This window comes from Stenotrophomonas sp. LC732, assembly GCF_052446685.1.
Classification (GTDB): domain Bacteria; phylum Pseudomonadota; class Gammaproteobacteria; order Xanthomonadales; family Xanthomonadaceae; genus Stenotrophomonas; species Stenotrophomonas muris.
Map to the genome: position 1 here is coordinate 2,569,141 of NZ_CP199214.1, position 55,345 is coordinate 2,624,485.

The 55,345-nt window shown below is 66.9% G+C and carries 53 protein-coding genes and 7 tRNA genes (2 of these 60 running past the window's edge); 28 read left to right on the plus strand and 32 right to left on the minus strand.

The features are described from left to right. From ACT6SE_RS12265 to ACT6SE_RS12305, 9 genes are all read left to right on the plus strand, one after another. Positions 1-475, plus strand: partial view of a YggS family pyridoxal phosphate-dependent enzyme gene (locus tag ACT6SE_RS12265; protein WP_041863572.1) — the 3' portion only. The gene continues 299 nt to the left of window position 1, outside the view; only the last 475 of its 774 coding nucleotides appear in the window; its start codon lies beyond the left edge, outside the window; it ends in the stop codon at positions 473-475. After that, positions 472-1,173, plus strand: a complete 702-nt coding sequence (locus ACT6SE_RS12270; RefSeq protein WP_046431222.1) for a glutamine amidotransferase — start codon at positions 472-474, stop codon at positions 1,171-1,173. Before ACT6SE_RS12265 ends, ACT6SE_RS12270 begins: the two co-directional genes overlap by 4 nt. Then, positions 1,170-1,394 carry a hypothetical protein gene (locus ACT6SE_RS12275; RefSeq protein WP_014647516.1) on the plus strand — a complete coding sequence of 75 codons (225 nt, stop codon included), beginning with the start codon at positions 1,170-1,172 and terminating at the stop codon, positions 1,392-1,394. Before ACT6SE_RS12270 ends, ACT6SE_RS12275 begins: the two co-directional genes overlap by 4 nt. Positions 1,395-1,493: 99 nt before the next feature. Next, positions 1,494-2,000, plus strand: coding sequence for a hypothetical protein (locus ACT6SE_RS12280; RefSeq protein WP_046431226.1), 507 nt, complete (start codon positions 1,494-1,496; stop codon positions 1,998-2,000). A gap of 123 nt (positions 2,001-2,123) precedes the next feature. Continuing rightward, positions 2,124-2,633, plus strand: a complete 510-nt coding sequence (locus tag ACT6SE_RS12285; protein ID WP_046431229.1) for an RNA polymerase sigma factor — start codon at positions 2,124-2,126, stop codon at positions 2,631-2,633. Then, entirely contained in the window at positions 2,630-3,556 is a 927-nt protein-coding gene (locus ACT6SE_RS12290) for a FecR family protein (protein WP_046431232.1), read from the plus strand. Before ACT6SE_RS12285 ends, ACT6SE_RS12290 begins: the two co-directional genes overlap by 4 nt. Before the next feature lie 64 nt (positions 3,557-3,620). Continuing rightward, positions 3,621-6,092 carry a TonB-dependent receptor gene (locus ACT6SE_RS12295; protein ID WP_046431233.1) on the plus strand — a complete coding sequence of 824 codons (2,472 nt, stop codon included), beginning with the start codon at positions 3,621-3,623 and terminating at the stop codon, positions 6,090-6,092. Then, entirely contained in the window at positions 6,079-6,879 is an 801-nt protein-coding gene (locus ACT6SE_RS12300) for a ChaN family lipoprotein (RefSeq protein WP_046431235.1), read from the plus strand. The genes ACT6SE_RS12295 and ACT6SE_RS12300 overlap by 14 nt, the downstream gene beginning before the upstream one ends. Further along, positions 6,872-7,585: an energy transducer TonB family protein gene (locus ACT6SE_RS12305; RefSeq protein ID WP_046431238.1), complete on the plus strand. Its 714-nt coding sequence runs from the start codon at positions 6,872-6,874 to the stop codon at positions 7,583-7,585. The genes ACT6SE_RS12300 and ACT6SE_RS12305 overlap by 8 nt, the downstream gene beginning before the upstream one ends. On the opposite strand, the gene ACT6SE_RS12310 is transcribed toward ACT6SE_RS12305, so the two are convergent. The 8 genes from ACT6SE_RS12310 to ACT6SE_RS12345 all read right to left on the minus strand — a co-directional run bounded on the left by ACT6SE_RS12310 (position 7,582) and on the right by ACT6SE_RS12345 (position 17,655). After that, positions 7,582-8,016: a RidA family protein gene (locus ACT6SE_RS12310; RefSeq protein WP_046431240.1), complete on the minus strand. Its 435-nt coding sequence runs from the start codon at positions 8,014-8,016 to the stop codon at positions 7,582-7,584. The genes ACT6SE_RS12305 and ACT6SE_RS12310 overlap by 4 nt on opposite strands. A 185-nt stretch (positions 8,017-8,201) precedes the next feature. Then, on the minus strand, positions 8,202-9,104 hold the full coding sequence (locus tag ACT6SE_RS12315) for a cation diffusion facilitator family transporter (RefSeq protein WP_014647524.1): 903 nt from the start codon (positions 9,102-9,104) through the stop codon (positions 8,202-8,204). A 28-nt stretch (positions 9,105-9,132) separates the two neighbouring features. Next, positions 9,133-11,421, minus strand: coding sequence for an Orn/Lys/Arg decarboxylase N-terminal domain-containing protein (locus ACT6SE_RS12320; protein ID WP_014647525.1), 2,289 nt, complete (start codon positions 11,419-11,421; stop codon positions 9,133-9,135). Positions 11,422-11,441: 20 nt separating this feature from the next. After that, the gene (gene adiC / locus ACT6SE_RS12325; protein WP_014647526.1) at positions 11,442-12,794 is read right to left on the minus strand and encodes an arginine/agmatine antiporter; all 1,353 of its coding nucleotides are present in this window, start codon (positions 12,792-12,794) and stop codon (positions 11,442-11,444) included. 76 nt (positions 12,795-12,870) lie between these two features. Beyond that, positions 12,871-14,304 carry a DcaP family trimeric outer membrane transporter gene (locus tag ACT6SE_RS12330; protein ID WP_014647527.1) on the minus strand — a complete coding sequence of 478 codons (1,434 nt, stop codon included), beginning with the start codon at positions 14,302-14,304 and terminating at the stop codon, positions 12,871-12,873. Positions 14,305-14,829: 525 nt separating this feature from the next. After that, on the minus strand, positions 14,830-15,672 hold the full coding sequence (gene dsbG, locus ACT6SE_RS12335; RefSeq protein WP_014647528.1) for a thiol:disulfide interchange protein DsbG: 843 nt from the start codon (positions 15,670-15,672) through the stop codon (positions 14,830-14,832). Between the two features lie 30 nt (positions 15,673-15,702). Next, positions 15,703-16,506, minus strand: a complete 804-nt coding sequence (locus ACT6SE_RS12340; protein ID WP_444811001.1) for a redoxin family protein — start codon at positions 16,504-16,506, stop codon at positions 15,703-15,705. A gap of 81 nt (positions 16,507-16,587) precedes the next feature. After that, on the minus strand, positions 16,588-17,655 hold the full coding sequence (locus tag ACT6SE_RS12345) for a GlxA family transcriptional regulator (protein ID WP_046431246.1): 1,068 nt from the start codon (positions 17,653-17,655) through the stop codon (positions 16,588-16,590). A gap of 186 nt (positions 17,656-17,841) precedes the next feature. Here ACT6SE_RS12345 and ACT6SE_RS12350 point away from each other — a divergent pair, with 186 nt between their 5' ends. The 7 genes from ACT6SE_RS12350 (at position 17,842) to ACT6SE_RS12380 (ending at position 19,153) form a co-directional block, all read left to right on the plus strand. Further along, a complete protein-coding gene (locus ACT6SE_RS12350) occupies positions 17,842-18,240 on the plus strand; it encodes a heavy metal-responsive transcriptional regulator (protein ID WP_032957298.1) in 399 nt (132 codons plus the stop codon). A 78-nt stretch (positions 18,241-18,318) separates the two neighbouring features. Beyond that, a tRNA-Ala gene (locus tag ACT6SE_RS12355) sits at positions 18,319-18,394 on the plus strand. Between the two features lie 54 nt (positions 18,395-18,448). Further along, positions 18,449-18,524: transfer RNA gene (locus ACT6SE_RS12360), tRNA-Glu, on the plus strand. Between the two features lie 184 nt (positions 18,525-18,708). Next, a tRNA-Ala gene (locus ACT6SE_RS12365) sits at positions 18,709-18,784 on the plus strand. Positions 18,785-18,833: 49 nt separating this feature from the next. Further along, positions 18,834-18,909, plus strand: a tRNA-Glu gene (locus ACT6SE_RS12370). A 45-nt stretch (positions 18,910-18,954) separates the two neighbouring features. Then, positions 18,955-19,030: transfer RNA gene (locus tag ACT6SE_RS12375), tRNA-Ala, on the plus strand. Between the two features lie 47 nt (positions 19,031-19,077). Then, a tRNA-Glu gene (locus tag ACT6SE_RS12380) sits at positions 19,078-19,153 on the plus strand. 101 nt (positions 19,154-19,254) lie between these two features. Here ACT6SE_RS12380 and ACT6SE_RS12385 read toward each other — a convergent pair. Beyond that, complete coding sequence (locus ACT6SE_RS12385; protein ID WP_014647532.1) at positions 19,255-19,671, minus strand: GNAT family N-acetyltransferase; 417 nt, start codon at positions 19,669-19,671, stop codon at positions 19,255-19,257. A gap of 76 nt (positions 19,672-19,747) precedes the next feature. Between ACT6SE_RS12385 and ACT6SE_RS12390 the strand changes: the two genes are divergently transcribed. Continuing rightward, the gene (locus tag ACT6SE_RS12390) at positions 19,748-20,704 is read left to right on the plus strand and encodes an SOS response-associated peptidase family protein (protein WP_049420855.1); all 957 of its coding nucleotides are present in this window, start codon (positions 19,748-19,750) and stop codon (positions 20,702-20,704) included. 123 nt (positions 20,705-20,827) lie between these two features. Here the strand turns inward: ACT6SE_RS12390 and ACT6SE_RS12395 are convergent, their stop codons facing one another. Continuing rightward, complete coding sequence (locus ACT6SE_RS12395; protein WP_032957303.1) at positions 20,828-21,208, minus strand: response regulator; 381 nt, start codon at positions 21,206-21,208, stop codon at positions 20,828-20,830. Positions 21,209-21,340: 132 nt separating this feature from the next. On the opposite strand from ACT6SE_RS12395, the gene ACT6SE_RS12400 reads away from it, so the two are divergent. Further along, positions 21,341-21,426: transfer RNA gene (locus ACT6SE_RS12400), tRNA-Leu, on the plus strand. Positions 21,427-21,731: 305 nt separating this feature from the next. After that, entirely contained in the window at positions 21,732-23,171 is a 1,440-nt protein-coding gene (locus ACT6SE_RS12405; RefSeq protein ID WP_046431263.1) for a GGDEF domain-containing protein, read from the plus strand. On the opposite strand, the gene ACT6SE_RS12410 is transcribed toward ACT6SE_RS12405, so the two are convergent. Next, a complete protein-coding gene (locus ACT6SE_RS12410; protein WP_046431266.1) occupies positions 23,168-24,994 on the minus strand; it encodes a methyl-accepting chemotaxis protein in 1,827 nt (608 codons plus the stop codon). The two genes, ACT6SE_RS12405 and ACT6SE_RS12410, sit on opposite strands and share 4 nt — an antisense overlap. Before the next feature lie 580 nt (positions 24,995-25,574). Between ACT6SE_RS12410 and ACT6SE_RS12415 the strand changes: the two genes are divergently transcribed. Both ACT6SE_RS12415 and ACT6SE_RS12420 read left to right on the plus strand, forming a co-directional pair. Beyond that, entirely contained in the window at positions 25,575-26,663 is a 1,089-nt protein-coding gene (locus tag ACT6SE_RS12415; RefSeq protein WP_046431270.1) for a DUF5694 domain-containing protein, read from the plus strand. 62 nt (positions 26,664-26,725) lie between these two features. After that, entirely contained in the window at positions 26,726-27,016 is a 291-nt protein-coding gene (locus tag ACT6SE_RS12420; RefSeq protein WP_046431272.1) for a putative quinol monooxygenase, read from the plus strand. 306 nt (positions 27,017-27,322) lie between these two features. On the opposite strand, the gene ACT6SE_RS12425 is transcribed toward ACT6SE_RS12420, so the two are convergent. From ACT6SE_RS12425 to ppsR, 14 genes are all read right to left on the minus strand, one after another. Next, positions 27,323-29,512: a PAS domain S-box protein gene (locus tag ACT6SE_RS12425; protein ID WP_014647539.1), complete on the minus strand. Its 2,190-nt coding sequence runs from the start codon at positions 29,510-29,512 to the stop codon at positions 27,323-27,325. A 207-nt stretch (positions 29,513-29,719) separates the two neighbouring features. Next, positions 29,720-32,107 carry a Tex family protein gene (locus ACT6SE_RS12430; RefSeq protein ID WP_046431274.1) on the minus strand — a complete coding sequence of 796 codons (2,388 nt, stop codon included), beginning with the start codon at positions 32,105-32,107 and terminating at the stop codon, positions 29,720-29,722. Positions 32,108-32,314: 207 nt separating this feature from the next. Beyond that, complete coding sequence (locus ACT6SE_RS12435) at positions 32,315-32,530, minus strand: hypothetical protein (protein ID WP_005410085.1); 216 nt, start codon at positions 32,528-32,530, stop codon at positions 32,315-32,317. 828 nt (positions 32,531-33,358) lie between these two features. Beyond that, on the minus strand, positions 33,359-33,811 hold the full coding sequence (locus ACT6SE_RS12440; protein ID WP_046431279.1) for a hypothetical protein: 453 nt from the start codon (positions 33,809-33,811) through the stop codon (positions 33,359-33,361). Further along, on the minus strand, positions 33,808-34,011 hold the full coding sequence (locus tag ACT6SE_RS12445; protein WP_014647543.1) for a PspC domain-containing protein: 204 nt from the start codon (positions 34,009-34,011) through the stop codon (positions 33,808-33,810). Before ACT6SE_RS12445 ends, ACT6SE_RS12440 begins: the two co-directional genes overlap by 4 nt. Before the next feature lie 64 nt (positions 34,012-34,075). Further along, positions 34,076-34,444, minus strand: a complete 369-nt coding sequence (locus ACT6SE_RS12450; protein ID WP_014647544.1) for a YfeK family protein — start codon at positions 34,442-34,444, stop codon at positions 34,076-34,078. A gap of 33 nt (positions 34,445-34,477) precedes the next feature. Next, positions 34,478-35,545: a class III poly(R)-hydroxyalkanoic acid synthase subunit PhaC gene (gene phaC, locus ACT6SE_RS12455; protein WP_046431281.1), complete on the minus strand. Its 1,068-nt coding sequence runs from the start codon at positions 35,543-35,545 to the stop codon at positions 34,478-34,480. Continuing rightward, a complete protein-coding gene (phaE, locus tag ACT6SE_RS12460; RefSeq protein ID WP_014647546.1) occupies positions 35,542-36,621 on the minus strand; it encodes a class III poly(R)-hydroxyalkanoic acid synthase subunit PhaE in 1,080 nt (359 codons plus the stop codon). Before phaE ends, phaC begins: the two co-directional genes overlap by 4 nt. 22 nt (positions 36,622-36,643) lie before the next feature. After that, positions 36,644-37,258, minus strand: coding sequence for a CDP-alcohol phosphatidyltransferase family protein (locus ACT6SE_RS12465; protein ID WP_014647547.1), 615 nt, complete (start codon positions 37,256-37,258; stop codon positions 36,644-36,646). Positions 37,259-37,713: 455 nt separating this feature from the next. Further along, on the minus strand, positions 37,714-39,075 hold the full coding sequence (locus ACT6SE_RS12470; protein ID WP_046431286.1) for an MATE family efflux transporter: 1,362 nt from the start codon (positions 39,073-39,075) through the stop codon (positions 37,714-37,716). A gap of 118 nt (positions 39,076-39,193) precedes the next feature. Then, positions 39,194-39,811 carry a DUF2239 family protein gene (locus tag ACT6SE_RS12475; RefSeq protein ID WP_046431289.1) on the minus strand — a complete coding sequence of 206 codons (618 nt, stop codon included), beginning with the start codon at positions 39,809-39,811 and terminating at the stop codon, positions 39,194-39,196. Positions 39,812-39,935: 124 nt separating this feature from the next. Continuing rightward, positions 39,936-40,424 (minus strand): NUDIX hydrolase, encoded by a 489-nt coding sequence (locus ACT6SE_RS12480; RefSeq protein ID WP_014647550.1) that lies wholly within the window; start codon positions 40,422-40,424, stop codon positions 39,936-39,938. Positions 40,425-40,465: 41 nt separating this feature from the next. Then, positions 40,466-40,975 (minus strand): DUF1249 domain-containing protein, encoded by a 510-nt coding sequence (locus tag ACT6SE_RS12485; RefSeq protein ID WP_032956108.1) that lies wholly within the window; start codon positions 40,973-40,975, stop codon positions 40,466-40,468. 178 nt (positions 40,976-41,153) lie between these two features. Beyond that, complete coding sequence (gene ppsR / locus ACT6SE_RS12490) at positions 41,154-41,975, minus strand: posphoenolpyruvate synthetase regulatory kinase/phosphorylase PpsR (protein ID WP_014647552.1); 822 nt, start codon at positions 41,973-41,975, stop codon at positions 41,154-41,156. Positions 41,976-42,119: 144 nt separating this feature from the next. On the opposite strand from ppsR, the gene ppsA reads away from it, so the two are divergent. Beyond that, positions 42,120-44,498: a phosphoenolpyruvate synthase gene (gene ppsA / locus ACT6SE_RS12495; RefSeq protein WP_014647553.1), complete on the plus strand. Its 2,379-nt coding sequence runs from the start codon at positions 42,120-42,122 to the stop codon at positions 44,496-44,498. Positions 44,499-44,646: 148 nt separating this feature from the next. After that, the gene (locus ACT6SE_RS12500; protein WP_049420856.1) at positions 44,647-45,540 is read left to right on the plus strand and encodes a mechanosensitive ion channel family protein; all 894 of its coding nucleotides are present in this window, start codon (positions 44,647-44,649) and stop codon (positions 45,538-45,540) included. 72 nt (positions 45,541-45,612) lie between these two features. On the opposite strand, the gene ACT6SE_RS12505 is transcribed toward ACT6SE_RS12500, so the two are convergent. From ACT6SE_RS12505 to ACT6SE_RS12525, 5 genes are all read right to left on the minus strand, one after another. Further along, on the minus strand, positions 45,613-46,728 hold the full coding sequence (locus tag ACT6SE_RS12505; protein ID WP_014647555.1) for an alkene reductase: 1,116 nt from the start codon (positions 46,726-46,728) through the stop codon (positions 45,613-45,615). 210 nt (positions 46,729-46,938) lie between these two features. Next, on the minus strand, positions 46,939-47,811 hold the full coding sequence (locus ACT6SE_RS12510; protein ID WP_046431294.1) for an EcsC family protein: 873 nt from the start codon (positions 47,809-47,811) through the stop codon (positions 46,939-46,941). A gap of 170 nt (positions 47,812-47,981) precedes the next feature. Next, positions 47,982-48,554 carry an oligoribonuclease gene (gene orn / locus ACT6SE_RS12515; protein WP_014647557.1) on the minus strand — a complete coding sequence of 191 codons (573 nt, stop codon included), beginning with the start codon at positions 48,552-48,554 and terminating at the stop codon, positions 47,982-47,984. Between the two features lie 75 nt (positions 48,555-48,629). Further along, positions 48,630-49,154, minus strand: coding sequence for a tRNA adenosine(34) deaminase TadA (gene tadA, locus ACT6SE_RS12520; RefSeq protein ID WP_014647558.1), 525 nt, complete (start codon positions 49,152-49,154; stop codon positions 48,630-48,632). 75 nt (positions 49,155-49,229) lie between these two features. Then, positions 49,230-49,589, minus strand: a complete 360-nt coding sequence (locus ACT6SE_RS12525) for a winged helix-turn-helix transcriptional regulator (protein ID WP_032961582.1) — start codon at positions 49,587-49,589, stop codon at positions 49,230-49,232. 78 nt (positions 49,590-49,667) lie between these two features. Between ACT6SE_RS12525 and ACT6SE_RS12530 the strand changes: the two genes are divergently transcribed. Together ACT6SE_RS12530 and ACT6SE_RS12535 are read left to right on the plus strand one after the other, a co-directional pair. After that, on the plus strand, positions 49,668-50,435 hold the full coding sequence (locus ACT6SE_RS12530) for an NAD(P)H-dependent oxidoreductase (protein ID WP_046431296.1): 768 nt from the start codon (positions 49,668-49,670) through the stop codon (positions 50,433-50,435). Positions 50,436-50,503: 68 nt separating this feature from the next. Next, positions 50,504-50,941, plus strand: coding sequence for an acetyltransferase (locus tag ACT6SE_RS12535; RefSeq protein WP_014647561.1), 438 nt, complete (start codon positions 50,504-50,506; stop codon positions 50,939-50,941). 33 nt (positions 50,942-50,974) lie between these two features. Here the strand turns inward: ACT6SE_RS12535 and ACT6SE_RS12540 are convergent, their stop codons facing one another. Then, positions 50,975-51,481 (minus strand): GNAT family N-acetyltransferase, encoded by a 507-nt coding sequence (locus tag ACT6SE_RS12540; protein ID WP_046431297.1) that lies wholly within the window; start codon positions 51,479-51,481, stop codon positions 50,975-50,977. A 258-nt stretch (positions 51,482-51,739) separates the two neighbouring features. Between ACT6SE_RS12540 and ACT6SE_RS12545 the strand changes: the two genes are divergently transcribed. The 3 genes from ACT6SE_RS12545 to ACT6SE_RS12555 are packed head-to-tail and all read left to right on the plus strand — an operon-like array spanning position 51,740 to position 54,418. Then, positions 51,740-52,396, plus strand: coding sequence for a hypothetical protein (locus ACT6SE_RS12545; protein ID WP_046431298.1), 657 nt, complete (start codon positions 51,740-51,742; stop codon positions 52,394-52,396). 43 nt (positions 52,397-52,439) lie between these two features. Beyond that, the gene (locus ACT6SE_RS12550; RefSeq protein WP_046431299.1) at positions 52,440-53,093 is read left to right on the plus strand and encodes a hypothetical protein; all 654 of its coding nucleotides are present in this window, start codon (positions 52,440-52,442) and stop codon (positions 53,091-53,093) included. Beyond that, complete coding sequence (locus tag ACT6SE_RS12555) at positions 53,090-54,418, plus strand: XVIPCD domain-containing protein (protein ID WP_046431302.1); 1,329 nt, start codon at positions 53,090-53,092, stop codon at positions 54,416-54,418. Before ACT6SE_RS12550 ends, ACT6SE_RS12555 begins: the two co-directional genes overlap by 4 nt. A gap of 52 nt (positions 54,419-54,470) precedes the next feature. Here ACT6SE_RS12555 and ACT6SE_RS12560 read toward each other — a convergent pair whose 3' ends face one another. Next, on the minus strand, positions 54,471-55,345 hold the 3' portion of the coding sequence (locus ACT6SE_RS12560) for a hypothetical protein (protein ID WP_414616902.1). The gene runs 394 nt beyond the window's last position; 875 of the gene's 1,269 nt are visible here — the last part of the coding sequence; its start codon lies off the right edge, out of view — the gene reads right to left on this strand; the stop codon is at positions 54,471-54,473.

Genomic DNA, 55,345 nt, shown 5'->3' on the forward strand with positions numbered 1-55,345 from the left:
GCGCTACGTGGCGCGCTTCGCCAGCGAGTTCCAGGCGCTGGACAGCCTGCGCGTGGCCGAAGCACTGCAGCAGCGCCTGCAGCTGGAAGACCGCACGCTGGATGTGTTCGTGCAGGTCAACACCTCCGCCGAACCCAGCAAGTACGGCCTGGAACCCGCTGCCGTCGAGGCCTTTGTGCAGCAGCTTCCAGCGTTCGATCGCCTGCGCGTGCGCGGCCTGATGACGCTGGCCATCTTCACCCCGGAGGTCGAGCGCGTGCGTGCCTGCTTCGTGCGCCTGCGCGAACTGCGCGACCAGCTGCAGCGCACTGCACCTCCCGTCATCGACCTTTCGCAGTTGTCGATGGGCATGTCCGGAGACTTCGAAGTGGCGATCGAGGAAGGTGCCACCGTGGTCCGCGTCGGGCAGGCCATCTTCGGCGCACGCGCCACCCCGGACAGTTTCTACTGGCCCAGCAATGGAGCCTCCGCATGAAGCACGCGGTCGTCCTGCAACACGTCGCCTTTGAAGACCTCGGCACCCTGCAGCCACTGCTGTCGGCACAGGGCTGGCAGCTGCAGGTGCTGCAGGCCGGTATCGACGCGCTCGACTCCGCCGAAACCGCCGACCTGCTGGTCGTGCTGGGCGGCCCGGTCAGCGTCAACGATGTTGATCGCTATCCCTTCCTCAACGACAGCATCGCGTTGTTGCAACGTCGGCTGCAGCAGCAACGGCCCACGCTGGGTATCTGCCTCGGCGCGCAGCTGATGGCGCGCGCACTCGGTGCCGACGTCGCCGCCAGTGGCGGCAAGGAGATCGGCTTTGCGCCGCTGCTACTCACCGATGACGGCCAACGCTCGCCACTGCAGGCCCTGCAGGGCATTCCGGTACTGCATTGGCATGGCGAGGCGTTCGAACTCCCGGCCGGTGCACGTCGCCTGGCCAGCACGCCGGCCTGCCGCCACCAGGCCTTCGCCATGGGCAGCCATGCGTTGGCCCTGCAATGCCACCCGGAACTGGATGCCCGCCAGTTCGAACGCTGGCTGATCGGCCACACCCTGGAGCTGGCGCAGGCCGGCATCGATCCGAACGATCTTCGCGCCCAGGCACGCCGTTACGGTGCACCGCTGGCAGCGGCGGCCACCGCGATGTTCGACCATTGGCTGCAGGAGCTGCCGGAGACACCGCAATGAACTACCGATTGCAGATCCACCGCGATGGCGCCCACTGGGGCCACTTCGACTGCAGCGGCCCCGATGCCATGCAACGCATGGACACCATCGCCGCGCAGCTGCCTGCCGAACAGGGCTTCCAGCTGAAACGGCAGAAAGGTGTCGGCGAAGAGCGCATCCTGTCCAGCAATGCCGACGGCCTGCGCGTACTGGCTTCGCAGATCCAGTACCGCGACATCTGACGATCGTCACGGCAGTGCCGGCCGCTGGCCGGCACCCGAATCTGGCCGGCCAGCGGCCGGCACTACCACGGCTGTTCGCCCGCGTGCGAAGCTTCACGCATGCTGACCCTGCAACGCGGCAGCCACCACGGGCTGCTGGTCGCCCCGCGCTGGCCCTCCACCCATATCCAACTGGAAGAAGAGGTACTGCAACGCCTGCTCGATGCGCAGGCAATGCTGCCTGCCGGGCTGCGACTGCTGCTCACGCGCGGCTTCGAACCCAGCCACAGCCAGCTCGGCAGCTTCCGTCGTGGCGTGCGTTGGCTCGGTATCGCGTTGTTCCGGGCCTGCTATCCGCAACGCCATGATGAGGTCGATGCCATCTTCGGCGCCAACGGCCACGACATCGATGGCCGTCATATCGATGTCTCGCTGGTACTGCACGGCAAGCGGCTACGGCTGCTGCCCGTGGGCGTATTCACCCCGCCACGCTGGCAGGATCGTCGCGTCGCCCGCCATGCCGAAGCGGTCGCGCGGGTGAAGCGCAGCCTGCAGCGCTGCGGCTTCGAGCCGCATCACAACCCCACCGAAGCCCTGCAGATCCACTGCGATTATCGCCCGCGCTGATCTCCCGTCCCGGGCAGGCGTGTCACGCCCATCGATAGATGCAAATGATTCTCTTTTGCTGTAAGGTGCAGCCGTTGCCCTTGCCGCCGCGGGCTGTTCCCTTTCCCAGTTGTCGCCCGCCCCGTGTCCACGCCTGTCGAACCGACGGATGTCGCGCAGCTGTGCGCGGCCCATTACCGGCCGCTGCACGCCCATGTCCGCCGTAAACTCCCGCAACGCAGCGACGCCGATGACGTCGTCCAGGAAACCTGGCTGCGTGTCCTCAAGGTCGCCGCCAGCGGCCTGCTGAGCAACGGCCGCGCCTACCTGTACCGCGTCGCCCACAATCTGATCGCCGATCACTACCGGCAACGCCAGCGCCGTCGTGAGGAAGCGCTGGATGATGCCCAACTGCACGCCCTCGCCGATCCTGCGCCGCTGCCGGAGCAGCACCTGCTGGACGCCGAACAGCTGCGCCATCTCGACGCGATCATCGCCGCGCTGCCACCGCGCTCGCGCCAGGTATTCCTGCTGGCCCGGGTGGAGCAGATGGCACTGGCCGAGATCGGCCGCCGGCTCGGCATCAGCCGGCAGACCGCGCACGGCCATCTGCTGCGTGCGCTGGTGGCGCTGCAGCAGGTACCCGGCGCATGAGCCCGGAGGCGATCGCGCGCGAGGCCGCGCGCTGGTGGCTGGACGGCCACGACGGCGGCCGCGACGAGCGTGCCTTCAACCAGTGGTACTACGCCGATTGCCGCCACGCCGCGCAGTACCAGCACCTGCAGGCGCTCTGGCAGGCCGGTGATGCCACGCCCAGCCTGCAGCGGCATCAGCGCAAGCGGCAGCGCCGGCACCTGCGCGACGCCGGCACTGCCGTGCTGCTGCTTTGCGCCTTGGGCCTGTATACCCGCCAGGCCGCACCACCGGCCGCGCAGGTGATGCGCACGGCGACAGGCGAGATCCGTGAAGAAGTACTGCCGGACGGCTCGCACGTGCTGCTGTCACCCGGAAGCGAAGTCCATGTCCGCATCGATGCACAGCGCCGCCAGCTGCAGCTGCAGCACGGCCAAGCCTGGTTCAAGGTAGCCGCCGATGCGCAGCATCCGTTCCAGGTGCATACGACGCACGGCATGGTCACCGCGCTCGGCACGGCCTTCGACCTTGCCGTGCAGGACAACGACAGCGTGGTCACCGTCACCGAGCATCGCGTCCGTGTGGACAGCGGCACCCGCAGTGAGCAGGCCATCGAAGGGCAGCAGCTGCGCTTCGATGGACAGGCACCGATCATCGGCCTGGCCGCCAGCCACAGTGCCCTGGCCTGGCGCGAGCGTCGCCTGCATTGGGTCTCAACGCCCTTGGCCGAGGTCACCCAGGGCCTGGATCGCTGGCATGGCGGCCACACCTGGATCATCGGCGCACACCTGCGCCAGCAGCCGGTCACCCTGCTCGGCAGTGCAGACGGTGCGGCGCGCAGCCGCGACCAGCTGGCCACGCAGCTGCATGTACGCGTGCTGCGCCTGGGCGCGGGCGTGCAGGTGTGGCTGCCGCCACGCAGGGAACATCGCGATGCACCCTGACATCGGCCCTGCCACTGCGTCTACCCAGGATGACGACGCGCTGCGTCAGCCCCTGGAGCTCCCGATGCTGTTTCACCGTCCCCTTGTCCTCGCCCTGTCACTGGCCTGCGCCGGTCCGCTTCCGTTGTTACCTGCCAGCGCACACGCGCAGGCCGCCTCCCGTCACTTCGATCTTCCTGCGCAACCGCTGGCCAGCGCGCTGGATGCCTACAGCCGGCTGACCGGTGTCGATCTGGTGATCGGCGCGGCATTGCCAGGCGGCCAGACGGCGCCGGCACTACGCGGACGGTTCGACGACGCGCAGGCCCTGTCGCGCCTGCTGGCCGGTAGCGGCCTGCGCCCCCGTTTCATCGACGCGCGCCGCGCCACCCTGGAACCGGCGCCGGCCGCCCCCTCAGATGGCAGCCGTCGAACCGGCCCGCTGCGCGTACAGGGCGATATCGCACACGGCCATTCCCCCGGTGCAGGCGCCAGCCAGTATGTCCCGGCGGCCCGCGATGGCTTTGCGCCCGCCGTCGGCAGCGAGCGCGTGGCGATGGCCGAACGCCAGGACGGCAACAGCCTGCTGCGTTCGATGCCCGGCACCCACAGTTTCCACTCGCGCAGCCAGCCCGGCCTGCAGGTCAACATCCGCGGCATGACCGGCGCCGGGCGGGTCAACACCATGATCGATGGTGTCACCCAGACCTTCCGCAACAACGCGGGCCATGGCTCCGGCGGTCCGTTCGCCTACGTCGACCCTTTCCTGCTGGCCGGTGTGGACGTGCAACGCGGTGCGGTCGCCGGTGGTGATGGTGCCGGCACGCTGGCCGGCAGTGCCAATTTCCGCACGCTGGACATCGACGACCTGCTCGGCGAAGGCCGTGACTGGGGCCTGCGTGCGGGCTATCGCCATGGCAGCAACGGCTATGGCAGCGGCCGCACCTTCGCCGGCGCATGGCGCCACAGCGAGGACGGCGGTGACCGTCAGTTCGGCCTGCTGGCCGCTGCCAGCAGCAGTCGCAGCGGCGAGTACGCCACGGCACGCGGGCAGAAGAACAATGCCGACCCCGGCAGCCAGCAGCCCAGCAGCTGGCTGTTGAAAGCACGCCTGCAGCCCAGTGACCAGCATCGGCTGGACCTGAGCCACATGCGCTACGAAAACGACTTCTACCACAACTACCCGTGGCAGATTTCCGCACGCAACCAGCGCGCCAGCTACCACTACACGCCCTACACGCCGTGGATCGACCTGCGCGCGACCTTCGCCGGCAACAAGACCCGGCTGTTCTATCCACCCGTGGAGGATTCCAGCTACATCGGCCGCCGCACCCACAGCAGCCTGAGCAGCTGGACGCTCGACAACACCAGCCGCTTCGATATCGGTGCACTGCAGGCACGCTGGAACACCGGCATCAAGCACCAGTCGGACGTCTACGTGGCCGACACCCCCATCCTGCGCGGCGCCAACCCCCAGGGCCGCAGCCAGCTGGACGGCGTGTTCAGCACGCTGGAACTGCAGTACGACATCTACGCGCTGACTGCAGGCCTGCGCCAGGATCGCTATGGCATCCGCGGCCACGTCCCGGTGTGCTCGGATGTGCCTGGCCAGTGCGCCGAGATCAACGGCGGCGGCATCGACGTGCGCCGTACCCAGCGCGCACTCAGCCCCAGCCTGGCGGTATCGTGGCAGGCCACCGACTGGCTGCAACTGTTCGCCGAAGCCTCGCGTACTTCCCGCCCGCCGCGGGTGCAGGAGATGTTCTTCGAGAAGATCCCGCTGGAAGGCATGAGCGATGCCGACGGCGTGGGTGCCAACCCGTTCCTGCGCCGTGAGCGCTCGCGCAACCTGCAGTTCGGCGCCAACCTCAGCGCCTCCTCGCTGCTGACCGACGGTGACCTGGCGCAGCTGCGCGTCACCCGCTTCGACAACCGCATCCGCGACTACATCAAGCCGCAGTACCTGCTGATCGTGCACCCGCCGGAGGTGGGGCCTTTCGTGGTACCGATCGACAGCGATCAGCAGCTCACTGCCTGGACCGATGCCCTGGACGTGGACGACTTCAGCACCACCACGCGCTGGATGAACCACCCCGGCGTGGTGCGCATGCGCGGTATCGAGCTGGAAGCGCACTACGCCAGCGCGCACTACCACGCCACGCTGAGCTGGACCCGCTCGCGCACCAGTGCGCCTGCCATCGAATTCGTCAACCTGGAAGACATCACCGCCCTGCCCGACCGCTTCTGGACGTTGGATGTCGGCGGCCGCTGGTGGCAGCAGCGCGTGCAGGCCGGCCTGCGCGCCGAATACTCCGGGCCCACCGAAGAAGGCTACGACTTCTTCCAGACCCGCAGGACCGGCGGTACCGGTGTACTGCTCGACTTCTACGCCAGCTTCAAGCCCCAGCCCAACACCACGCTGTGGCTGAACATCGAAAACCTGCAGAACAAGGCCTATGACAACAATGCCTCGATCGACAGCATCTTCAGCCCGATCCTGGACCGCGGCAACGGCCGTGGCCGCACCGTCTCGATGGGCGTCAATGTGGCGTTCTAGCCGTCGCTGGCTGCCGCTGTGCCTGCTCGCACTGGCCGCAATCGCCAGCGCGCAGCCGATGCCCGGCACGGTGATCGACCTGGCCAGCGGGCAGCGCCTGGACGAAGCCGCGTTCGTGAAGCGTGCAGCGAACGCCCCGCGGCTGCTGCTGGGCGAACGCCACGACCTGACCGGTGACCACGCCGCCCAGCGCTGGCTGCTGCACGCGCTGCAACGGCAGCGTCCACAAGGTGCGCTGGTGATGGAGATGATCGCCAGTGAACGCCAACCGCGCCTGCAGCGGGTGCAGCGCTGGCTGGCCAAGGGCAACCATGCCGATGGTGCGCACCTGCAGGCGCTGCTGGGCTGGGATACACGCTGGCCGTGGGCCACCTATGGCGGGCTGGTACAGGACGCCACCGCCGCCGGCATCCCCCTGTTCGGCGGCAACCTGTCGCGTGCCGAGGTCGATGCGCTGCTTGCCTCCAACACGTCGGTGCGGTTTCCGATGCCCACCGCCCGGCAACGCCTGTCGGCCGTGGTGCTGGCCCAGCACGCAGACGCCGCACCGATGCTGGAAGGGATGCTGGCCGTGCAACAGGCCCGCGACACCCGCATGGCACAGGCACTGACCGCAGCCCCTGCACCCGCGCTGCTGGTGGCCGGCCGCTGGCATGTACTGCGCGGCACCGGCGTGCCGGGCTACCTGCCATCGGAGGTACCGGCACTGGTGATCGCGCTTGCGTCACCCGACGAAGGCGTCGATGCGGCCGACGCCGATCTGCTGTGGGTGCCGGGCGATGAGTGAACGCGGCCAACACTGGCAGGCGATTGCCATCAGCATCGGCCTGCACCTGTTGCCCTTGCTGCTGTTGGTGCACTGGATGGCCGCGCCACCGTTGCTGCCGCCGCCTGAGCAGGATGTGCGCATCAGCCTGCGCCTGCTGGCACCGGCTACGCCTCCCCAGCCGGTCGAAGAGCGCCTGGCCGACACCCCCAGCCAGGCGCAGCAGGCGCGCGCGTCGCAACCGGCGAAGTCGCCCCCTCCGCCAAAGCCCACCGCCGCGCGCGAGGGCGAGGTGGCCGCCAGCGAGCTCGGTGGCCCTGGCCGGCAAGCCCTGCCGGTCGCCCCGCCTGCGGCCGTGACCGATGCAAGTCCCGCACCGGCATCGATCACGGCCGCGCCGCCCGCTCCCGACGCACCACCGGCGGACTTCCAGGCCGGCGCCGCCAGCGACCAGTGGGAAGCCCGCCTGATGGCGCGGCTGGAGCGTTATCGCTACTATCCCGCCGTCGCGCGCTCGCGCCGGCAGCAGGGAACGGCCTGGGTCAGGGCCAGCATCGATCGCGAGGGACGCCTGCAGGCCCTGCGGCTGGAGCAGTCCAGCGGCCAACCGATGCTCGACGACGCCGCACTGCAGACGTTCCGCCGCGCGCAGCCGCTGCCGCCCATTCCCATGGAAATGAAGGCACCGCAGGAACTGGTGGTGCCGGTGGAGTACTACCTGCGCTAGCCGGCGTAGGCCTCCGCCTCGATCTCGAACAGCATGCCGTCCAGCGCCAGCCGTGGCACAGGAATCAGGGTGCAGGTCGGCGCTGCGCCGTTCGGCCAACGCCGCCGTACCTGCCGGGCGATGATGCCCAGCCGGTCCTCGTCGTGGTCGACCACCAGGATGCGCAACCGCGCGACATCGGCCAGGCTGGCCTGCGCCGAACGCAATGCGATCTGCAGGTTGTCCAGTGCCTGCTCGACCTGTTCCCCGAAGCCGGGGGAGAGATGACCATCGGCATCCTCACCGCCCTGCCCGGCGATATGGATCACCCGGGCGGGAAGGCGCACCACCGCCACGTGCGAGTAGCCGTTGGCCGAGGGGTCGTAAAGCCCCGCAGGATTGAACAGTTCCAGCAGGCCGTGACTGAGGTCCGGGGTGGTCAACAGGTTCATGCCGCATGCCTCGTGGGGGATGCGAGGCAGTCTGCGACCTCAACCAGAGTTGAGGTCAAACCGAGCCGCTGCAACAGTCCGGTCCGCCATGCGCAACGATCGTGCCCACGTGTAGAGCCGAGCCCACGCTCGGCTGCTCAGCGCGAATGGCAGCCGAGCATGGGCTCGGCTCTACCGTTCACGGCTCACGTCCACGCCGGGTCTGCGGTGAAATCAATGGTCAGCCAGAACGTGCTGCCCCGAGCATCCAGCCGCACCGCGATCTCGTCACGCATCGCATCGACCTCACCCACCGAGCCCAAGGGCGTCGCCGGATCGGCCAATACGTGGATCTCGATGAAGCGCATCCGCCCCATCTTCGCCACATGGCTGGTGAAACCGGCATAGCCACGCTCGGCCACGAACGCCTGCATCACCTGCTGCACGCGCCGGTCCAGATCATCCGGCGCCACCTGCAGCACTTCGCGCATGGCCTTCCACGCGCTGCGCGCCGGCACCGGCAGCATCGCCAGGCTGATCAATGCCAGCACGATCGAATCCAGGTACGGCACCCAATGGTGCCACTCACCACCGTGCAGGACCAGCGCCAACACGAAGGCCAGCACCACTGCCAGGCTCATCAACCCGCCCAGCAGCCAGCCACGCACATCCAGCCATAACAGCGCCGAGCGCAGATGCCGCGCCCGCTGCGCAACGAACGCCGCCATCGCCAGGTTGCTGGCACTCAGCAGCGCCGCCCACCACAGCGCGGGCCCGAATTTCACTTCGTGCCCGCCCGTGGTCAGGCCGATCACCGCGTTGGCCAGCGCATACACGCAGGCCAGCGACAGGATCACACCACCCAGCGCTTCGACCATCGGCTCCAGGTGCCAGTAGCCGTACTGGAAGCGCGGGCTTTGTTCCCGCGCCACCAGCCGCAGCACCGACAACGACACCAGGGTCAGGGCGACGTCGACCAGGCTGTACACGCCGTCGAACAGGATGGCCTGCGATCCCACCAGCAGGCCACCGCCGAAGCCGACCGCGCTCACCGCAAGGGTGACCCCGATCGAGAACGTCAGGATGCGTTGCTCGCGCGCGGTATCCATCGTTCGCCGATGAGCCGACCGTTACGGGTCAGGCCTTCAGCACCTCCACCTTGTACGAGACCGCATCACCCTCCTGCTCGATGATGAGCCCGTGCACGTCCGATTCGAAGCCCGGGAAACGGGCGTTCTGCTCGCGGGCGATGCGCAGCGACTGGATGATCGGCTCGTCGCTGTCGCCGAAGCGCTCGCCCGGCATGATGGTCGGGATGCCCGGCGGGTACGGCACCAGCATGGTCGCCGCGATGCGGCCACTGATCTGCTCGATGTCGACCCGCTCGATCTCGCCCTTGACCAGGTGGTTGTAGGCATCGGCCGGGGTCATCACCGGCGTCGGCAGGTCCACGTACATCTCGCGCATCACCTTGGCCACGGCAAATTCCTGGTTGAACGCATGCAGCGCGTCGCACAGGTCACGCAGGCCCCAGCCAGCGTAGGCATTCGGATAATCGGCGGCCAGCGTCGGCAGTGCCTGGCTCAGCGGCGCATTGCGGTCGTACAGTTCCTTGAACGCCATCAGCTCGGTGACCAGGGTGCTCCACTTGCCCTTGGTGATGCCCATCGAGAACAGGAACAGCACCGAGTACAGGTTGGTCTTCTCCACGGTGATGCCGCGGCCCCACAGGAACTTGCTCAGCACCGCCGCCGGGATGCCCAGCCTGCCCATGCTGCCGTCCATTGCCAGGCCCGGGGTCAGCAGGGTCACCTTGATCGGGTCGATCAGAACATAGTCATCCACCAGGTTCTCGAAGCCGTGCCAGTGCGCATCCGGCTGCAGGTACCACTCCTCGCGCTTGGCCACCATCGGTGCCGGCGTATCGCCCTTGTCCAGGCTGCGCTCGACCTGGGTCGGCTGCCACACGCTGAACCACCAGTCGTCGCGGCCGAGATCATCGCGGACGTGCAGCATCGCGCGGCGGAAGGCGATCGCCTCGTCGTGCATTTCCTGCACCAGCGAACGGCCGGCGTCGCCTTCCATCATCTTCGACGCCACATCGCAGGCCGCGATCACCCCGTAGTGCGGGCTGGTCGAGGTGTGCATCATGAACGATTCGTTGAAGCGCTCGGCATCGAGGTTGCGTTGCGCCGAGTTGCGCACGTGGATCATCGAGGCCTGCGAAAACGCCGCCAGCAGCTTGTGGGTGGAATGCGTGGTGAAAATGATCGCATCCTGCTCACGCGGCTTGCCCTTGGCCATGCCGTAGTGGTTCTCGTAGAACGGGTGGAACGCGGCGTAGGCGTACCAGGCTTCGTCGAAATGCAGGAAATCGACTGCGCTGCCGATCTCGTCAGCGATCTTCTCGGCGTTGTAGCACAGGCCGTCGTAGGTCGAGTTGGTGACCACCGCGATGCGCGGCTTGGAGCCGGCCTTGTAGGCCTGGCTGGCCAGCGGATTGGCGGCGATGCGCTGCTGCAGCGACTCCGGCGTGAACTGGTCCAGGCTGATCGGGCCGATGATCCCGTGCGCGTTGCGGCTGGGCGTGAAGTACACCGGCACCGCACCCGTCATGATCAGCGCGTGCAGCAGCGACTTGTGGCAGTTGCGGTCAACGAACACCACGTCGCCGCGGGCCACCGTGCCATGCCAGACGATCTTGTTGGCGGTGGAGGTGCCGTTGGTGACGAAGAAGGTGTGGTCGGCACCGAAGTTGCGTGCCGCCTCGTTCTCGGCATCCTTGATCGGGCCGGTGTGATCGAGCAGCGAGCCCAGCTCCGGCACCGAGATCGACAGATCGCTGCGCAGGGTGTTCTCGCCATAGAACTGATGGAATGCGCGGCCGACCGGCGACTTGGTGAATGCCACGCCGCCGGCATGGCCCGGCGTATGCCAGGAATAGTTCGACTCGGCCGCATGATGGATCAGCGCCTTGAAGAACGGCGGCAGCAGGTTCTTCATGTAGTCTTCGGCCGCGCGCATCACCTGCCGCGAGATGAAGCTCTTGGTGTCTTCGAACAGGAAGATGAAACCGTGGATGTACTTGAGCAGCTTGCTCGGCACCTTCTCGATGGTGCGGCGCTCGCCGTACAGGAACACCGGCAGATTGGCACGGCGTGCGCTCTGCTCGCGCAGGAAGGCGGTCAGGCGCTGGAACTCGCCATCCACCTCTTCGCTGCCATCGATCGAGATCAGCACCGCCGAGGCCGCCACGTAGGTGCGGGCACCGGCCCGGGCGTCATCCAGGTTCAGCCCGCACAGCACGCGCTGGTCGTTGCTGCGCAGCTCTTCCACCAGCGCACGGATCAGGATGCCACCGATGCGCGGCGACTCGTAGTCGTTGTCGATGACAATGACCGGGTAGTCCAGGGACTTGAAGTACACGTTGATTCTCCTTGTCGAACTCAGGAATGCCGGGCGCCGGCGCTGATCGCCGAGGCCTCGCGGGCGCGCTGCCGCTGCTGGCGGCGCTCCTCGCTGAAGAAGGGATAGAACACGGTGATGAACAGCACGAACAGGAAGGCGTACTGCACGATGGTCCCCGACGAGCCGTAGATCGCCCACAGGCAGTACACGACGGTCAGGCTGGTCAGCGTCCAGAACGCACCGGTGTGGACCAGGGTGTGCGAACGCTCGACCACGAAGTAGCACGCCACGCACGAGTAGATGTAGGGCAGCAGGGTCAGCACCACGGCCGCCGACGTGATCACGTCGAACTGGGCCGACGCGGTTTCCGAGGTGGAGGTCACCAGCACCGCCAGGGTCATCAGCACCGCCACGATCAGCACGCCCTTGACCGGCACGTCGTCCTTGTTGGTCTTGCTGAAGATGCTCGGGAACAGGCCGTCATCCGACGCTGCCTTGGCACTCTGCGCGGTCAGCAGGATCCAGCCACCCAGCGAGCCGGCGGCACCGATGAAGGCGCACAGGCTGACCAGCGCGCCGCCCCAGCCACCGACCGCCTTGGCCGCCGCCAGCGCGAACGGTGCGTCGGACACCTGCAGTTCCGCGTTCGGCACCATGCCCATGATCACCGACGAACTGGCGATGTAGGCGATGGCAGCCAGGAACACGCCGGCCAGCGTCGCGCGGGCGACGTTCTTCTCCGGATTTTCGACCACACCGGCAGTCACCGATGCAGACTCGACGCCGATGAAGGCCCACAGGGTCAGTGCCGCAGCGCTCGAGATCGCACCGAAGTTCGACTCGCCAGACACGTTGTAGGCGCCCTTGAAGATGTCGGCATCGAAGAAGAACCAGCCGAAAATGGCGATGCCCAGGATCGGCACCAACGCAAAGCTGGTGGTGACCGTCTGCACGCGGCTGACGAAGGCCGGACCGATCACGTTGGCAAAGCTCAGTGCCCACACCAGCACCAGCACCGCGACGCAACGCACCAGCGGCTCGGACAGGATCGGGAAGAAATAGCTGAAATAGCCCACCGCCGCGATCGGAATGGCGACGTTGCCGATCCAGTTGGCGAACCAGTAGATGGTGTTGGTCTGGAAGCCCATGTACGGCCCGAACCAGTCGCGCGCGTAGGCATAGGGACCGCCCGCCTTGGGTGCGAGCTTGCCCAGCTTGGCGAACACGAAGGCCAGCAGCAGCGCACCGGCGGTGGTGATCAGCCAGCCCCAGATCGAGGCGGTACCGATCTTGGCCAGGCTGGACGGCAACAGGAACACGCCTGAGCCCATCATGTTGCCGGCGACGAGGAAGGTGGCTCCGACCACCCCGATTTTCTTTGCTTCTGCCATGACGATCTCCGGTACTGGCATGAGCCCGGCAGCACCGGGCGTGGGGACGGTTACGCTGGCGTACGACCGCTGGCGTCTATTTGATGAAGTTGTATTGCAGGCTGCCCTGCACCCGGACCGTGTCGCCGCGTGCGCCGCCCTGCTGTTCCAGCCGGCCGTACAGCAGCTCCATGCCCATCGTCCAGGACGGCGCCGGGCTCCAGATCAGGTTGAACACGCCGTAGCGGCTCTGCCGGAATGCATCAGCGGCGAGTGCGGCGTTGCGCTCCAGGGTCAGCTGGCCAAAGATCAGGTTGGAGCGCCACAGCGCGGACCAGTAATGGGTGTAGCCGACGAAACCGCCGTGCAGGTCCAACGCGGCGAGGCGGCCATCGGCACCGACCACTGCGTCCAGTCCGGAGCCGGTCAGGTCGGCGGTGTAGCGACTGAGGCCGCGCCCGCCGAGTACGCCGAACAGCAGCAGGTCGCGCTCGCCCACTGACGCCGAGCCGCTCAGCTGCAGGCCACCGGCCATGCGCCGGTCGCGCTCGCCATCGCCGTCGTAGGCCAGGCTGCGTGCCACCGCGCCCAGCTGCAGGTGGCCCCAGTCGCGCTCCAGGCGCGCGGTCACGGTCACATCGGGCAGGCGGTTGACTGCCGTGCGAGCATCGCTGGCGCCGGCGAGTTCAGTCTTCGGGTCTTCAGCAGCGACGGTCAGGGTGTTGCCCTTGCCTATCGCAAAACTGTGGTGAATGCCCGCCACCAGCAGGTATCCGGCGCCGCCCGGCCCGGCGAAGTCAAGCGTATCGGGCAGGCTGTCCGGGTCCATGAAGCTGGAGTAGCCATAGCCGGCATAGGTGTTGCCAAGCTGTCCATAGGCGTGTCGCAGGCGGAACTCATACCCCTCACTGCTGCCGAAGAAATCGTTCTCCAGGTAGAAACGCAGGTTGCCGTGCGTGGTCGGGCGCCGCGCCTCGAAGCTGAAGCGGGTCTGCTTGGCATGGATGTTGAAGTTGGAGACATCGCGATGGCTGCCACCCACCGGCATCGACGACGGAATGAACTGATCTTCGTCACCGGCCGCACGCGAATCGGCAATCGCATCGAGCTTGGCGTAGCCGCCGATGCGGATCACCGTATCGGTGCCGGGAATGGTGAAGAAGCCTTTCAGATCGGGGTCGGTCGGACCGGCTGCGCTGTCGGGACGCGACGCCGCCGTTGAGGGATCGGCCACCGATTCGCGCTGCGGCAGCACCGGTTGCGCCACGCCCGGCACCTGGGTCGGGTGCAGCATGCTGGCGCTGCCGCCCGCCGTTGCTGCCGGGGTCGGGGCCTGCGCCACGGCGGCAGGCGCTGAGCCCTCGCGCTGCTCAAGCCGATCCAGGCGCTGCTGCATGCCTTCCAATGCCTGGCGCATGGCAGCGATTTCCTGCCGCAACGCCTGCGCATCTTCCTGGCCATGCTGCTGCGCATACGCTGGCGCGATCGCCAGTGCGGTCGAACAGGCCAGACTCAGTACCGCCAAGCGCATTGCATCCTCCCTGGACAAACATTCGCAGCGCGCTGGTCGGATACAGGCGCACAGTGCCCTGGCCTCGCGTCGCCGTTGCTGGAAATGCGGATACTGCGTTGACGACACCGGCCAGCCTGCATCCGGCAGGCAACAGGACGATGACACTGCCCTGCCCGCACCGGTGTCGAGCCCATCAAGGCCGCGCTGCCAGAGAGGTGGCGACCGCAGCGGTCTGGGTAACAATCGGGGAGTGAGAGTGTCGTGAATGGCTGTGCCGACCGCCCTGGTTCAAGGCATGTCTGGCGCGGCATCCATGGCGCGTTGACGCTGTATTCCATGCGTCAACAGGCTAATCCGCCTGTCGTTTTTGACCTTGATTGGAATCAAGGCGCGATGCTTGATGTCAGTCACGATTCAGATGTGACGACGAACAGCTGCTGCGCAGCCCTGCTGCCCTCTCCGCCCGCCGCAGGAGCGCCGAAATGCAACAGGCCCGCATGCTGCCATGCGGGCCTGTCGGTTACATCACGACGTTGGCGGCGATCAGCGCGGACCCAGCACCGTCTGCAGGTCGGCGCCCTGCGGCAGGCCCGCGCGACGCTGCACCTGCCCTTGTCCATCCTGGAACAGGATGCCCGGCGTGCCCTGGAAGCCCATCTCGATCATCAGGACCTGGTTGGCATCAAGCTTGCCTGCGATCTCGCGGCTGATGCTCGGTAGCGCCTTGATGCCGCCACGGTCGAACTGGTGCTCATTCTCCAGCAGCGCCGCGCTCGGATCACGCGCGGCGAGGATGGCGGCGGCCTTGGCCGGGCTGTCCTCGCGGATCACGCCAACCATGATGTGGCGCAACTGCACCTTGCCGGCGTCAACCCACGGACGCGCCGCTTCCCAGAACTTGTGGCAGTACGGGCAGTTGGCATCGCTGAAGGTATAGACCACACGCGGTGCATCGGCCTTGCCGTCACGCACCCAGGCGCTGGCTTCCAGCTTGGTCCACATCTTGGCCGACATCGGTGCAGCGACCAGCTTCTCCACCGCCTCGGCGGCCACATCGTTGCCTTCGGCATCGAACAGGCTGCCCACCAGCACATGCTTGCCGTCGGCGGTCACGTACGCGGCGGCGGGCTGCTGCCCCCCCACCACGCCGGCGAAGCCACGCAGGCCACCCGGTGCATCAAACTCGGCAACGACTTCGAAGCCGTGCTTCTCGATGCCTTTCAGCACTGCGGGACGGTCGCCCTTTGCCGCGGTGGCCGGAGCGCCGGCGGCCGGCGCTGCCGCCGTCTTGCCCGGCGGGGTCTGGGCCTGGCTGCAGGCGGCCAATGCCAGCATGACCGGCAGCAACAGCACCGCCGGAGCGATGCGCAGGGAAGTCGACAACATGGGAACTCCGTAATGAGATGCCCGCGCAGGCTACCGCAGCCGGCGCAGTTTGTGTTCAAGACCCGCCGCCGTCAGTTCGCCAAGGTGCAGTTCACGCAGGCGACCTTCGGCGTCGAAGAACAGCGTCGACGGATAGGCCTGCACACCCAGCACGGTTGACGCCGAGGCGGTATCGTCCAGCAGCACATTGCCCAGCCGGAGCTGTTCGGATGCAATGAAACCCTTCACTTCGTCCAGGGTTTCCCCCTGGTTGAGGAACACGAACTGCACGTCGGTGTGGGTCTGCTGTGCGGATGCCAGCACCGGCATCTCGCGCCGGCAGGGCCCACACCAGCTGGCCCAGAGATTCAGCACCAGTGGCTTGCCCCGGAACTGCTGCAGGTCGATCACGCGCCCCTGCAGATCGGCCACCTGCACCGCCGGCAGCGGCATCCGCTGCTCCTGCCAGGCTGCCAGCAGGTGGCTGCCCACCACCCACGACACCACGCCCACCAGTGCGCCCGCCAGCACCGGCGCACGCAACGCGCGCCAGAGCCGCAGCCGCCAGGTGCCCCACGCCAGGCCCGCAGCCAGCACGACTGCAAGGTGATACCCACCGTCGGCGATCTGCAGGATGCTCCACGGGGCCTCACGGTAAAGCGCGAAGTTCAAGGCGACGAAGCTGATGCGTCCGCACAGCAGGCCGATCAGCAACATGTCCAGAACCAGGCTGGCCGCGGAAGGCACTGCCATCCCGTCTTTCCTACGCGGCCACAGGCGTGCTACCGCCATGGCCAGCAGCACGCACATCAGGATGAACACCACCGGCATCGGCACCGGTCCCACACTCGACATCAGCCCACCTGCCCCATCATCCGTTACCTGCATGGTCGAAGCGTCGCGCCCAGGTTGCAAGCGCGACGCCTACTGCAGGCATCAGGCCACGCTGCGCGGCATCTGCATGCCGGGCGCCGGTTGCAGCCCGCGCAGGCTGCCTGCCACCGATGGCAACAGCGGCCGCTCGCGCCGCTTGTTGTTGACCAGCCGGCGATAGTTGGCCGGCGTCATTCCAACAATGCGCAGGAACAGGCGACGGAATGCGCTCTGGTCGGCATAGCCCACGCCCCAGGCCACTTCATCGATGCCCGCCCCCTGCTGCAACAGCGTCTGCGCCTTGGCGATACGCAACCGCTGGCAATACTCGATCGGGCGCAGGCCGGTGGCCTTCAGGAAGCGCCGCTGCAGGGTGCGCGGCTCCAGCCCGGAAATCTCACAGATCGCACCGAGCGTGGCGCCGCGCGCAGCGGTGGTATGCAGCCAGCGTTGCGCCTTCAGTACGTCGCGATCGCCGTGGGCGAAGTTGGCACTGAAACGCTCGAGATCCTGCTGGATCGCCGCCGGAACCGTGATCCCCAGCTGCTGCGCCACGGAACTCGCCACGCCCTGGCCGTGCAGCCGGTACAGCAGGCGCAGGGCGAGGAAGCGCCAGGCCTGGGAACCGGCCACCGTCAGCAGGTCGCCGTCATCGACCAGCGCGCGCTCGCTGGGTACCCAGCTGGCCGACTGCCCCTGCAGGCCCGGATGGCGCCCGAGGTCCGGACCACTGACGGTGCGCCCAGCCAGCAGACCGGCGCGTGCCAGCATGCTGACACCGTCGCTGGCGGCAGCCAGCAGACTGCCACCGTCGTAATGCGCGCGCAGCCAATCCAGCAGCACCTCATCGGCGCGCAGGCAGACGCCCTGGCTGATCTGGCCAGGCACGGCGATCACGGCGGGGATGTCCGCCTCGAGCATCTCCGCGCCGGCAATGCGATGCACGCCGGTCTGGCTGGCCGGCACGATCCAGCGGGTCACCAGGACACGCTTGAACGGACGGCGCTGCTGCTGGGCAAGCCGGTTGGCGACATGTGCCATCTCGGTCAGCACGGAGGCGGCCGACGGGTCGCCTCCCGGGTATTCGACCACCGCGACCTCGACGAATCCTTCGTTCCTGAATCCTTCCACAGACCATCTCCTCGGTTCGTTGCAGGCCGTCCAGCGGCCGGTTCAGGCGCAGGGTAGGAACTGCCACGACGGTGGGGCTATGAAGAAAGTTGCAAAGTGCGCTGAATGCGCCGTCAGCGACGGGACCTTGACCCTGGACCAGACTCAAGGCTTCACAATGAGCGGCAGCATCCGCAGGAATCCGCCATGAACATTGGTCAACTGGCACGCCAGGCCGGCGTGCCGATCGATACGGTGCGCTACTACGAACGCCAGCAGTTGCTGCCCACGGCGGCACGCTCGGCCGGGGGCTACCGCATCTTCGGTGAGCAGGACCTGCGCCGGCTGCGCTTCATCCGCCGCGCCAAGACGCTGGGCTTCAGCCTGGAAGAAATCGCCGAACTGCTGGCGCTCAGTGACCGCCACTCACAGGACATGGGCAGTGTGCGCGACACGGCGCAGGCCCGGCTGCAGGACATTGCACAACGCATGGCCGAACTGCAGCGCATGCACACCGCGCTTTCTCAGCTGGTCGACGCCTGCCCCGGCCACGGCACGCTGGATCAGTGCCCGATCCTGGCGGCGCTGACCGACGACGCGGCATAGCAACGCGCGTGAAGAAAAGTGCAACAAATGCTTGCCAACCCCCGGGGGCAAGGCTATTATTTCGCTCCTCAGCGACGTGGGGCCATAGCTCAGCTGGGAGAGCGCCTGCATGGCATGCAGGAGGTCAGCGGTTCGATCCCGCTTGGCTCCACCAATCTTTCGGCATTAGGCCGTCGAAAGGTCGCTAAAGAACATTGATGAGAATTGCGTCCCCATCGTCTAGAGGCCTAGGACATCACCCTTTCACGGTGGCGACCGGGGTTCGAATCCCCGTGGGGACGCCACTCATCACGAACAACGAGGACCCGGCCGATAACCGGGTCTTTTTTGTTCACCGCCTACCGGCATTCAGGTTGTGGCGTTGCGGTTCCCCTGCCCTCGTGGCGACGGTCGAACCGGAACGAAAAAAGTTCAAAAAAAACTTCCACAAACGTGAACACGCAGGTATGATAGGCGGCTCGGTAACAAGGGGCCATAGCTCAGCTGGGAGAGCGCCTGCATGGCATGCAGGAGGTCAGCGGTTCGATCCCGCTTGGCTCCACCACTTTCGACATTAGGCCGTCGAAGGTTCTACAACTTGAAGTTTTTCGTGCGTCCCCATCGTCTAGAGGCCTAGGACATCACCCTTTCACGGTGGCGACCGGGGTTCGAATCCCCGTGGGGACGCCAGTTTCAAAACGGACTCTGCTCCCGGCAGATCATCCGGAGTTTCATGGGGCCATAGCTCAGCTGGGAGAGCGCCTGCATGGCATGCAGGAGGTCAGCGGTTCGATCCCGCTTGGCTCCACCACTTCGACATTAGGCCGTCGAAGGATCTACAACTTGAAGTTTTCGTGCGTCCCCATCGTCTAGAGGCCTAGGACATCACCCTTTCACGGTGGCGACCGGGGTTCGAATCCCCGTGGGGACGCCAATTCTTGAAAACCCCGACTCCGGTCGGGGTTTTTCTTTGCCTGTGATTCCTGGGAAGGCCCTATCCACGCATGGTGTGGATGGCTTCACCCCGATTACGGCTCAGAACCGCCGATACATCCCGATCGATGCCGGTGCCGTGGGCGCGAAACCAAACTGTGCGTACAACCGATGCGCCTCGCCATCGGCCAGCAGGCTGACGTACGCCGATGGCGGCAGGTTGGCCTGCATCCAGCCATCCAGGCGCCGCATCACTTCCTTGCCCAGGCCCTGCCCCTGCAACCGCGGCAGCACCGCGATATCACAGACCTGCAGGTGGCAGCCGCCATCGCCGACGATACGGCCCATCGCCACCAGCTCAGTGCCCTGGTAGGCACACACGCCGAACAGCGTATTGGGCAGCGCGCGGGCGGCCGCTTCCCGGGCCTTGGCACTGAGGCCTGCAAGCACGCGCAACCGGCAGTAGTCCTCGACCGTGGGCACGGCTTCGCGGAACTGGCAGGTGATGGAATCAGTCATGCGGCATCTCCAGATGGGTCGGGCTATCCTGCCGCATCCACGTCGCAGCCGCTGCGACCCAGGCCCCCAGAGTCCCATGTGCTATTCCGCCCTGATCCGCGCTGACTACGCCAAGCTGGTACGCGAGTTCGGCGCCATCCTGTCGCTGGAGGAGTTCGCCGAACTGTACGCACACGATCCAGGCAAGAAGCGGCCGAAGACGCCGAAGGCGATGGATGACGGGTTCGCCGGTGCGCGTACCGAACAGGGCCGGGACATCGTGGCGAAGATCCAGCAATGGCATGCGCAGGAGCAGCAGGCGCTGGAGGCTGAACTGGTCCGGCAGCGCGAACGACGCGATATTGCCCATGCCACGCTGGCCACCCGGCCCACGCAGAAAGCGCGCAATGACCTGCGCGTGGCTGGCAACCGCATCGAGCGCGCGCAGGCCCGGCTGGACGACCTGCATCGGGTGCAGCTGCTGCCGCGCGACAACCGCATTTTCCCCGGCACCTACGCGCCGGTGATGGTCAGCGAGAACGGCCGGCGCGTGATCAAGCCGATGCGCTACCAGTGCCGGTTGCCGGACAAGCCGGCGCGCAACGACGTGCTGTACCCCGGCACCTACAACGCGCGGCGCGACAGCCTGGAAGGTTACTGGCGGGGTGCGTTCGGACTGCGCCACGGCGTGGTGGTGGTGCAGGCGTTCTACGAGCACGTGCCCCGCCACGCCATCGCCGGCCGCAGCCTCGGTGCCGACGAAAAGGAGCAGGACGTGGTGCTCGAATTCCGCCCCGATCCACCCCGCGACCTGCTGCTGGCCTGCCTCTGGGCGGAATGGGAAGGACCGGAAGGCCGCCTGCTTTCGTTTGCCACGATCACCGACACACCGCCCAGCGACGTCGCCGCTGCCGGGCATGACCGCGGCGTGGTACCGATCCGCAGGGAACACCTGGACGTCTGGCTCAACCCCGAACCGGATGATCTGGCGCGCCAGTACCGCATCCTCGATGACCGCGAGGAAATCCGTTACGTGTACGAGGAAGCGGGCTGAGCGCCGGACGCGAATGAAAAACCGCGCGTGGGCAGGGCTCCTGGATCAGGGGTTGCCGCCGCGCATCGCAGACGTGAGGATTCAGCCCCCGCAGCTTCCCCCTGCCGGTGCGTGGCGAGCGGCTCAGGCCTTGGCGCTGGAGCGTCCCACCGCACGCGCCAGCGCCCGCGACAGATCGGCCGACAGGTACGGCTTGACCAGCAACAGGCCGGCCAGCATCGGCGCAGGCAGCTGCTCGGCCAGCATCCCGGTGGCCAGCACGAACGGAATGCCACGCGCCGAAAGCGCTGCAGCCACTGGCTCACTGGTCTCGTTGCGGGCCAGCCGGTAATCCAGCAGGGCCACGTCAGGAGTGCTCTGCTCCAGCAGCCGCAGGGCCTCGGACACACTCGCGGCAAGCCCGACCACAGTCGCACCGGCATGCACCAGCTGCATCTGCAGCAGGGCCGCACTCATCTCGTCGTTCTCGACCACCAGCACCCTCAGGTCCTGCAACACTGTCATCAGCTACCGCTCCTGGAGGCAATTGCACGTCGGGAGTATAGCTACCAAGGGGCCAATGCCGACAGGAACCGCCCTGATAGGCTCTCCTACTAGGCATCTCCTGCCGACCTCGGTTACACTCGCACGCTGCCTGCCGGTGTGGCGGAATGGTATACGCAGCTGACTCAAAATCAGCCGGGGGTGACCCCATGAAGGTTCGAGTCCTTTCACCGGCACCACTGCATCAAAGGCCAGGTCCATGACCTGGCCTTTTGCATTTCCCGGACCGGAGCGCCGACACTGGCGAGGATGCCCCAGCATGCCCCTCCCACGCTCGCCGACATACTGCGCGCCCATCGCCACGTGCGGGGGCAGCCCCGCGACTTCTGGACGTACGCCCACGTCAACGCCGTCGTGTCACCCCGCTGAAACGAAAATGTGACAGCCGACAAGGTTGCGAATTTCACTAGCGCACACTTTTCTTGCCAGCCTCACCTACTTCTGCCTATCGTGATCCCAGCCGGATCTGGGGGCGGGGGAATGCATGACGTTGCGTGCGGCACTGTTTTTCATGGTCACGCACGCGCTCGTCATTGCCTTGATCGGCCCGCAGGACCCGGTTGGCTCCTACCTGATGCTGATCACCGCCCCCCTTCTGGCCGCTCTGGCCTGCGTGCGACGCGCGCGCGACAGCCAGGCGGCCTGCAAGTGGCGAACGCTGGGCGCTGCCGTCGGCCTGTTCTCGCTGGCCCTGCTGGCCCTGCTGTATCGCAATGTGGCCGGCCTCAGCCCTGCGCAGATGACCGCCTCGTCGCTGATCCTGTATGTGTTCTACCGGATTCCGCTGACCTACGTTGCCGCCAGCCCAGGCGGCGGCAACCGCTGTATCCGTGCGGTGGACCTGGCGGTCATCGCGCTGCTGTGGTTGCTGTACTTCGTGCATACGCGGGCGATGGCACACCTCAACACCGCATTGTGGACGCAATGCCTGCACACCCTGAGCAACGTGCAGAACAGCCTGGTGTTCTGCTTCGCGCTGATCCGCTTCCTGGCCGAGGACAATGCCGACCGCCGCGACTTCTTCCGCACGTTGACGATCTACGCGCTCGGCTACTTCCTGATGGCGCTCTACATCAATACCTGGCAGCCGCAGGTACCCGATGGTGGCTGGGGCGACCTGCTGATCAGCGGGCTGTTCGTGCTGCTGGCAGTGCTGGCCGGCAGCACGTACCGCCCACCGGCGGTGGCTGTGCCGCGCAACCTCCGCCGCATCGTCGATGCCGGCGTGCCGCTGATGCTGCCGTTGCTGCTGATGATGGTGGCGCTGCTGGTGGCACGCCTGCAGCCGACCCTGGCCACCGTGGGGTTCATCGGTGCCATGCTCGGCCATGCCCTGCGCAGCGTGCTCACCCAGGTGCAGATCCAGCGTGAGCGCGACGAGCTGGCGCTGCTGGCCCGGCGCGATCCGTTGACCGGGCTCGGCAACCGGCGCAACTTCGATGAAGCGCTCGGCAGCGCGCACGGCCGCGCCCGTCGCCAGGGCGTGGGGCTGGCGGTGCTGATGATCGATATCGACCACTTCAAGCGACTCAACGACACCTACGGGCATCCGGAAGGTGATCGCCGCCTGCAGGCGGTCGCCGCGATCCTCGACGGCTGCCTGCAACGCGGTGATGATCTGCTGGCCCGCTACGGCGGCGAGGAGTTCATCGCCGCCCTGCCCGCGCCCGACATCGGCCACGCCCTGGGCCTGGGCGAGCGCCTGCGCGCCGCCGTGGAAGCCGCCGCCCTGCCCGCCGCCCAGGCCCACGTGACCATCAGCATCGGCGTGGCCTGGCAGGCCGCGCATGATGAGGGTGACCCGCGCAGCCTGGTCGAGCGTGCCGACCAGGCCCTGTACCGGGCCAAGCATGCCGGCCGCAACTGCGTGCACGCCGCCCCGGCCGTCGAGGCCGGGGAACAACACGCCGACCGCCGCTCCTAGACCGCGCGCAGGACCGCCGCACCATGCATGTGCCCCGCCCCACCCTGCACGCGGAAGCTGGCCACCGTCTGCAGCAGCTGCGCCGACTGTTCTTCCATGCTGCGCGCCGCGGCCGAAGCTTCCTCGACCAGCGCGGCGTTCTGCTGGGTGCCCTGGTCGATCAGATCGACGGCATGGTTCATCTGCTGGATGTCGTCGCTCTGCTGCTGCGCGGCCGTGCTGATCTCGGACATCAGGTCGCTGACCCGGCGCACGTTGACCACGATCTCGTCCATGGTGCGGCCGGCGCTCTCAACCTGCGCGGTACCGGCACCGACATTGGCCACCGACGCATCGATCAGCTGCTTGATCTCCTTGGCGGCACTGGCCGAGCGCTGCGACAGTTCCCGGATCTCGGTGGCGACCACGGCGAAGCCACGCCCGTGTTCGCCCGCACGCGCGGCTTCCACCGCGGCGTTCAGTGCAAGGATGTTGGTCTGGAAGGCGATCCCGTCGATCACGCCGATGATGTCGACGATGCGGCGCGAGGACGCGTTGATCACCGCCATGGTTTCCACCACTTCGTGCACTACGTTACCGCCGCGCGCGGCGACATCGGCGGCACCACCAGCCAGCTGACTGGCCTGCCGTGCGTTGGTCGCGGTGCGCTGCACGGTCTCGGCCAGGCCCTTCATCGACACCGCGGTCTCCTCCAGCGACGCTGCCTGCTGCTCGGTGCGCTGCGACAGATCGCTGTTGCCCTGCGCGATCTCGGTGGCACCGACGGCGATGGTGTCAGCGGCGAACTTGATCTGGCCGATGATCGCGGCCATCGCCTCGACCAGCGAATTCACCCCTTCGCACAGCTCGGCGATCGGCCCGTTCTTGTCGGCGGTGGCCACGCGCCGGGTCAGGTCGCCCTCCTTGGCGGCCGCCACCACTTCACGGGTCTGCGCCACGGCACGCTGCATGGCCTGGTTCTCATGCACTTGCGCGGTGATGTCGGTGGCGTACTTGACCACCTTGAACGGCTTCCCGTTGAGGTCCAGGATCGGGTTGTAGGACGCCTGGATCCAGACCTCGCGTCCGCCCTTGCCGAGGCGCCGGTACTGGCCGGCATCATATTCGCCACGGCCGAGCTTTTCCCAGAACTGCCGATACTCGGCACTGCTGCGATACTCAGGTTCGACGAACAGCGAGTGGTGCTGGCCACGCACATCATCCAGGCTGTAACCGGTGGCAGCCAGGAAGTTGTCGTTGGCCGACAGGATGCGGCCATCCATGCTGAACTCGATCACCGCCTGCGACTTGTCGATCGCCGCCAGCTGGCCGGCCGAGTCGGCCGCCTGCAGCTTCTGCGCAGTGATGTCAGTGGCGAACTTGACCACCTTGTACGGACGCCCCTGTCGGTCCAGCACCGGGTTGTACGAGGCCTGGATCCAGATCTCGCGCTGGTTCTTGCCAAAACGCCGGTACTGGCCCGCGTCATATTCGCCACGACCCAGCCGCGCCCAGAAGTCACGGTATCCGGCGCTGCGCGCCTGCTCGGGGTCGACGAACAGGGAATGATGCTTGCCCTGGATCTCCTCCAGCCGGTAACCCATCGCCTGCAGGAAGTTCTCGTTGGCCTGCAGGATGGTGCCATCGAGGGCGAACTCGATGACCGCCTGGACCCGGTGCAGCGCCGCGACCTGCGCCTCCAGCTCGGCACGGCCATCGGCCGCCGCCTCGACGCCGCTGCGGTGCTGCGGTGCCAGCGCGCCCAGCAGGGCGCGCCACGGCGACCAACGGGTATGCAGCTCGGCCGGCGCCTGCGCGCCCGCCGTAAAGCCTGGAATGAGCATTGTCTGATCCTCGGTGTCCGGTAAGCGGTTGCGACCCGACGGGCGGGATGCCCGGCGGCAACTTCAGTTGCTTGGGACTACAGGTACCGGCAGGCACCCCTCGAGCGGCTGGCAAGAACGTCTGGTGCGGGTGCGATCGGCATAGGGAGCGGCGGAACACACAGCGCGGGCCGCCCGTCGCGGGCAGCCTGGGGTCCTGCAGCGGGCGACTTGAGCGGGATCCAGAGGGAATATCGGCGATGCGATCGGTGGCTTTAGCCGGATTCCGCGACGTCCGTCGCATCTTCAGATGCTCCTGCAGGGATGCGGTAGACAATCGCGATGTACTTCACATTCTGCTCACGCGCGACAGGGGCACCGCCGAGCGGTTTCGCCAGGTGCCGGCTGGGCAGGTTCTGCTCGGCACCGGGTGTCGTCAGGGCATATGTCGCGCGTTGTCGCCGTCACTGGGCATAGCCTTGCCCGGCACGCGGATGCAGTTCAAGCGGAAAAGGTTTGCATGACCAACGGGAGATCCGGTGGTAGATGAAACTGGCCAGCATGCAGCGAACCGCAGGACGCTCACTGACACGGAGATCGCATGTTCCCACGCCTGGCCAGTTTCCTCATCCTGGGCCTGTGCAGCAGCGGCGCCTTCGCTGCCGACGCCACCTACCGCCCCAGCTTCCATCCCGACCAGCTGAAGGGCCCGCCTGCCGGGCGCCCGAACGAAGTGCTGGTACTGGGCACCCCCCACTTGTCCGGCCTGCCCAAGTCCTTCCAGACCGCCTTGCTTGAACCGTTGCTGCAGCGACTGGTCGCCTGGAAGCCCGAGCTGATCGCCACCGAAGACCTGTCAGGCCTGCAGTGCGATTTCATGCGTCGCTACCCGGCACGCTATGCGGAGAGCGTGGCCACCTACTGCTTCGACACCACCGCTGCGCAGGCTGCGACCGGACTGGACGTGCCTACGGCGAACACCCAGGCCGAGCACCTGCTTGCGACCTGGCCGGACGAGCCGACGCCCGCCCAGCGTCGTCGGCTCGCAGCATTGTTCCTGGCAGCGGGTGAACGCGGCTCGGCGCAGGTGCAGTGGCTGCGCCTGCCTGCGTCCGAGCGCAAAGGCGGTGATGGACTGACACCTGCCTTGGTCGAGATCCTCGAAAAAGGCCTGGTTCGCCGCAATGAAACCCACCTGATCGCCGCCGAGGTCGCCGCCCGCCTCGGGCAGGAACGCCTGTGGGCCGTGGACGACCACACGGCCGATTCGCCCACGCCCGCCGAGGATGAAGCGGCGGCCAGCGCGGCCATCACCGGTGCCTGGAACAATACGCACTCGCGCGCGCGGCGGGAGGCCGATGAACGCCTCGTGGCCGATCTGGACAAGCCCGGCGGTGTCATGGCGCTGTATCGGGACTACAACAGCCCGGCGGCGGCGATGGCCGCCTACCAGAGCGACTTCGGCGCGACGCTCGTCGAGCCGTCCTCCAAGGCGTTCGGCCGGATGTACGTCGGTTACTGGGAAACCCGCAACCTGCGCATGGTCGCCAACATCCGCGACGTGCTGAGCCAGCATCCTGGCAGACGCATGCTGGCCATCGTGGGTGCCTCGCACAAGGGCTACTACGAGGCCTACCTCAATCAGATGCATGACGTGCGGCTGGTCAGTGCGGACACGGTATTGCGTTGACGGGAACAGGTGCCGGCCATGCGCCGGCGCTATCCTGCAAGGCCCGATTCGCAGGTGCCGACATGCTGAAAGTGATCGCCGAGGATTTCATCCATCCCGATGCGGTGGACACCGTGCTTCCCCTGTACCGGGAGCTGGTCGCATGCACGCTGCGCGAGCCGCGCTGCCTCGGCTATGAACTGTTCGTCGACCAGAAGGATCCGGGCCACTTCATCTTCATCGAGCTGTGGCCCGACCGCGCCGCGCTCGACCTGCACTGTGCCAGCGAACACTTCCAGCGCCTGGTGCCACAGATCAATGCCTTCCAGTGTGCGCCGTGCCGGTTCCTGCTGATGGATGCCGTACGGGTGTAGTGCCTGCAGCGGGATGCACATGATCGCTGCGGCCATGCCGCCACAGCAACAGGCAGGCCGCAACCGTGCAGGACAGGCTCAGGACCAGCAGCGCGACTGCACCTTGCTGCAACACGGGCAACAACGCCCTTGCGTGCAGGTCGCCGCGCAGCTGTTCGGCGCGTAGACAGGCGGCCAGCGCCAGGCACCAGCCGATCAGGGCCGGAATGAACTTGCGTACCGCAACCGGGTTCCAGGCATTCATGGAGGTTACCTGCGTGAGTGGAGTGCGCGCAGTATTCGCGCGCGTCCTCTCACAGGCTGAGATCAGTCCTCCGCGGCGTCGGGATCGTCACCCGGAAGCTGGGACAACTCGCCCTGCACCTGCACGTTGTTGCGCCCCATCGCCTTGGCCCGGTAGCACTGGGCATCGGCCGCAGCCACCGCCTGGTCCACGCTCATGCCGCCGGCCAGCGGCGCGATACCGATGCTGGCACCGATCCGCAGCCGGTCCTGGTCCCACGGAATGGACAGCGCGGCCAGGGTGTGCAGCAGCTCGCCCCCGATGCGGGCCGCACGCCGCGGCGTGCAACCGGACAGGATGACCGCGAATTCGTCGCCGCCCAACCGTGCCACCACGTCCGAATCGCGCACGCCATGGCGCAGCACGCTGGCCACCGCCCACAGCACGGCATCGCCGGCCAGATGGCCCCAGGTGTCGTTGACCGGCTTGAAGCGGTCCAGATCGATGTACATCAGCGAGGCGGCCTGGCCGGTGCGCTCCACGCGGGTGATCGCCTGCTGCAGGTGCACCTCGAAACCGCGGCGGTTGCTCAGTTCGGTGAGCGGATCGATCTCGGCCAGGTGGCGGGCTTCGCGCTGGCGTGCCCGCTGCTGGGTGTCGTCGCGCAGCACCCACACCGCGCCGCGCACGTGGCCTTCGTCATCGCGCAGCCAGGCGCGGGTCAGGTCCACCGGCACCGTTGCCGTGCCCAGGCGCAGCAGCAGGTCGGCGTGCAGGTCCACCGCGTTGCTCTCCGGGTCCAGCAGCACCGTCACATCCAGTACCGAGCCGGGCGCGTACTCGGTGGTCAGCGCCAGCACGTCCTGCACCTTGTGCCCGGCCAGCGACAATGCGCCATCACCGGCCAGGGTGCGCACCGCAGCCGCGTTGGCGTAGTCGATGCGGCCATCAAGGCTGACGCTGAGCACCAGGTCGGCCACCGCATCCAGCGTGATTCGGCTGCGTTGTTCACTCTCGAACAGGCGCTGCTCGCTGCTGCGCTGGGCGGTGATGTCCTGGATCTGCGACACGAAATGCAGCGGTTCGCCATGCTCGTTGCGCACCAGCGACACCGACAGCCGCGCCCAGATGATGCGGCCGTCGCGGTCGAGGTAGCGCTTTTCCAGGTGATAGTGGCTGCGTCGCCCGGCCAACAGGTCCTGTACCAGGGCCAGGTCGGTCTGCAGGTCATCGGGATGGGTCAGGCGCTGGAAATCGACCTGCAGCAGCTCTTCTCGCGGGTAGCCCAGTATCCGGCACAGCGCGTCGTTGACATCCAGCCAGCGTCCTTCCAGCGACACCAGTGCCATGCCCAGTGCGGCGGAGGTGAACGCGCCAGCGAACTTCTCTGCCGAAAGTCGTGCTTCGGCGCGTGCCTGCAGGATCTCGGTAATGTCGATGGCCATGCCGACGTAGCCGATGCGCGTTCCATCGGCACTCTCCATGCGGCTGATCGACAGGCGTACCTGGCGTGACTGGCCATCCTTGCGCAGCAGCGTCCACTGCCGCGAGTAGGTCTGCCCGTCGGCACGCGCGCTCAGCGCCTCGAACACGCCGGGAAGATTGCCATCAGCATCGGCCAGCGGCTGCAACCACGCTTTCAGTTCGGCTGGATCGTGGAAGGCGTCGAGCCGGCGCTGGCCGACCACCTCCGCCGCGCTGTAGCCCAGCAGGCGCTCCGCCCCCGTGTTGAACAGGGTGATGGTGCCATCGGTATCGGTGGCGATCACCGCCACCTCATCGGACGCATCGACCACGGCCTGCAGGCGCTGCCGGGTCTCGGCCGCGTCCTGCCTTGCCTGCTGCAGTTCGGTGACATCGGCATGGGCACCGGCCATCCACAGCGGCTTGCCCTGCCCGTCCCATTCAAAGACCCGGCCACGGTCCTGGATCCAGATCCACTGGCCGTTCCTGTGGCGCATGCGCAGCAGGCAGGCGTAGTTGTCGCTGCGCCCTTCGAAATGGTCGTCCAGCGCTGCATCGGACAGCGCAATGTCATCGGGATGGACCAGCTTCAGGAACGTCTTCTGGCAGATCGGTTCCAGCTCATCCAGGCGATAACCGACAATCTCGGCCCAGCGCGCATTGACCCGCATCTCGCCGGTCTGCACGTTCCATTCCCAGGTACCCGCAGCGGTACCGTCGATGATCATCGCCAGCCGGCGACGCTCTTCCGCCAACGCCTGCAGGCGGCGCTCCAGCAGTCCATTGCCGTGGGTGCCCTGGCCCGGCATCACTCCGGTCCCCTGCCGGCACGGGCAGGCGCCGACCGCAGCGGAGCGCTGCGGCCTGCAACGAAGACGGCGGGTCGTGCTGGCGTCATGGTCCTCCCCAGCGACAGCGGGGAGGCCAAACGCCCCCCTCAGGCGCAAGTGTGCGCAATCACGGGGAAAACCGACAAGTCCCCCACCCCGGATCAACCGTGACGGGGGGCACGATCCTCAGCTGCGCTTGGCCCGGGCAAAGGCCTCGGCCAGGGCATTGTTGGCCGGCGGCGCAGACTGGGCCGGACGGCCGCCAGCGCCCTGGCCGCGGTTCGGTCCACGGTTCTGGCCGCCAGCGTCACGGCGCGGCCCTTGGCCCTGGCCCCGCTCATCGCGCTGGCCCGGGCGGCTGGAGGCCTGGCCCGGGGTATCGTCCAGGCGCCGGGTCAGGGCGATGCGCTTGCGCGCCACGTCCACCTCCAGCACCTTCACCTTGACGATGTCACCGGCCTTGACCACGTCGCGCGGGTCCTTCACGAAGGTATCGGCGAGCGCCGAGATGTGGATCAGGCCGTCCTGGTGCACGCCGATATCGACAAAGGCCCCGAAGGCGGCCACGTTGCTGACCACGCCCTCCAGCACCATGCCCTCGCGCAGGTCCTTGATGTCCTCGACGCCCTCGGCGAAGCGCGCCGCCTTGAACTCCGGGCGCGGGTCGCGGCCCGGCTTTTCCAGTTCCTTCAGGATGTCGCGCACGGTCGGGACGCCAAAGGTGTCGTCGGTGAACTGTTCTGCCTTCAGGCCACGCAGGAAGCTGCCGTCACCGATCAGCGCCTTGATCGGGCGCGCGGTGCTGGCCACGATGCGCTCAACCACCGGATAGGCTTCGGGGTGTACCGCCGAGGCGTCCAGCGGCTGGTCGCCATCGGCGATGCGCAGGAAGCCGGCGCACTGCTCGAAGGTCTTCTCGCCCAGGCGCGCGACCTTCAGCAGGTCCTTGCGGCGCTTGAACGGGCCGTTGTCGTCGCGATGGCGCACGATGTTCTCGGCCACCGTGGCCGACAGGCCGGACACCCGGGACAGCAGCGCGGCCGAGGCGGTGTTGACATACACGCCGACCGCGTTCACGCAGTCCTCCACGCGCGCGTCCAGCGCCCGCGCCAGGCGGTACTGGTCCACGTCGTGCTGGTACTGGCCGACACCGATCGCCTTGGGTTCGATCTTGACCAGTTCGGCCAGCGGGTCCTGCAGGCGACGAGCGATCGATACCGCGCCACGCAGCGACACGTCCAGCCCCGGGAACTCCTTGGCCGCGAACTCGGAGGCCGAGTACACCGAGGCGCCCGCCTCGCTGACCACGACCTTCTGCAGCTTCGGGTTGGCGGCAGCCTTGATCGCTTCGCCGGCCAGCTTGTCGGTTTCACGGCTGGCGGTGCCGTTGCCGATCGCGATCAGCTCCACGTTGTGCTTGGCGCACAGCTGCTTGATCGTCTGCACCGACTGCTCCCACTGGCGGCGCGGTTCGTGCGGGTAGATGGTGTCGGTGGCGACCAGCTTGCCGGTGGCATCGACCACGGCAATTTTGCAGCCAGTACGGATGCCAGGGTCCAGGCCCAGCACAGTCTTCGGGCCGGCCGGTGCGGCCAGCAGCAGGTCCTTCAGGTTGTCGCCGAACACCGCGATGGCTTCGGCTTCGGCCTTTTCGCGGGCCTGGTTGAACAGGTCCAGCAGAAGATGGGTGTGCAGCTTGGCGCGCCAGGTCAGGCGGCAGGCATCCAGCAGCCAGCGGTCGGCGGCACGCCCCCGGTCGGCGATGCCGGCCTTGCGTGCCACCCGACCCTCGGCGTACTGGTGGCCCGCTTCGGCATCGCTGCCCGGGTCCAGTTCCAGGAACAGGATCTCTTCGCGGCGCGCACGGAACAGTGCGAGCAAGCGGTGCGAGGGAATCTTCGCCAGAGATTCGGCATGTTCGAAATAGTCGCGGTACTTGGCGCCTTCGGTTTCCTTGCCCTCGGCCACGCGGGCACGGATCACGCCGGTCTCGCCCAGCCAGGTGCGCAGCTCGCCAACCAACGCGGCATCTTCGCCCCAGCGCTCCATCAGGATCGCGCGGGCGCCTTCCAGCGCGGCCTTGGTGTCGGCCACCCCCTTGTCGGTATCGACGAAGGTGGCCGCGAACGTCTGCGGGTCCTGCGTCGGATCGGCCAGCAGGCCATCGGCCAGCGGCTCCAGACCGGCCTCGCGGGCGATCTGGGCGCGGGTACGTCGCTTGGGCTTGTAAGGCAGGTACAGGTCTTCCAGCCGGCTCTTGGTATCGGCGGCCAGGATGTCATTGCGCAGCTCGTCGCTGAGCTTGCCCTGCTCGCCGATGCTGGCCAGCACCGCCGCACGGCGGTCCTCCAGCTCGCGCAGGTAGGTCAGCCGGGTTTCCAGGTTGCGCAGCTGGGTGTCGTCCAGGCCACCGGTCACTTCCTTGCGGTAGCGCGCGATGAACGGAACGCTGGCGCCCTCGTCGAGCAGGCCGACGGCGGCGCGTACCTGGGCGGACTGGGCACCGATCTCGTCGGCGATGGTCTGGGCGATCTGCTGGGCGAGCGCGCTCTGGGCGTTCTTGGCGTCGTGCATTGCTTCAGGTCTGAGCCGCGTTACGGGAAGACCCCATTCTGGCAACCGACGACGCAGCCGGACAAGGCATTGACAGGGGACGAGGTACAGCGGCGTAGCCGGAGTGGACGCCGGCATCCTGGCAAAGAGCGGGCCCGGACTGGCCCGGGGCTGGGATGCCGGCGCGGGCGCGCGATGGTGGGCGCGCCCTGCCGCGTGTTGCGTAGGTCAGCGGTAGTGGCGGGCGGCGCGCTGCATGACGATCTCGTCACGCATGCCTTCCAGGGCCATCAGGCGGACCTTGCCGACACCCTGCAGTTCCATGAACCGCTCCGTGTAGAACTCCGGCCCCAGCGCGGTGTCGGCGCGGGATTTGCTGAAGCCGTAGGGCACCACGCCCTTCTCGCCATCCTTGCTACCACCGACATAAAGAACGATTGCCATGTGATGTATTCCTCCAAATTGCTACTGCGTACTGCACTCGATGAGCGATGCTGCGAGCTCATCGGGGGAGAGCTTACCGCGTCGAACCTGACTGGAACGTCACGAAGGCTAATGACGATCGGTTGCATGCAGATGACTGCGGGATCGCAGCAGAATGCTTACGGATCCTTAACTTCCGGCTAACGAATCCGTGGGGGATTCCCGCCAACGGCGCAGCCCCTCGTGGGTGGTCGTGTAACGCGTTTCATGTGATTGGGCCGGGGCGAGGTGAGTGCGCGGGACACCCCGTGAACCCGTCCCTGGGGGCTCGATGGCGCCATCCATGGCGCCAACGGTCCCGCGCACCCACCCCGACCGACCCCGACAGTTTTCGGGCACGTCCAGCCACGGAAAAGAAAAAAGAAGATCAAAAGCAAAAACAGCTTGGTTGGCCGCTTTTTGTAGAGCCGAGCCCACGCTCGGCTGCTTTCCGGCCAGTCCGCGAAGCCGAGCGCAGGCTCGGCTCTACACAAGCAAGCGCAGCGCGCGACCCGCTTTTGCTGTTCTTTATCTCTTCCGTGGCTGGACGCGCACGGAATCTGTCAGCGGCCGGGTGGGTGGGGGTGGCGGGGTATCCGCGGCATGGGTCGGGCGCATGCGCCCGACGGGTTGGGCAGGACGCCCAACCCCGGTCTTGCCGTGTGCGCAGGACAGCGCACACGTGCAAGCCGCGGCCAAGCCCCCATGAATGAGGTCACGGCGTCCGCGCTGGCCCCACCCACCCGGCCAGCCCCCAGGAAGCAGGCATTCCGCGACCAAGCCACGAGGGGCTGTGCCGTTGGCTGGAAACTACGGCCACCAGCCTTGCCCGAACCGGGCGAAATGATCGGCCGCCCGCTCGAACGGATTGCGCGCACTCACCCCGCCACACAGCAGGTACACCGGCAGGTACAGCGGCCCCAGCACCATGTACTGGTAGACATGCGCACGCTCATGGTCGTCCAGCCGGATCAGCGGCTCCACGCCCCACCCCGCCTGATGCGCGTAGGTCCGGCAGGAAATGCCAAGATCGTGGCCCGTGTGCAGGATCACATTGCCCAAGGTGATCGCCCCACCCGGCCCCCACGGCCAGCGGTCGAACACCAGCGCGCAGTCACGCCGGCTCCAGCGCAATGTCGCGCCGCCGAGCATGCCGGCCAGCCCACCCATCAGGCCGATCAGGGTGTTGGGCAGGGTCCACACCGCGCCCAGCACCTGCAGCGCGCGCAGCCAGATCGGCCAAGGCCGGGAGGCGGTGTTCAATCGGCCTCGTTCGGCATCAGCAGCCACAGGATCAGGTAGACCAGGATGCCGGGGAAGGCCGCCGAGGCCAGCGACAGCAGCACGTAGACCACCCGCAGAAGGGTGGCATTCCAGCCGAAGCGATGGGCAATGCCACCCATCACGCCGGCGATCATGCGGTCGTTCAATGAACGCGACAGTGTCTTGGGCGTGGTGTTCATGGCGGCGGCTCCGGGCAACGGACAGGGCAGTCGAGCGTGGCTCGACTCTACACCCTGCCCATGTCTACGGCGTGCGGTGACGCAGCGCCTGCAGGCGCGCACCGAACCAGGTGGCTGCGGTCTGTTCAGGCTGCCCCGGGCACTGGATGCGATAGGGTTTGCCGCTCATGCTGCTCTGGCTGGCGGCGCGCTCGATGAACTGCTCGGCGCTGTCCACCATGTCCTTCTTCAGCAGATAGTCGTACTTGCGCTGCAGATGCGCGCGCGCATCGCCGCCGTCGTACCAGCTGCCATTGCGCTGGAACCGGCACTGGGAGCCGTCCAGGCTGGCGATCAACTGGGCGATCTCCCGCCGTGCATCCGCACTGGGTGCGGCCTGGGCAAGGGGCGCTGCCAGCAGTACCGCAAGAATCAACAAAACCCGGTACGTCATCATCCCTCCAAGTCAGTCGAGCAGGGCTCGACTCTACAGGTCGCGCGCCTTCAGCCAACCATCGATCGTGGCCGGCACTTCGCGCTGCGCGCGCCCGGACACGTAGATGCCGATATGGCCACCGCGGAAGCTGGACTCGGTGTAGTCGTCCGTGCCCAGGCGCCCGCGCATCGCGCGCGAGGCGTCCGGCGGCACCAGATGATCCTGCTCGGCGTAGATGTTCAGCACCGGCAGCGTCACCTGCGACAGGTCCACTGCTTCCTCGCCGATCCTTACCGTGCCCTTCATCAGGCCATTGGCCTGGTAGAACTGCTTGATGAAATCGCGGAACGCCTCGCCCGCCAGGTCCGGCGAATCGAAGATCCACTTCTCCATGCGCAGGAAGTCCTCCAGCGCCGCCTTGTCATCGAGGATGTCGAGCAGGCCGACGTACTTCTGCACGTTCAGGCGGAACGGCTTGAGCATCAGGTAGCTGGCGTTCATCAGGTCGGCCGGGATGTTGCCCAGCGTATCGACCAGCAGGTCCACGTCCACCTGCCGCGCCCAGTGCGAGAGCATGTTGTCGGCGGTCTGGAAATCGACCGGGGTGACCATGGTGATCAGCTTGCCCAGCTTCTGTTGGCGCAACGCTGCGTAGCACAGCGCGAACACGCCGCCCTGGCAGATGCCGAGCAGGTCGACCGGGCCACCACTGCGCACGCGCAGCGCATCGACCGCTCCGTCGATGTAGCGCAGCAGGTAGTCCTCCAGGGTCTGGAAGCGTTCGGACCGGTCCGGGTAGCCCCAGTCCAGCACGTACACGTCCTGGCCCAGCGCCAGCAGCTTCTGCACCAGCGAACGGTCGGCCTGCAGGTCGACCATGTACGGCCGGTTGACCAGCGCGTAGACGATCAGCAGCGGCGTGCGCCGGGTCGGCGCCTGCTCACCGACGAAGCGATACAGCACCACCTTGCCGTCGCGCCAGACTTCCTCGCGCGCGGTCACGCCATAGTCCACGTCTTCCACCTGCGGCAGCAGCTTCAGCCCTTCCATCAGCTTGCGCTGCATGGCCAGGCTCTCCTGCATCAGGTCATCGGCGTTGAAGCCCAATGGTCCCTTCATCGGTCACGCGCCCGAGCGGAAGCGCGAGGTGCGGCCTTCTTCGCAGATGTCTTCTTTGCAGATGTCTTCTTCGCAGGCGCCTTCTTTGCCGGCGCGGCCTTCTTCGCGGCCTTGCGCGCAGTTGGCTTCACCTTCGCCGGCGCCGGCTGCGCCACCGGATCGACCTCAGCGGTTCCGGCCAGCACAGCCACCTGCGCCTGCAGGCGGCGCAGGCTGCGCTCCAGCTCGGCGATGCGGCGGTGTGCGGCATCCATCTCGCTGCGGGTCGGCAGGCCGATCCGTTCACTCATCTGTTCCACCTCCCGCTGCAGGCCGGCGCGCAGGCGCATCTGCGCGTTGCCCAGCGAGGCGTACACCTGCTGGAACGGTTCGGACATGGCGACCTTGGCGTAGGCCTCCTCGGCAACTTCGATCCACAGGTCGAACATCGCGCGGGCGCTGGTCAGCTGGCTGCCGGGCTGTTCGTGCTCGGCCAGGCGCTGCTCGAACAGCGCAAAGGCTTCGTCCAGTGCCTGCTTGATCTGATCGACATAGGCGCGCGAATGCTGCTGGTATTCCTCCTGCGCACGCAGCAGGGCCTGCCAGCGCGCCTGGTGCTCGCGGCCGGGGCCGAATGCCGGGCTCTGCAGCCACGGGCCCGCCTGCAGCTGGAACTGCTGCAGCCAGGCGGCGAATTCGGGTATCGCGGCGCCGGCGTGCGTGCTGCCACGGGCGCCCTGCAGCATCCACTGGAGCATGCCGTCGCCCTGCCCCTGCACCGCCTCGCGCCAGGCCTGGGCCACATCGGCACTGCTGGCGTCGCGGCCCGCAAACCGTGCGGCGACCTCCTGCATGGTGCCGTACCAGCTGCCCGCCTGTTCGCGGAACCGGCGCACGGCATCTTCCGGCGCGCCCTGCGCCTGCTCGGGCAACAGCTGGCCCCACCAGTCGAACAACCGCTGCCAACTGCCGGGATCGTCACCGGCGGGTGCGCCGGGCGTGCTCGCATGGCGCAGGGCATCGCCCCAGGCGCCGAAATACTGCCGGGCCAGGGTTTCGAAATCGCTGCTGCCGGTGTCGTGGGCCGAGCTGGTCATCGCAGGCCTCCGCAGGGCTGGCTCATGGCTTGGGAATACGCAGGGTCTTGCTGATCATCAGCGACCCGGACAGGGCGAACAACAGCACCATCGGGTGCAGCTGCCACGGGCCGATCTGCCACTGGCCGAACCAGATGTTCTGGCCGATGGCATCGGTGCCGGCGGCAATCGCCAGTACGATCACCAGCACCAGGCTGGTCGGGATCGGGGTGCCCTCGAAATACGTGACCTTGCCCTCGTCGCCGGCGAGCGCCTCGGCAGTGACGTTGTAGCGTGCCAAGCGGCTAACGCCGCAGCAGACGAAGTAGCTCAGCACCAGCCAGTCCCATCCGCCCTGCATGCCGCAGGCATAGGCCAGCGCCGCCGGCGCCACGCCGAAGGAGATCACGTCGGACAGCGAGTCCAGCTCGCGGCCCAGGGTGGAGCTGGACTTGCGCCAGCGCGCGATGCGCCCGTCGAGGGCGTCGAAGATGAAGGCCAGCGGGATCAGCGCCATGCCGAACAGCAGATAGCCGCGCTCGCCGTCCTGCAGGAAGCGCATCGCGGCAAAGACCGCACCGGTGCCGCAGAAAGCATTGGCCAGGGTGAACCAGTCGGCCAGCTGGAATTCGCGCAGCATCGAGAAGTGACGTTTCATGGGGTCTCACGGAGCATCAAGGCCCACAGGTTACCGCGAGCGCCGCCGCTGGCGACAGCGCTGGCGCGGCCGATCCTTCACCGCCCCCTCACCCGTCGTCACCGGCGGTGAATTTTTCGCCACCCATCTTGACAGCCTAGGGGGGTGGCGCCTGTCGGGGCTTATCCACAAAGTTGCCCACGCGTAATCCACACCCCCTGTGGACAACCAGATCTCACCGACTGCGACGGTGGACATTTCCTCATCACTCTTCCGCGGGGTTTCCCTACTTCCCAAGCCGCAGAGTCGGCGCTATGGTCACCGGCGGGCCCGCCGCCGCCGCGTCCGATTCCTGGTGACGGGCGGCGATGATGCCGGATGCTTCCACCTGCCGCTGGCGCAGCGGCCCTGAAGTGGTAGAGCCGGCCGCTGGCCGGCTGCCCCGACCGTTCCGCGTTGCCGGCCAGCGGCCGGCACTACCCAGCGTGCACCCGCCGCCAGCGCTCGAAACAGAACACCTGCATCACCAGCATCGCCAGCAACCCCAGCGGCCACGCCCACCACACGCCGGCCAGCCCGTGCTGCGCCTGCATCCACATCGCCAGCGGCAGCTCCAGCAGCAATACCGCCGCCATGCCCAGCAGCGCTGGCCGCCATACCGTGCCACTGCCGCGCATCACCCCTACCAGCACGGTGCTGCCGCCCATCGCCAGCACGCCCCATGCCACCGTGCGCAACTGCAGCGTGGCCAGTTCACGCGCTTCGGCAGCCACCAGGATCAGGCCGGTCAGCCAGGGCGCAAGCGCCATCACCAGCAGCACCACTGCACTCAGCATCGCCAGTCCAAGCAGCACGCCGGTGCGGGCGATGCCGGGCAGCCGTGCCGTACGCCCCGCGCCCATCGCATGCGCCGCAAGGATGGTGGCGGTAATGCCCAGTGACATGGCCGGCAGCTGCACCCAGCTCATCAACTGGTTGACCGCACCGTAGGCCGCCGTGGCCGTGTAGCCGTAGCGGTTGATCCAGCCCAGCAATACGATCTCGGCAATGGCCAGGCTGAGCATCTGCAGCGAAGACGGTACGCCGATGCGCAGCATCGCGCGGATGAGCGCGCCATCGAAACGGATGGCACGCAACTGCTCGTGCCCTGGTGCCAGGGGATGTCCTACCCGATGCCAGCGCCACAGCAACCAGCCCAGGGCCAACAATGAGGCAAACGCCGCCGATACAGCCGCACTGGCCGACCCCAGCCGCGGCAGGCCGGTCCAGCCCAGGATCAGCAGCGGCGTGCACAGCAGGCCGACCACCGTGGCCAGCAGCAGCGCCTGCAGCGGCGTCTTTGCATCGCCCACTGCGCGGCTCACGGCAGTGGCCAGCCACAGCAGGAAGAACACCGGAGCCGCCAGCAACAGCACGCGCGCGTACACGATGGACTCGCCGAGGATCGCTGCCGGCGTGCCCAGTGCCGCCAGCAGCTGTGGCGCGAAACCGCCGCCCAGGGCCATCACCAGCACCGACAACAGCAGGATCAGCGCCACCGCGCTGCCGGCCACCGCGCGCGCCTGTTGCGGGCGGCCCGCGCCCCAGGCCTGGCCGATCAGCACCATCGCGCCCGTGGCCAGGCCCATCACCAGGGCCAGCAGCAGGAAAAAGACCGGGAAGAACGCCGCGGCCGCAGCCACCGCCTGTGTGCCAAGCAGGTGGCCGAGATAGATGTTGTCCAGCGTGCCTGCGGCCAGCTGCAACGCATTGGTCAGCAGCATCGGCAGCAGCAGCGTCAGGTAGGTGCGCCACAGCGGGGGTGCTGCCGGAGGTGTCGGATGTACAGGGGGGCTCATGGGATTCTCTGGGCAAGGCGCCGCCCTGCCCGGCGTTTCCGCCAGCAAAGCAAGCACAGGGGAAGCGGGCCGCGGCCCGCGATCAGATGACGCCGTCGCTCAGCAACGGCGCGATGGCTCAGCCGTCAGCGTCTTCGAACGCCAGCCGCAGGGCGTGGTCGCGCACATCCCTGGGCCAGGAATGCAGCGCTGCTTCCAGGCCCACGCGGTCATGCGCGAACAGCACCCGAATGGCCTCCTCGAAGCCCGGCAGGTCACCGGCGATGGCCTGCAGGAAGTGATAGGTACGCTCGATGTGGCGGCGCTGCCGATCCTCGTCGGCACCGGCACGGCTGGCCGCTTCCACCAGCCTGCGCAGCACCACCGAGGCCCCACCCGGCTGTTCGGCCAACCACGCCCAATGCCGCGGCAGCAGCGTCACTTCGCGGGCGACCACGCCCAGTCTGGGGCGGCCACGGCCACGCGGGGTTGCGGGTGCCTCTCCGGTAGTGACGTCGGCATCCGCCTCCACGGCGGAGGGAAACGCTTCGGTCACCCGCGCCAGCAGCTCTGTGTCGCTGCCGCGCGTGTCGAAATCGCGGGTTCGCCCGCTGGCGTTGTCGAACACCAGCAGCGGACCGGCTGCGTTGTCGGCACGCAGCTGTTTCAACGCCAGCGCTGCCACTTCCGGGGTACCGGAAGCGACCAGGCGATGGCCGTCGAAACAGCTGAAGGGAGGAAGTCGGGACACAGGCATGGCAATGGCATCAGAGGCGATGCGTGAATATTGCCCGGGTAATTTTACCGAGTCAATATTGTCCGGGTATTAATTTGCCAGAAGAGCGTGCCAACCAAGGTTGGCACCCACCCGATTCGTCACCTCACAGCCGGCTGTAGGACCAACTGACCATGCGGCCGTCCTTGTACGGCATCACGCCGTGGAACGGGCGCGGGTCGGCGTCGAACACCAGCGGCAGGAAGTTGCGGTCGCCCTCCCACATCGGCAGCGTGTCCAGCTTGTCCAGGTCCACCCACTCCAGCGTGCCTTCATGGTTGCCGCCGTGCGGGGTGCCTTCGAAAGTGTCGATGACGAACACGAAGCCCAGCCAGTCTTCACCGTGCTTGCCGAAGCCCGGCCAGCTGAGGGTGCCGCGCAGGCGCATGCCGGTGCAGTCGATGCCGGCTTCCTCGGCGATCTCGCGACGCATGCTGGCTGCCACGTCCTCGTCCGCTTCGATCTTGCCGCCCAGCCCGTTGTACTTGCCCAGGTGGTGGTCACCCGGACGGGTGTTGCGATGGATCATCAGCACCTGGCGACGATCAGGCGACAGCACGTAGCCCAGGGTGGCGACGATCGGGGTGTACGGCATGGGCGGCATCCAGCGGCAGGTCAGCCGTGGATTATGGCCGATCAGCGCACCAGCGACAGGCGGCGCTCGGCGGGTGTGCCTGCGCCATCGGGATCGCGGCGCAGGGTGGCCACGCCGTGACCGCGCTCAGCCAGGTATTCCAGCCACTTGCCGAGGAAGGTGTTCATCCGCATGCGGTGGCTGATCAGCTCGGCCGGCGGCGGGTACAGGCCCATCGTGTCCTGCCAGCGGCGGCCGACGTAGCAATGGGTGGTCTCGGCCTGGCGTGCGTCACGGTAAAGGCGCACATACGCCGAGGGATCCGGCTCACCGGTGACCGGGTCGGCCAGGTCGTAGGTCAGGCGCAGTTCCACCGTGTAGCGGTGGCACTCGATCACGTCCAGGCGTACGTCCAGGCCGTCGCCGATCGAGGAAATGTAGCTGCCCGCCACCAATCCGGCCGGTTCGAACAGGCGCACCAGATGGCGGTAGTTCTCCGCGTACAGGCCCATGAGCCAGCTCAACCGGCTCAGGCGGGGAATACGTTCGGTGCGGGGCGAGGCTTGGGCCATGGGTCGATCCTACACGTTGGTGCTTCAACGTGGGGGCGCCTCAAGCCACAGCCAACCCGACAACGACGATCCCCGTGTAGAGCCGAGCCCATGCTCGGCTGCTGTTCGGGAAGAACCCGGCGGCCCAGCCGAGCGTGGGCTCGGCTCTACAGGGCGAAGTGCGGCGCGCCGGAAAGGCTCAATACAGCTCGCGCTGCAGCCCCAGCGTGGCCAGCACCTTGCTGGAAATCTCCTCGATCGAGGTATGCGTGGTGCTCAGGGTCGGGATCCGCTCCATGCGGAACATGGTCTCGGCCGCAGCCACCTCGCGCTTGCAGGTCTCCAGGTTGGCGTAGCGCGAGTTCGGACGGCGCTCCTGGCGGATCTGCTGCAGCCGGTCCGGATCGATGGTCAGGCCGAACAGCTTGCGCCGGTAATTGCGCAGTCGCGGCGGCAGGCGATCGCTTTCCAGGTCTTCGTCGGTCAGCGGGTAGTTGGCCGCGCGTACCCCGTAATGCAGGGCCAGGTAGATGCAGGTCGGCGTCTTGCCCGCGCGCGACACCGCCACCAGGATCACGTCGGCATCGTCGTAGTTCACCGCGATGCCGTCGTCATGCGTCAGGGCGAAGTTCATCGCGTTGATGCGACGGTGGTAGGTATCGAAATCGACCATGCCGTGGGCCTGGCCGACCCGGGCCAGGCGCGGGCTGGCCAGTTCACGCTCCAGCGGCTCGATGAACGGCGCGAACACATCCAGCATCAGCGCCCCGCTGTCGGCCAGGATCAGGCTCAGGCTCTGGTCCACGCAGGAGTTCACCACGATCGGCCGGACCTGGTAGCGCTCCCCTGCCGCCTGGATCCGGGCACAGGCTTCACGCGCTTTTTCGGGGTCGTCGACAAACGACATGCGGTCGGTAATGAAGCTGAACCCGGAGAACTGGGTCAGCAGGCTATGCCCAATGGTTTCAGCGGTGATACCGGTTCCATCGGAAACGTAGAACACCGGACGGATGGTCGACATGCGCGCTTTTACCCCCTACGAAGCTTAAAAAGGCCGCCAGCACAAGCTTGTGCCGACGGTGCTCTGCCCGGCATCATATCGGCTTCTTCCTACGGACGCGGCCACTCAGCCCGCCTCGGGCGATGGCCAAACGGAGCATCGCGCTTGAACGAGAACATCCTGTGGTTGCACGAACTGCGTCTGGCCGATCTGGCCCGCGTAGGCGGCAAGAATTCGTCGCTGGGCGAGATGATCGGCAACCTGGCCGGTCTGGGCGTTTCGGTGCCGGGCGGTTATGCCACCACCGCTGAAGCCTTCAAGGACTTCATTGCGCACAACGATCTGTCCAAGCGCATCTTCGACAGGCTGGCCACGCTGGACGTCGAGGACGTCAACGCGCTGACCGCCGCCGGCAAGGAAATCCGCAGCTGGGTGATCGATGCGCCGCTGCAGCCGCAGCTGGACCAGGACATCCGCACCGCTTACGCCAAGCTGAGCGCCGACAACGGCGGCGGCGACGTGGCCGTGGCCGTGCGTTCCTCGGCCACCGCCGAGGATCTGCCGGATGCCTCCTTCGCCGGCCAGCAGGAAACCTTCCTCAACGTCACCGGTGCCGACGACGTCGTGCACAAGGTCAAGGAAGTGTTCGCCTCGCTGTACAACGACCGCGCCATCGCCTACCGCGTGCACCACGGCTTCAAGCATGAGGACGTGTTCCTGTCCGCCGGCGTGCAGCTGATGGTGCGTTCGGGCGTCGGTTCGTCCGGCGTGCTGTTCACCCTGGACACCGAGTCCGGCTTCCGCGACGTGGTGTTCGTCACCTCTTCGTTCGGCCTGGGCGAAATGGTCGTGCAGGGCGCGGTCAATCCCGACGAGTACTACGTCTACAAGCCCACCCTGCAGGCCGGCAAGCCGGCGATCCTGCGCCGCTCGCTCGGCAGCAAGGCGATCCGCATGGTGTACTCGGATGTCCCGGGTGAGCGCGTCAGGATCGAGGACACCCCGGCCGAGCTGCGCAACACCTTCTCGATCAGCGACGAGGACGTGCAGGAACTGTCCAAGCAGGCGCTGGTCATCGAAAAGCACTACGGCCGCCCGATGGACATCGAGTGGGCCAAGGACGGTGTCAGCGGCAAGCTGTTCATCGTGCAGGCGCGCCCGGAAACGGTGAAGTCGCGCAGCCACGCCACCCAGATCGAGCGCTTCGCGCTGACCGAGAAGGGCGGCAACGTGCTGGCCGAAGGCCGCGCCGTCGGCGCCAAGATCGGCTCGGGCGTGGCCCGCGTGGTGAAGACGCTGGACGACATGAACCGCGTGCAGCCGGGCGACGTACTGATCGCCGACATGACCGATCCCGATTGGGAACCGGTGATGAAGCGCGCTTCGGCCATCGTCACCAACCGTGGCGGCCGTACCTGCCACGCCGCGATCATCGCGCGCGAGCTGGGCGTGCCGGCCGTGGTCGGTTCGGGCAACGCCACCAAGGTGATCGAAGATGGCCAGCTGGTCACCGTCAGCTGCGCTGAAGGCGATACCGGCTTCATCTACGAAGGAAAGCTCGGCTTCGAGCGCACCACCACCGATCTGGGCAACATGCCGCCGGCACCGCTGAAGATCATGATGAACGTGGCCAACCCGGAACGTGCCTTCGACTTCGGCCAGCTGCCGAACGCCGGCATCGGCCTGGCCCGCCTGGAAATGATCATCGCCAGCCACATCGGCATCCACCCGAACGCGCTGCTGGAATACGACCGCCAGGATGCGGCGACCAAGAAGAAGATCGACGAGAAGATCGCCGGCTACGGTGATCCTGTCAGCTTCTACGTGGACCGCCTGGCCGAAGGCATCGCCACGCTCACCGCCTCGGTTGCACCGAACCCGGTGATCGTGCGCCTGTCGGACTTCAAGTCCAACGAGTACGCCAACCTGATCGGCGGCAGCAACTACGAGCCGCACGAAGAAAACCCGATGATCGGCTTCCGCGGCGCCAGCCGTTACGTCGACCCGAGCTTCTCGGCCGCCTTCGCGCTGGAGTGCAAGGCCGTGCTGCGCGTGCGCAACGAAATGGGCCTGGACAACCTGTGGGTCATGATTCCGTTCGTGCGCACCCTGGAGGAAGGCCGCAAGGTCGTCGAGGTGCTGGAACAGAACGGCCTGAAGCAGGGCGAGAACGGCCTGAAGATCATCATGATGTGCGAAGTACCGTCCAACGCACTGCTCGCCGATGAGTTCCTGGAGATCTTCGACGGCTTCTCGATCGGCTCCAACGACCTGACCCAGCTCAGCCTGGGCCTGGACCGCGACTCGTCGATCGTCGCGCACCTGTTCGACGAACGGAACCCGGCAGTGAAGAAGCTGCTGTCGATGGCGATCAAGGCCGCACGCGCCAAGGGCAAGTACGTCGGCATCTGCGGCCAGGGCCCGTCCGATCACCCGGATCTGGCCGAATGGCTGATGCAGGAAGGCATCGAGTCGGTGTCGCTGAACCCGGACACCGTGGTCGATACCTGGCTGCGCCTGGCCAAGCTGAAGGCCAACGGCTGATGCCGTAATGGGCTGACGTCGCTTTCATCGACGTCCGCACATACTGCTGCCGCACGCAAGCCCCGCCTCTGCGGGGCTTGCTGTTTCTGGCGTCCGTGCACGCCACGCGCACCTCGCGCCTGTCCCTCAGCAGCAAAGGAACTCCCGCATGATCGCCGCCGCCCGACCCGCCCCCGCCGCAACGCCCTGGTTCCACTCGCTCGACTGGGAGCGCCTGCTGGAAACCTACGGCGTACCGTTGCTGGCCGCGATCGTGGTGCTGCTGGTCGGCCTGTGGGTGGCACGACGCCTGTCCAACGCGATGCCGCGCGCTACGGCTCGCATGGGTGTGGACCCGATGCTGGGCAGCTTCCTGCGCAACGTGGTGTATGCCGCATCGCTTGTGATCGTGGTGGTGCTGGCGATCGGCACGCTGGGCGTGCAGATCACCCCGTTGCTGGCCGTGCTCGGTACCGCTGGCCTGGCCGTCGGCCTGGCATTGAAGGATTCGCTGTCCAACATCGCCTCGGGCGTGATGCTGGTGACGCTGCGACCGTTCCGTGTGGGCGATGTGGTCACCGTGGCCGGACAGACCGGCACGGTGCGCGAAGTGCGCATCTTCCAGACCGTCATCACCGGTGCCGACAACCAGCACACCACCATTCCGAACACGCTGATCACCGCTGCACCGATCATCAACCTCACCGCCGAACCGACGCGCCGCGTCGAACTGGTGATCGGCATCGGCTATGAAGACAACATCCAGCTGGCGCGCGATACCGCGCTGGCGTTGATGAAGGCCGACCCACGCGTGCTGCAGACACCGGCACCGGACGTGGTGGTGTATGAGCTGGGCGCGCACGCCATCAACCTGGGCATCCGCTGCTACGTGAAGTCGGCCGACTGGTTCGGTACCAAGGTCACGCTGCTGGAGCAGCTGAAGCTGGGCTATGACAAGGCCGGCATCAACATCCCGTACCCGCAGCAGGACATGCACCTGTACCTGCATGGAAAGGATGGCGGGGTGATAGAGGCTGACGCGCTGGTGCGCGACAAGCCCTGATCCATGCCGGTAGTGCCGACCAACGGTCGGCACCCACCCATCGGCGATACGACATTGGAATGCCGGCCAGGATCAGGCCGCGACGCTCTCTTCCAGCGTCGGATAATCGGTGAAGCCCGCCGCGCCACCGCCAAAGAATGTCGCACGATCCGGCGGATTCAGCGCCGCACCGGTACGCAGTCGCTCCGGCAGGTCCGGGTTGGCGATGAACGGGCGACCGAAGCCGATCAGGTCAGCCCAGCCTTCAGCCAGTGCCTGCTCGGCGCGTTCGGCGGTGTACTTGCCGGCGTAGATCAGCGTGCCCGGGTAGACCATGCGCAGCGCCTGCTTGAACGCCACCGGCATCAACGGTGCATCGTCCCAGTCGGCTTCGGCGATGTGCAGGTAGCCCACGCCCAGCTCACCCAGCAGGTGCGCCGCGGCCAGATAGGTCGCCTGTGGCGTATCGTCCACCGCACCCTGCAACGTCGTCAGCGGCGCCAGACGGACACCGACGCGGTCACCACCGGCTACGGCCGTCACCGCCTGCACGACCTCGCGCAGGAACCGCAGCCGGTTCTGCAACGCGCCGCCATAGCCGTCGGTGCGCCGGTTGGCCTGCGAGTCGATGAACTGGTTGATCAGGTAGCCATTGGCCCCGTGCAGCTCGACGCCATCGAAGCCGGCGGCCAGTGCATTGCGGGTGGCCTGTGCATAGTCGGCGACGATGCCCGGAATCTCGTCTTCGCGCAGCGCGCGCGGCATCGAGTGCTGGATCATCTCGCCCACGCCCGCTTCCGGGCCAGCGCCTGCAGGGTCGACAAACACCTTCACGCCTTCGGCCAGCAGCGCCGACGACGACACCGGTGCGGCACCACCCGGCTGCAGGGCCACGTGCGAGACCCGGCCCACATGCCACAGCTGGGCGTAGATGCGGCCGCCAGCGGCATGCACGGCATCGGTCACCCGGCGCCAGCCCTGCACCTGTTCCGGGCTGTGGATGCCCGGGGTCCAGGCATAGCCCTGGCCCTGCGGGCTGATCTGGGTGCCTTCGCTGACGATCAGGCCAGCACTGGCACGTTGGGCGTAGTAGGCGGCCATGTCCGCGGTGGCGACGTTGCCGTCGGCGGCACGCGAGCGGGTCATCGGCGGCATCACGATGCGGTTGGGCAGGGTCAAGGCGCCCAGGCGGTGGGGAGTGAACAACATGGCGGCGATCTCTTGCGGGGGGGGGACTGCCGCAAAGGATGGGGATGCCAGCTGCCAGGCAACAGGCATGTACTGGCAAAACAATTGTTCCCCGAAGGCAAGGATGACCGGCCGGGGGGCAGAGCCCCTTCCTGCGGAACGGGATCCGACCCCGCGCGCAACCGGGGTCGGATCCCTTTGCAACGCAAAGGGCTCCGACCCCGAAGCCGGTTACAGCGTGGGCTCGATCAGTACGCCGCCATGCGCCACGCGGTCATAGCAGGCGCGCACCACGTCTTCCCCGTACTTCAGCTCCAGCCGACGCACGATGAAGTGGCCGCGCGCCATGTCCTGGTAGTAGTCGGTGAACATGGTATTCAGTGTTGCACCGGCGGCGGCACCGACGATCGGCACCGCCTGCGCAGCGAATTTCTCGGTAACCACCACGCCGAAGCGCGCCGCCACCTTCTCCACCATCTTCGCCAGCAGCTTGCCAGCTTCCTTTGGCGCCACGCCCAGGGTCAGGTCGCGGCCGGTCACCACGCGCCCGGCCAGCTCGGCCGACAGGTGGCGCATCACATCCGTGGTGAAGCCGCGGGCCAGGTAGTAGCCGGTCTCGCTGGCATCATCGCGCGGCGAGTTGCCGCCCAACGCGAACACCTCCAGGCACGCCTGGCGGGTGCTGAACTCGGACAGGTCGAAGCCCTCGCTGCGGGCCACGTCGGCCACCGCACGCATCATGATGGTGGTCGACACCGGCAGCTCGATGAACAAGGCCGCGAAGCCGAAGGCCCCACCGACCGCGCCCGAGGTGGCCGCCGCCAGTTTGTGCCAGCGGGTGGACGCCCCCTTGCCGGGGCTGTTGTCCATGCTCCACAACGCGGCCTGCGCCGATTTGCTCAGCGCCGCCTGCACAGCACCGTGGATGCGGTTGGAGACCGAGCTGGGCAGCGCCTTCACCGCGAACTCCAGCGGCGTGCCGACCAGGTTGGCCATGCGCGCGGTCAGGGTCGGCGCTTCCAGCAGGGCCACCGCGCGCTGCAGGTCGGACCAGTCGCGGGCGTCATGGGCGATGTCGCGGGGGAGCAGGATCGGCTCGTTCATGGCGCCGATCTTAGCGCCAGGAAGTTGAACGGTTCGTCGCGGGGTACGACAGAGGGGGCAGAGCCCTTTCCGCAGGAAAGGGATCCGACCCCGGCGCCTTGCCGGCCAGCGGCCGGCACTACCCGTTGGCGTGTCATCCGATAGCGCCGGGCCATGCCCGGCGTCGTTATTCAGGCAACCGGCAGCCCCGACAGCGCGCCCATGAACTGGCGGTAGTGGCGCAGCTCAGCGATCGAATCGTGCACGTCGCTCAGCGCGGTGTGGTTGCTGTTCTTGCCGACGCCGGCGGCCACGCTCGGCGCCCAGCGCTTGGCCAGTTCCTTCACCGTGGACACGTCCAGGTTGCGGTAGTGAAAGTACTTCTCCAGTCGCGGCATCTGGCGGTGCAGGAAGCGGCGATCCTGGCAGATCGAGTTGCCGCACATCGGCGACAGGCCGGCCGGGATCCACTGCGCCAGGAAGTTCACCGTCTGCGCCTCGGCCTGGCCCAGGGTGGTGGTGCTGTCCACCACGCGCTGCCACAGGCCCGAGCGGCGGTGCTGGTTGCGATTCCACTCGTCCATCGCTTCCAGCGTTTCCAGCGGGTGGTGGATGGCGAATTCCGGCCCTTCGGCCAGCACGTTGAGCTGGGCATCGGTGACCACGGTGGCGATCTCGATGATCGAATCGTTGTCGGTATCCAACCCGGTCATTTCCAGGTCGATCCAGATCAGTCGCTCGTTGGCCGCGCCGTTGTCCGCCATGTGTCGCCTCGTTGCTGGGCAGGCGCGCGGCCTGCCGGTGATGGAAAGAGGCGCCCATCATACCGGTTCGCCCCCTCAGGCCTCACCGGCATGGTCTTCCAGCAGCAGCGGCGGCTTGCCACGCTTGGCACGGAAATAGTTGGTCAGGCGCATGCTGGCCTCCTTGGCCAGCACCCCACCGTGGATCTCCACCCGGTGGTTGTGGCGGGCATCGCCCAGCAGGTCGAACACGCTGCCGCAGGCGCCGGTCTTGGGGTCGCTGGCGCCGTAGACCAGGCGGGCAACGCGTGCATGCACGATGGCCATCGCGCACATCGCGCACGGTTCCAGGGTCACGTACAGGGTGCTGCCGAGCAGCCGATGATTGGCCAGCCGCGTGCCACCGGCCCGCATGGCCACGATCTCGGCATGCGCACTGGGATCGTGCGAGGCGATGTTGAGGTTCCAGCCCTCGCCCAGCAGCTGGCCATCGGCGCCCACCAGTACCGCACCAACGGGGATCTCGTCGTACTCGCGCTGCGCACGCTCGGCCAGCGCCAGCGCATGGCGCATCCAGTGTTCATCGGCGTCGTGCACCGGTACACCCAGGGCGTCGGTCATGGCGGTTCTCGCGTGTCTGCAGGGCCAGGATGGCCGCCGGGGCCGCATTGTACGCCCGCGGCCGTGCAGGCGCCGCTAACGCGCGTCGAAGCGCTCGCGGGCGGCGTCCAGCGCCGGGAAATTGTGCTCGGCCCAACGGTCCAGGGCGGACAGCGTGTCAACCAGTCCACGTGCGACCTCGGTCAGCCGGTATTCCACATGCAGTGGCTTGCTGCCTCGCTCACACCGCTCGACCAGGCCGTTGCGCTCCAGCTGCCGCAGGGTCTGGGTCAACACCTTCTGCGAGATCCCTTCGATCTTCCTCAGCAGCGCGCCATTGCGTTGCGGGCCCTGCGCCAGCGCCGGCAACAGCAGCATCACCCACTTGCCGGAGATCAGCGCCAGCGCATCGCGTGCCGAGCAATCGGCGGCATAGACATCGCCCGGATAGGCCATGGTTACCTCAAGGTGCGTAATTGCCGGGGCATACCGGCGCCGCGAGGATGGTCGCACACTCCTCGAACACCTCGCCCCATGCGCGCCCTGATCCTGCTTGCCCATCCCGAACCCCGCTCCTTCAACGCCCACCTGGCCGCGCAGGCCGCGGAGCAGCTGCGGCATGACGCGCTGCAGGTGGACGTGGTCGACCTGTATGCAGAGGGCTTCGATCCGCTGGAAGCGGCCCACCATCATTCAAGTCGCCTGCAGCCCGGCCGTTTCGATGCCCAGCGCGAACAACGCCACGGCGCCGAACAGGGTCGGCTGCCCGCCGATGTGCAGCGCCATCTGCAGCTGCTGCAGGCCGCGGATCTGGTCATCCTGCAGTTCCCGCTGTGGTGGTTCGCGCCGCCGGCAATCCTCAAGGGCTGGCTGGATCGCGTGCTGGTTTACGGGCCGATGTACAACAGCCGCCTGCGCCACGAGCACGGCGCGATGCGCGGCAAGCGTGCGTTGCTGAGCGTCACCACCGGCTCATCGGCACGGGCCTGCGCCGTCGACGGCCGCGAGGGAGATACCCGGTTGTTGCTGTGGCCCTTGATGTACAGCCTGCGCTACGTCGGCTTCGACGTGCTGGAGCCGCATCTGGTGCATGGCGTGCGTTCCGGGCTGGCAGCGGAGCGCGTGCAGGCACACGACGAGGCATTGGCTGCAGCAACCCACTACTACCGCGAACGCCTGGCGCAATGGCCGCGGTGGCCCACCGTGCCCTTCAACGACAGCGGCGATTTCGAGGATGGCGTGGTGCTGCGCGCGGAGGCCACTGCCTACAGCCCCTTCATCCGCCATCGCAACACCGGATGAATCCACGCCTGCGCGCTGGGTCGGGACGCGCCATACTACGCGCTCTTTGCAAGCACCTTGGTGAACCCATGACCACCCTCCGTCCCTCGCGCGCCGACGACGGCGCCGCCCTCGTCGACCTCTGGCGCCGCGCCGTCGACGCCACCCACAACTTCCTCAGCGCCGACGACCGCCAGGCCATCGATGGCGAAGTCGCCGGCTTCCTGCCGCAGGCTCCGATGACCGTGGCCGTCGACGCTCAGGACCGCCCCCTTGGCTTCATGCTGATCGACGGCACGCACATGGAAGCGCTGTTCATCGATCCGGACGTACGCGGCACCGGTATCGGCCGGCAGTTGCTGCAGCACGCGCTGGCCCTGCATCCGCAGCTGAGTACCGACGTCAACGAACAGAACGCGCAGGCCGTCGGCTTCTACCAGCGCATGGGCTTCGTCGAAACCGGACGTTCACCGCTGGATTCGCAGGGCCGCCCGTATCCCCTGATCCATCTCCGGTACAACGGCTGACATTCGACGGATGTTCGAGGCCCGCCCCGATCATCAGGCCGTGGCCTCGAATGCCGGCGAGTACTGCACCTCTCCCTGCGCCATCGGTGGCCGCAGGCACAGCGCCTGGAAGTACTCTGGCGGCACACCCGGCAGCACCAGGCCCGGCTCGGCGCGGAATCCGAATCGACCGTAATACGCGGGTTCTCCCAGCAATACGCAGCCCTGTGCCCCCTGCTCACGCAATGCGCCGAGCGCCGCGTGCATCAGCGCCGCACCGATGCCCTGCCCCTGCCATCCGGGCAGTACCGAGATTGGCCCCAGGCCAAACCAGCCGGTGCTGCCATCGCTGATCGTCACCGGCGACAAGGCAACATGTCCGACGACCTCCCCGTCCTTCTCGGCGACCAGCGAAAGACTCAGCTCTCCACGCGAACGCAGCGCATCCACAATGAACTGCTCGGTGTGGCTGCTGTGCGGGGCTTCGCGGAAGGCCGCCTCGGTGAGTGCATGGATGACAGCGTGGTCTTCGCGGGTTTCAGGGCGGATCGTGCAGTTCAAGGACAACACCTTTGATGAAGTGATGGACATGTGAATGATCGATTCCGGTCACGGATTCAGCTGCGAACCTGCGTCGGCGTCAGAGCCAACGCGACGATCGGATGCCCTGTGCGGCAAGCGATCTGCCGGCGGCGCGCCCCGGGAGCGTCAAAAATCCGTCTCCAAGGGTGGCACAGGGCTCCCGGCACGCTCCATAATCGAGAAACCTGCCACCCAGGAAGGATAGACGGACATGGACGCACGATGCAGGATCGGGCCATGGGTGTAGCGCACCTCGCACACAGGGGACGGCCGCTGCTGGCAGTGCTCGCCCTCGTCCTGCTGGCGGCATGCTCGCCCTACGCCGATGCAGAGCGCGACGTCGCCGCGGGTGGACGCGGCCTGGCCAAACTCAACCCGGCGCCGAAGCAGGCCTATGAGCTGGTGCTGACACTGAAGGGCGCGCCAGGCCCGTTCGCGGTTGTTGAGGGCGTGGCCCAGTATGACGTGAGCAACTACGGAGACTGCGGGAGGGTCATCTGGTCCACCGGCACGGCCAGCCGCATCACCAGCCAGGAACCGGTGGAACTGCGCAGGACGGGCGAGAACGAATACCGCGGTACGTTCTACCTCGACCGCATGCAGGACCAGGACTATTACGATCGCGGTACGTGCCACTGGACGCTGACCGGCGTTGGCGCGATGTTGCGTGCCACGACCGGCGAAGCTGATACGCGATTCCTGACGTTCATCGACAAGAAGCGCATGGACGCGGGATCGCCGTTGACTCTCTACTATCCGAAGACTGCTTATCCCCGCGCCGAGCTCGCTGCCAACTTCCCTGCCAGCGGCAAAGAAGATCCGTCGGCCTACAAGGAGGAACTGCGCGACGCGCTGTTCTCGACCACAACCACTGTGCGGACGCTCGCGCCATGAGCTGCCAGTGCCACATTTCCCCCTACACACCAGGAGGCCGACATTGCGCCACAAGATGATTCCGTGCCTTGCTCTGCTTCTGTTGACCGCCTGCCATCCGGAGACCGCCATGAACCAGGAACGTGCCGCTGCTGAAGCCGATGTCGCCCAGGGTGGGCGCGGCCTCGCCAAGCTCAACCCCAGCCCGCGCAAGGCCTATGAACTGGTGCTGCGCCTGAAGGACGCCCCGGGCGATTTCGCGGTGGTCGAAGGTGTCGCGCAGTACGACGTCACCAACGAAGACCAGTGTGGCTATATCGAGCCGGCCACCGGCACGGCTGCACGGATTACCAGCCAGGAACCGGTGGAACTGCGCAAGGTCGCTGATGGCGAGTACCGCGGCACGCTGTATGTGGATCGCATGCTGGATGAAGACTACTACGGCCGCGGCGTGTGCCGTTGGGAGTTCACTGGCGCTGGGGCGATGTTGAAGGCAACGGGCGCTGAAGAAGAGACCCGCTTCCTAACCTTCGTTGACGCCAAGCCACTGACCGAAGGTGGCGCGCATACGCTCTACTATCCGGATCTGGTCTATCCGAAGGCAGATCGCGTTCCCAATTTCCCCGCCAGTGGCGAACCCGATCGCAGCAATTACGCCCCTGATCTTCAGGACAAGCTGTTTACGATCACCCTCTCCGCAAGTGAGGTGGCGCCGTGACCATCACCTCCCAGGATTACGCTGCGTTATCTGATGACGCCTACAAGGATCGGGCCGTCGGCCGACGTGAACCCGGCCAAGAAGAGAAAGTCACCTTAAACGGCCATGAGTACAAGATTCTTGAGCATGTCAATAATCGTCTCAACGGCTATCAAGGGACCGTCTATCAGCGCGTAGACAGCAAAGAGATCGTCATTGCGCATCGTGGCACCGAGCAGATAGCTCGCGACGCGATTCTGACCGATGGCGGCATGGTGGTTGCGCGCACCAATGTGCAGGCGCCGGACGCGATCGCGTTGACACAGCGAACACTCGAAACTGCCGCATTGCAGGGACGCTTGAATGGCGGACATGCCCCCCAGGTCACCGTCACCGGTCACTCCCTCGGTGGCGCTCTGGCCCAGATCACCTCGCACCATTTCAACGTCAAGGGCGAGACCTTCAACGCCTATGGCGCGGTCAGCCTCAGCTACCGCATCCCGGAAGGCGGCAACACCATGATCAACCATGTCATGGCCTCCGATCCGGTCAGCTCTGCCTCGCCGCACTTCGGCCAAGTGCGCATCTACGCCAAGCCGGATGAGATCAAGACACTCGCCGCAAACGGCTTCAGCAATCACTCGTTGCGCGCCCTTATCCCGGACAGCCCGCTCGTCGCAGCAGGCAGCTCGTTCGGCGCGCACAAGCTGGGCAACTTCCTCGGCGACGGCTCGGTGCTGAAACACCCGGAAACGCAGAAGCTGGCAAAAGACAACGCCAGGATGATCGAGGAGTACCGCGACGACGTTGAATCACTGCGCCGTGGTGTCACCCGCGCGGCGCGCGGCATTCCGGGCGGCGCCGTCGATCTGTACGACCATATCCGCGGCCCGCTGCAGCCCGGTGAGCCGGCACGCCGCGAAGCGGAGAAGAATGGCCATCACACCAGCATGCTGCGCATGGACGACGCCAACCATGTGGGCAACCCACTGTTCAACGACGCGATCCGTGGCGTGCACGCGCAGGACGTCCGCGTCGGCCGGGTACCAGACGTAATGAGCACGCAACTGGCCGGCAGCCTGGCCGCCGAAATGCATGCGGCGGGCGGCAAGCGCATCGACGAGGTGGTCATGAATGCCGATGCCTCGCGCAGCTTCGCCGTGCAGGGCCAGGGCGGTGACCCGGCCCACCTTCGCGTGTCAGTGGATACGGCGGTGGCGATGAACACACCGCTGGAACAGAGCAGCCAGCGCATCGACCAGCAGGCCGCAGGTCAGCGCCTTGCACTTGAGCGCGACCAGCAGCTGGAACAGCAGCAGAATCAGACCCGCAGCCTGCAGGCCTGATGCAGCGCGGGAGCCGGTCAGCCCGGCTCCCGCATCACTTCGAAACTCCGGCTCAGGGGCTGGACGCTGCCATTGGCACGGATGCTCCGGCCGTCACGAACAGATCCGGCCCGGAATCCGGGAATCCACCGCAGGCGCGATCGCCGGGCGCCACCGGATCACAGGGCCACTGCGCCCGCGCGACTTTGTCGCGCAGCTCGAAGCGATCGCCGGTCCAGACCACGAACGCGATGTGCTCACGGTTCCAGTCACTGTAGACGCGCGGACCACCCTTCTGCGCCGACTCCGGATACTGCACGAACCAGCGCATGGCCGGGCCGTACTGCAACTTGCTATGGTCCAGGCTGATCCGTCCCTCACGCGACAGCTGCCGCGCACGATCCGCTTCCGTCTGCTGCGGCATGACAGGCATGGCATCGGCGGTCACATCCCTCGGCGCCGCGTCCCCGCGGACCTGGTACACACGCTGGCCCACATAGGCCTCGCGGCAATCACCCGCTGGCACGCGGACCGGCTCCGCGCCGTACTCATCACGGTTGGCGACCTGGTCGCTGCAGGTGAACGGCGCCGACACCAGGTAGAACGTGCTGTCGGCGTCGCGCCCTTCCAACGAGCGCACCCAGATGTCGCCCATCCGCACGATGAAGTCCGGGCGCTGGCCGTAGCCCGGCACCGCCTTGAACCAGGCCTTCTGCCGCACCTCACGCTCGCGCCAGCTGCGCGGCAGGTGGATGTCCTGCTCGGGCAGCGCGACCAGCATCGCAGCCAGATGCGCCGGCATGGTGCCCTGGCAGGCGCCGATCAGCAGGTCGCCCTGGCTCGCCAGCCGCCCGGCCAGATCCACCGGGCAGCGGGCACCGAGCGCACGCTCGGTCGCCTGCTCGGGCGGCAACGGCACGATGGCCAATGCAGGCGGTGCCGGCGCTA

Excerpts from the sequence above, each read along its gene's own strand:
- ACT6SE_RS12270 (WP_046431222.1), top strand. The coding sequence starts at position 472 with ATGAAGCACGCGGTCGTCCTGCAACACGTCGCCTTTGAAGACCTCGGC.
- ACT6SE_RS12275 (WP_014647516.1), top strand. The coding sequence starts at position 1,170 with ATGAACTACCGATTGCAGATCCACCGCGATGGCGCCCACTGGGGCCAC.
- ACT6SE_RS12280 (WP_046431226.1), top strand. The coding sequence starts at position 1,494 with ATGCTGACCCTGCAACGCGGCAGCCACCACGGGCTGCTGGTCGCCCCG.
- ACT6SE_RS12290 (WP_046431232.1), top strand. The coding sequence starts at position 2,630 with ATGAGCCCGGAGGCGATCGCGCGCGAGGCCGCGCGCTGGTGGCTGGAC.
- ACT6SE_RS12295 (WP_046431233.1), top strand. The coding sequence starts at position 3,621 with ATGCTGTTTCACCGTCCCCTTGTCCTCGCCCTGTCACTGGCCTGCGCC.
- ACT6SE_RS12300 (WP_046431235.1), top strand. The coding sequence starts at position 6,079 with ATGTGGCGTTCTAGCCGTCGCTGGCTGCCGCTGTGCCTGCTCGCACTG.
- ACT6SE_RS12305 (WP_046431238.1), top strand. The coding sequence starts at position 6,872 with ATGAGTGAACGCGGCCAACACTGGCAGGCGATTGCCATCAGCATCGGC.
- ACT6SE_RS12310 (WP_046431240.1), bottom strand. The coding sequence starts at position 8,016 with ATGAACCTGTTGACCACCCCGGACCTCAGTCACGGCCTGCTGGAACTG.
- ACT6SE_RS12315 (WP_014647524.1), bottom strand. The coding sequence starts at position 9,104 with ATGGATACCGCGCGCGAGCAACGCATCCTGACGTTCTCGATCGGGGTC.
- adiC (WP_014647526.1), bottom strand. The coding sequence starts at position 12,794 with ATGGCAGAAGCAAAGAAAATCGGGGTGGTCGGAGCCACCTTCCTCGTC.
- ACT6SE_RS12330 (WP_014647527.1), bottom strand. The coding sequence starts at position 14,304 with ATGCGCTTGGCGGTACTGAGTCTGGCCTGTTCGACCGCACTGGCGATC.
- dsbG (WP_014647528.1), bottom strand. The coding sequence starts at position 15,672 with ATGTTGTCGACTTCCCTGCGCATCGCTCCGGCGGTGCTGTTGCTGCCG.
- ACT6SE_RS12340 (WP_444811001.1), bottom strand. The coding sequence starts at position 16,506 with ATGTCGAGTGTGGGACCGGTGCCGATGCCGGTGGTGTTCATCCTGATG.
- ACT6SE_RS12350 (WP_032957298.1), top strand. The coding sequence starts at position 17,842 with ATGAACATTGGTCAACTGGCACGCCAGGCCGGCGTGCCGATCGATACG.
- ACT6SE_RS12385 (WP_014647532.1), bottom strand. The coding sequence starts at position 19,671 with ATGACTGATTCCATCACCTGCCAGTTCCGCGAAGCCGTGCCCACGGTC.
- ACT6SE_RS12390 (WP_049420855.1), top strand. The coding sequence starts at position 19,748 with ATGTGCTATTCCGCCCTGATCCGCGCTGACTACGCCAAGCTGGTACGC.
- ACT6SE_RS12395 (WP_032957303.1), bottom strand. The coding sequence starts at position 21,208 with ATGACAGTGTTGCAGGACCTGAGGGTGCTGGTGGTCGAGAACGACGAG.
- ACT6SE_RS12405 (WP_046431263.1), top strand. The coding sequence starts at position 21,732 with ATGACGTTGCGTGCGGCACTGTTTTTCATGGTCACGCACGCGCTCGTC.
- ACT6SE_RS12410 (WP_046431266.1), bottom strand. The coding sequence starts at position 24,994 with ATGCTCATTCCAGGCTTTACGGCGGGCGCGCAGGCGCCGGCCGAGCTG.
- ACT6SE_RS12415 (WP_046431270.1), top strand. The coding sequence starts at position 25,575 with ATGTTCCCACGCCTGGCCAGTTTCCTCATCCTGGGCCTGTGCAGCAGC.
- ACT6SE_RS12420 (WP_046431272.1), top strand. The coding sequence starts at position 26,726 with ATGCTGAAAGTGATCGCCGAGGATTTCATCCATCCCGATGCGGTGGAC.
- ACT6SE_RS12425 (WP_014647539.1), bottom strand. The coding sequence starts at position 29,512 with ATGCCGGGCCAGGGCACCCACGGCAATGGACTGCTGGAGCGCCGCCTG.
- ACT6SE_RS12430 (WP_046431274.1), bottom strand. The coding sequence starts at position 32,107 with ATGCACGACGCCAAGAACGCCCAGAGCGCGCTCGCCCAGCAGATCGCC.
- ACT6SE_RS12435 (WP_005410085.1), bottom strand. The coding sequence starts at position 32,530 with ATGGCAATCGTTCTTTATGTCGGTGGTAGCAAGGATGGCGAGAAGGGC.
- ACT6SE_RS12445 (WP_014647543.1), bottom strand. The coding sequence starts at position 34,011 with ATGAACACCACGCCCAAGACACTGTCGCGTTCATTGAACGACCGCATG.
- ACT6SE_RS12450 (WP_014647544.1), bottom strand. The coding sequence starts at position 34,444 with ATGACGTACCGGGTTTTGTTGATTCTTGCGGTACTGCTGGCAGCGCCC.
- phaC (WP_046431281.1), bottom strand. The coding sequence starts at position 35,545 with ATGAAGGGACCATTGGGCTTCAACGCCGATGACCTGATGCAGGAGAGC.
- phaE (WP_014647546.1), bottom strand. The coding sequence starts at position 36,621 with ATGACCAGCTCGGCCCACGACACCGGCAGCAGCGATTTCGAAACCCTG.
- ACT6SE_RS12465 (WP_014647547.1), bottom strand. The coding sequence starts at position 37,258 with ATGAAACGTCACTTCTCGATGCTGCGCGAATTCCAGCTGGCCGACTGG.
- ACT6SE_RS12470 (WP_046431286.1), bottom strand. The coding sequence starts at position 39,075 with ATGAGCCCCCCTGTACATCCGACACCTCCGGCAGCACCCCCGCTGTGG.
- ACT6SE_RS12475 (WP_046431289.1), bottom strand. The coding sequence starts at position 39,811 with ATGCCTGTGTCCCGACTTCCTCCCTTCAGCTGTTTCGACGGCCATCGC.
- ACT6SE_RS12480 (WP_014647550.1), bottom strand. The coding sequence starts at position 40,424 with ATGCCGTACACCCCGATCGTCGCCACCCTGGGCTACGTGCTGTCGCCT.
- ACT6SE_RS12485 (WP_032956108.1), bottom strand. The coding sequence starts at position 40,975 with ATGGCCCAAGCCTCGCCCCGCACCGAACGTATTCCCCGCCTGAGCCGG.
- ppsR (WP_014647552.1), bottom strand. The coding sequence starts at position 41,975 with ATGTCGACCATCCGTCCGGTGTTCTACGTTTCCGATGGAACCGGTATC.
- ACT6SE_RS12500 (WP_049420856.1), top strand. The coding sequence starts at position 44,647 with ATGATCGCCGCCGCCCGACCCGCCCCCGCCGCAACGCCCTGGTTCCAC.
- ACT6SE_RS12505 (WP_014647555.1), bottom strand. The coding sequence starts at position 46,728 with ATGTTGTTCACTCCCCACCGCCTGGGCGCCTTGACCCTGCCCAACCGC.
- ACT6SE_RS12510 (WP_046431294.1), bottom strand. The coding sequence starts at position 47,811 with ATGAACGAGCCGATCCTGCTCCCCCGCGACATCGCCCATGACGCCCGC.
- orn (WP_014647557.1), bottom strand. The coding sequence starts at position 48,554 with ATGGCGGACAACGGCGCGGCCAACGAGCGACTGATCTGGATCGACCTG.
- tadA (WP_014647558.1), bottom strand. The coding sequence starts at position 49,154 with ATGACCGACGCCCTGGGTGTACCGGTGCACGACGCCGATGAACACTGG.
- ACT6SE_RS12525 (WP_032961582.1), bottom strand. The coding sequence starts at position 49,589 with ATGGCCTATCCGGGCGATGTCTATGCCGCCGATTGCTCGGCACGCGAT.
- ACT6SE_RS12530 (WP_046431296.1), top strand. The coding sequence starts at position 49,668 with ATGCGCGCCCTGATCCTGCTTGCCCATCCCGAACCCCGCTCCTTCAAC.
- ACT6SE_RS12535 (WP_014647561.1), top strand. The coding sequence starts at position 50,504 with ATGACCACCCTCCGTCCCTCGCGCGCCGACGACGGCGCCGCCCTCGTC.
- ACT6SE_RS12545 (WP_046431298.1), top strand. The coding sequence starts at position 51,740 with ATGGGTGTAGCGCACCTCGCACACAGGGGACGGCCGCTGCTGGCAGTG.